Annotated in this window: 54 protein-coding genes (1 of these 54 cut by a window edge); 28 read left to right on the top strand and 26 right to left on the bottom strand. The window is 65.8% G+C overall.

All coding sequences use genetic code 11. The features are described from left to right. Positions 1-151, bottom strand: partial view of an integrase gene (locus ACWDV4_RS14450; RefSeq protein ID WP_449978344.1) — the beginning only. 254 nt of this gene lie to the left of the window's left edge; the window shows 151 of its 405 coding nt (coding positions 1-151); its start codon is at positions 149-151; the stop codon falls past the left edge of the window. A 185-nt stretch (positions 152-336) separates the two neighbouring features. Here ACWDV4_RS14450 and ACWDV4_RS14445 point away from each other — a divergent pair, with 185 nt between their 5' ends. Both ACWDV4_RS14445 and ACWDV4_RS14440 read left to right on the top strand, forming a co-directional pair. Next, positions 337-990, top strand: coding sequence for a DUF998 domain-containing protein (locus ACWDV4_RS14445; protein WP_449978341.1), 654 nt, complete (start codon positions 337-339; stop codon positions 988-990). Positions 991-1257: 267 nt separating this feature from the next. Then, entirely contained in the window at positions 1258-2058 is an 801-nt protein-coding gene (locus ACWDV4_RS14440; protein ID WP_449978338.1) for an SGNH/GDSL hydrolase family protein, read from the top strand. A 153-nt stretch (positions 2059-2211) separates the two neighbouring features. Here the strand turns inward: ACWDV4_RS14440 and ACWDV4_RS14435 are convergent, their stop codons facing one another. Then, positions 2212-3654 carry a M28 family metallopeptidase gene (locus ACWDV4_RS14435; protein WP_449978336.1) on the bottom strand — a complete coding sequence of 481 codons (1443 nt, stop codon included), beginning with the start codon at positions 3652-3654 and terminating at the stop codon, positions 2212-2214. Between the two features lie 405 nt (positions 3655-4059). On the opposite strand from ACWDV4_RS14435, the gene ACWDV4_RS14430 reads away from it, so the two are divergent. From ACWDV4_RS14430 to ACWDV4_RS14400, 7 genes are all read left to right on the top strand, one after another. After that, complete coding sequence (locus tag ACWDV4_RS14430) at positions 4060-4362, top strand: hypothetical protein (protein WP_449978334.1); 303 nt, start codon at positions 4060-4062, stop codon at positions 4360-4362. Continuing rightward, the gene (locus ACWDV4_RS14425; RefSeq protein ID WP_449978333.1) at positions 4359-4820 is read left to right on the top strand and encodes a hypothetical protein; all 462 of its coding nucleotides are present in this window, start codon (positions 4359-4361) and stop codon (positions 4818-4820) included. The genes ACWDV4_RS14430 and ACWDV4_RS14425 overlap by 4 nt, the downstream gene beginning before the upstream one ends. Before the next feature lie 114 nt (positions 4821-4934). Beyond that, positions 4935-6548 (top strand): glycosyl hydrolase family 18 protein, encoded by a 1614-nt coding sequence (locus ACWDV4_RS14420; RefSeq protein ID WP_449978331.1) that lies wholly within the window; start codon positions 4935-4937, stop codon positions 6546-6548. 178 nt (positions 6549-6726) lie between these two features. After that, entirely contained in the window at positions 6727-7137 is a 411-nt protein-coding gene (locus ACWDV4_RS14415; protein WP_449978329.1) for a YbjN domain-containing protein, read from the top strand. 73 nt (positions 7138-7210) lie between these two features. Further along, a complete protein-coding gene (locus ACWDV4_RS14410) occupies positions 7211-7726 on the top strand; it encodes a 2'-5' RNA ligase family protein (RefSeq protein WP_449978327.1) in 516 nt (171 codons plus the stop codon). Between the two features lie 77 nt (positions 7727-7803). Then, entirely contained in the window at positions 7804-9210 is a 1407-nt protein-coding gene (locus tag ACWDV4_RS14405) for a class II 3-deoxy-7-phosphoheptulonate synthase (protein WP_449978325.1), read from the top strand. Further along, positions 9203-10264 carry a threonine aldolase family protein gene (locus ACWDV4_RS14400; protein WP_449978323.1) on the top strand — a complete coding sequence of 354 codons (1062 nt, stop codon included), beginning with the start codon at positions 9203-9205 and terminating at the stop codon, positions 10262-10264. The genes ACWDV4_RS14405 and ACWDV4_RS14400 overlap by 8 nt, the downstream gene beginning before the upstream one ends. Before the next feature lie 100 nt (positions 10265-10364). Here the strand turns inward: ACWDV4_RS14400 and ACWDV4_RS14395 are convergent, their stop codons facing one another. Further along, entirely contained in the window at positions 10365-11225 is an 861-nt protein-coding gene (locus tag ACWDV4_RS14395; protein WP_449978322.1) for a deoxyribonuclease IV, read from the bottom strand. Between the two features lies 1 nt (position 11226). Beyond that, positions 11227-13221, bottom strand: a complete 1995-nt coding sequence (pknB, locus tag ACWDV4_RS14390; protein WP_449978320.1) for a Stk1 family PASTA domain-containing Ser/Thr kinase — start codon at positions 13219-13221, stop codon at positions 11227-11229. A 191-nt stretch (positions 13222-13412) separates the two neighbouring features. On the opposite strand from pknB, the gene ACWDV4_RS14385 reads away from it, so the two are divergent. The 3 genes from ACWDV4_RS14385 to ACWDV4_RS14375 are packed head-to-tail and all read left to right on the top strand — an operon-like array spanning position 13413 to position 14415. Further along, positions 13413-13763 (top strand): Rv2175c family DNA-binding protein, encoded by a 351-nt coding sequence (locus ACWDV4_RS14385; RefSeq protein WP_449978318.1) that lies wholly within the window; start codon positions 13413-13415, stop codon positions 13761-13763. A gap of 14 nt (positions 13764-13777) precedes the next feature. Next, entirely contained in the window at positions 13778-14107 is a 330-nt protein-coding gene (locus ACWDV4_RS14380; RefSeq protein WP_449978316.1) for a lycopene cyclase domain-containing protein, read from the top strand. Next, a complete protein-coding gene (locus tag ACWDV4_RS14375; protein WP_449978314.1) occupies positions 14104-14415 on the top strand; it encodes a lycopene cyclase domain-containing protein in 312 nt (103 codons plus the stop codon). The genes ACWDV4_RS14380 and ACWDV4_RS14375 overlap by 4 nt, the downstream gene beginning before the upstream one ends. 20 nt (positions 14416-14435) lie before the next feature. Here the strand turns inward: ACWDV4_RS14375 and mptB are convergent, their stop codons facing one another. The 3 genes from mptB to ACWDV4_RS14360 all read right to left on the bottom strand — a co-directional run bounded on the left by mptB (position 14436) and on the right by ACWDV4_RS14360 (position 18880). Then, positions 14436-16220: a polyprenol phosphomannose-dependent alpha 1,6 mannosyltransferase MptB gene (gene mptB / locus ACWDV4_RS14370; protein WP_449978312.1), complete on the bottom strand. Its 1785-nt coding sequence runs from the start codon at positions 16218-16220 to the stop codon at positions 14436-14438. A gap of 109 nt (positions 16221-16329) precedes the next feature. Further along, positions 16330-17412 carry a polyprenyl synthetase family protein gene (locus ACWDV4_RS14365; RefSeq protein WP_449978311.1) on the bottom strand — a complete coding sequence of 361 codons (1083 nt, stop codon included), beginning with the start codon at positions 17410-17412 and terminating at the stop codon, positions 16330-16332. A 73-nt stretch (positions 17413-17485) separates the two neighbouring features. After that, on the bottom strand, positions 17486-18880 hold the full coding sequence (locus ACWDV4_RS14360) for a helix-turn-helix domain-containing protein (RefSeq protein WP_449978309.1): 1395 nt from the start codon (positions 18878-18880) through the stop codon (positions 17486-17488). A gap of 426 nt (positions 18881-19306) precedes the next feature. Between ACWDV4_RS14360 and ACWDV4_RS14355 the strand changes: the two genes are divergently transcribed. The 5 genes from ACWDV4_RS14355 (at position 19307) to ACWDV4_RS14335 (ending at position 22909) form a co-directional block, all read left to right on the top strand. Then, a complete protein-coding gene (locus tag ACWDV4_RS14355; protein WP_449978307.1) occupies positions 19307-19591 on the top strand; it encodes a hypothetical protein in 285 nt (94 codons plus the stop codon). A gap of 9 nt (positions 19592-19600) precedes the next feature. Further along, positions 19601-20518, top strand: a complete 918-nt coding sequence (gene metF / locus ACWDV4_RS14350; protein ID WP_449978305.1) for a methylenetetrahydrofolate reductase [NAD(P)H] — start codon at positions 19601-19603, stop codon at positions 20516-20518. Positions 20519-20564: 46 nt separating this feature from the next. After that, the gene (locus tag ACWDV4_RS14345) at positions 20565-21251 is read left to right on the top strand and encodes a CDP-alcohol phosphatidyltransferase family protein (RefSeq protein WP_449978303.1); all 687 of its coding nucleotides are present in this window, start codon (positions 20565-20567) and stop codon (positions 21249-21251) included. A 217-nt stretch (positions 21252-21468) separates the two neighbouring features. Continuing rightward, a complete protein-coding gene (locus tag ACWDV4_RS14340; protein WP_449978301.1) occupies positions 21469-21858 on the top strand; it encodes a hypothetical protein in 390 nt (129 codons plus the stop codon). A 238-nt stretch (positions 21859-22096) separates the two neighbouring features. Beyond that, complete coding sequence (locus ACWDV4_RS14335; RefSeq protein WP_449978299.1) at positions 22097-22909, top strand: polysaccharide deacetylase family protein; 813 nt, start codon at positions 22097-22099, stop codon at positions 22907-22909. Between the two features lie 22 nt (positions 22910-22931). On the opposite strand, the gene ACWDV4_RS14330 is transcribed toward ACWDV4_RS14335, so the two are convergent. Together ACWDV4_RS14330 and ACWDV4_RS14325 are read right to left on the bottom strand one after the other, a co-directional pair. After that, positions 22932-23843, bottom strand: coding sequence for a hypothetical protein (locus tag ACWDV4_RS14330; protein ID WP_449978297.1), 912 nt, complete (start codon positions 23841-23843; stop codon positions 22932-22934). Between the two features lie 184 nt (positions 23844-24027). Further along, positions 24028-25509 (bottom strand): phytoene desaturase family protein, encoded by a 1482-nt coding sequence (locus ACWDV4_RS14325; RefSeq protein WP_449978295.1) that lies wholly within the window; start codon positions 25507-25509, stop codon positions 24028-24030. 222 nt (positions 25510-25731) lie between these two features. Between ACWDV4_RS14325 and ACWDV4_RS14320 the strand changes: the two genes are divergently transcribed. Further along, complete coding sequence (locus ACWDV4_RS14320) at positions 25732-26739, top strand: phosphotransferase family protein (protein ID WP_449978292.1); 1008 nt, start codon at positions 25732-25734, stop codon at positions 26737-26739. A gap of 7 nt (positions 26740-26746) precedes the next feature. Here the strand turns inward: ACWDV4_RS14320 and ACWDV4_RS14315 are convergent, their stop codons facing one another. Beyond that, complete coding sequence (locus ACWDV4_RS14315; RefSeq protein ID WP_449978290.1) at positions 26747-27613, bottom strand: hypothetical protein; 867 nt, start codon at positions 27611-27613, stop codon at positions 26747-26749. A gap of 35 nt (positions 27614-27648) precedes the next feature. Further along, positions 27649-28113, bottom strand: coding sequence for an HflX-like GTP-binding protein (locus ACWDV4_RS14310; protein WP_449978287.1), 465 nt, complete (start codon positions 28111-28113; stop codon positions 27649-27651). 129 nt (positions 28114-28242) lie between these two features. On the opposite strand from ACWDV4_RS14310, the gene ACWDV4_RS14305 reads away from it, so the two are divergent. The 3 genes from ACWDV4_RS14305 (at position 28243) to ACWDV4_RS14295 (ending at position 30785) form a co-directional block, all read left to right on the top strand. Then, positions 28243-29766 carry an N-acyl homoserine lactonase family protein gene (locus ACWDV4_RS14305; RefSeq protein WP_449978285.1) on the top strand — a complete coding sequence of 508 codons (1524 nt, stop codon included), beginning with the start codon at positions 28243-28245 and terminating at the stop codon, positions 29764-29766. Continuing rightward, a complete protein-coding gene (locus ACWDV4_RS14300) occupies positions 29763-30389 on the top strand; it encodes a TetR/AcrR family transcriptional regulator (RefSeq protein WP_449978282.1) in 627 nt (208 codons plus the stop codon). Before ACWDV4_RS14305 ends, ACWDV4_RS14300 begins: the two co-directional genes overlap by 4 nt. Before the next feature lie 270 nt (positions 30390-30659). Continuing rightward, on the top strand, positions 30660-30785 hold the full coding sequence (locus ACWDV4_RS14295) for a hypothetical protein (protein WP_449978279.1): 126 nt from the start codon (positions 30660-30662) through the stop codon (positions 30783-30785). Positions 30786-30799: 14 nt separating this feature from the next. On the opposite strand, the gene ACWDV4_RS14290 is transcribed toward ACWDV4_RS14295, so the two are convergent. Then, positions 30800-31798: an NADP-dependent oxidoreductase gene (locus ACWDV4_RS14290; RefSeq protein ID WP_449978277.1), complete on the bottom strand. Its 999-nt coding sequence runs from the start codon at positions 31796-31798 to the stop codon at positions 30800-30802. Positions 31799-31900: 102 nt separating this feature from the next. On the opposite strand from ACWDV4_RS14290, the gene ACWDV4_RS14285 reads away from it, so the two are divergent. Beyond that, positions 31901-32461: a TetR/AcrR family transcriptional regulator gene (locus tag ACWDV4_RS14285; RefSeq protein WP_449978274.1), complete on the top strand. Its 561-nt coding sequence runs from the start codon at positions 31901-31903 to the stop codon at positions 32459-32461. Positions 32462-32463: 2 nt separating this feature from the next. Here ACWDV4_RS14285 and ACWDV4_RS14280 read toward each other — a convergent pair whose 3' ends face one another. The 6 genes from ACWDV4_RS14280 to ACWDV4_RS14255 all read right to left on the bottom strand — a co-directional run bounded on the left by ACWDV4_RS14280 (position 32464) and on the right by ACWDV4_RS14255 (position 35991). Next, positions 32464-32889 (bottom strand): Imm1 family immunity protein, encoded by a 426-nt coding sequence (locus ACWDV4_RS14280; RefSeq protein ID WP_449978698.1) that lies wholly within the window; start codon positions 32887-32889, stop codon positions 32464-32466. An 8-nt stretch (positions 32890-32897) separates the two neighbouring features. Continuing rightward, positions 32898-33665 (bottom strand): DddA-like double-stranded DNA deaminase toxin, encoded by a 768-nt coding sequence (locus ACWDV4_RS14275; protein WP_449978271.1) that lies wholly within the window; start codon positions 33663-33665, stop codon positions 32898-32900. Between the two features lie 85 nt (positions 33666-33750). Further along, entirely contained in the window at positions 33751-34224 is a 474-nt protein-coding gene (locus ACWDV4_RS14270; protein WP_449978268.1) for an NUDIX domain-containing protein, read from the bottom strand. An 80-nt stretch (positions 34225-34304) separates the two neighbouring features. Next, positions 34305-35000, bottom strand: a complete 696-nt coding sequence (locus tag ACWDV4_RS14265) for an MFS transporter (protein WP_449978267.1) — start codon at positions 34998-35000, stop codon at positions 34305-34307. A gap of 170 nt (positions 35001-35170) precedes the next feature. Continuing rightward, complete coding sequence (locus tag ACWDV4_RS14260) at positions 35171-35329, bottom strand: hypothetical protein (RefSeq protein ID WP_449978265.1); 159 nt, start codon at positions 35327-35329, stop codon at positions 35171-35173. 290 nt (positions 35330-35619) lie between these two features. Next, positions 35620-35991, bottom strand: coding sequence for a GRAM domain-containing protein (locus ACWDV4_RS14255; RefSeq protein ID WP_449978263.1), 372 nt, complete (start codon positions 35989-35991; stop codon positions 35620-35622). 80 nt (positions 35992-36071) lie between these two features. On the opposite strand from ACWDV4_RS14255, the gene ACWDV4_RS14250 reads away from it, so the two are divergent. The 5 genes from ACWDV4_RS14250 (at position 36072) to ACWDV4_RS14230 (ending at position 49772) form a co-directional block, all read left to right on the top strand. After that, positions 36072-36425 carry a transposase family protein gene (locus ACWDV4_RS14250; protein WP_449978260.1) on the top strand — a complete coding sequence of 118 codons (354 nt, stop codon included), beginning with the start codon at positions 36072-36074 and terminating at the stop codon, positions 36423-36425. A 468-nt stretch (positions 36426-36893) separates the two neighbouring features. After that, on the top strand, positions 36894-40823 hold the full coding sequence (locus ACWDV4_RS14245; protein ID WP_449978257.1) for a LamG-like jellyroll fold domain-containing protein: 3930 nt from the start codon (positions 36894-36896) through the stop codon (positions 40821-40823). A gap of 144 nt (positions 40824-40967) precedes the next feature. After that, on the top strand, positions 40968-47975 hold the full coding sequence (locus ACWDV4_RS14240) for a polymorphic toxin-type HINT domain-containing protein (protein ID WP_449978255.1): 7008 nt from the start codon (positions 40968-40970) through the stop codon (positions 47973-47975). Further along, complete coding sequence (locus ACWDV4_RS14235; protein ID WP_449978253.1) at positions 47966-48382, top strand: DUF4240 domain-containing protein; 417 nt, start codon at positions 47966-47968, stop codon at positions 48380-48382. The genes ACWDV4_RS14240 and ACWDV4_RS14235 overlap by 10 nt, the downstream gene beginning before the upstream one ends. A gap of 295 nt (positions 48383-48677) precedes the next feature. Then, positions 48678-49772, top strand: a complete 1095-nt coding sequence (locus ACWDV4_RS14230; RefSeq protein WP_449978251.1) for an IS630 family transposase — start codon at positions 48678-48680, stop codon at positions 49770-49772. Positions 49773-49778: 6 nt separating this feature from the next. Here the strand turns inward: ACWDV4_RS14230 and ACWDV4_RS14225 are convergent, their stop codons facing one another. From ACWDV4_RS14225 to ACWDV4_RS14190, 8 genes are all read right to left on the bottom strand, one after another. Beyond that, on the bottom strand, positions 49779-50453 hold the full coding sequence (locus ACWDV4_RS14225; protein ID WP_449978249.1) for a transposase family protein: 675 nt from the start codon (positions 50451-50453) through the stop codon (positions 49779-49781). Continuing rightward, positions 50423-50638, bottom strand: a complete 216-nt coding sequence (locus tag ACWDV4_RS14220) for a hypothetical protein (RefSeq protein WP_449978247.1) — start codon at positions 50636-50638, stop codon at positions 50423-50425. Before ACWDV4_RS14220 ends, ACWDV4_RS14225 begins: the two co-directional genes overlap by 31 nt. Before the next feature lie 232 nt (positions 50639-50870). Continuing rightward, positions 50871-51566, bottom strand: coding sequence for an MFS transporter (locus tag ACWDV4_RS14215; protein ID WP_449978246.1), 696 nt, complete (start codon positions 51564-51566; stop codon positions 50871-50873). A gap of 187 nt (positions 51567-51753) precedes the next feature. Beyond that, complete coding sequence (locus ACWDV4_RS14210; RefSeq protein ID WP_449978243.1) at positions 51754-52227, bottom strand: NUDIX domain-containing protein; 474 nt, start codon at positions 52225-52227, stop codon at positions 51754-51756. 49 nt (positions 52228-52276) lie between these two features. Continuing rightward, positions 52277-52663, bottom strand: a complete 387-nt coding sequence (locus tag ACWDV4_RS14205) for a hypothetical protein (RefSeq protein WP_449978241.1) — start codon at positions 52661-52663, stop codon at positions 52277-52279. A 13-nt stretch (positions 52664-52676) separates the two neighbouring features. Beyond that, on the bottom strand, positions 52677-53585 hold the full coding sequence (locus ACWDV4_RS14200) for a DMT family transporter (RefSeq protein WP_449978240.1): 909 nt from the start codon (positions 53583-53585) through the stop codon (positions 52677-52679). Between the two features lie 101 nt (positions 53586-53686). Next, positions 53687-54610 carry a phosphotransferase family protein gene (locus ACWDV4_RS14195; RefSeq protein WP_449978237.1) on the bottom strand — a complete coding sequence of 308 codons (924 nt, stop codon included), beginning with the start codon at positions 54608-54610 and terminating at the stop codon, positions 53687-53689. Further along, the gene (locus ACWDV4_RS14190; RefSeq protein ID WP_449978234.1) at positions 54603-55937 is read right to left on the bottom strand and encodes a helix-turn-helix transcriptional regulator; all 1335 of its coding nucleotides are present in this window, start codon (positions 55935-55937) and stop codon (positions 54603-54605) included. The genes ACWDV4_RS14195 and ACWDV4_RS14190 overlap by 8 nt, the downstream gene beginning before the upstream one ends. 303 nt (positions 55938-56240) lie before the next feature. Here ACWDV4_RS14190 and ACWDV4_RS14185 point away from each other — a divergent pair. Then, positions 56241-56884, top strand: a 644-nt coding sequence (locus ACWDV4_RS14185; protein ID WP_449978233.1) for a class I SAM-dependent methyltransferase, incomplete at its 3' end; no start/stop codon positions are given.

Genomic DNA, 56884 nt, shown 5'->3' with positions numbered 1-56884 from the left:
CTGCCCGTACGACCTGGCTGTTCTTTCCCGCGCCCCAGATGCGCAACTGGATGCACCTGTGGCAGCGTTGATTGACGGTTACGCGGGTGATCCGAGCTGTCCAGGTGAACTGGCGATCGTGGGCGTAGAGCTTCCGGAGTCGTGACTTCATGTCGCCTCCTGGCACGTAAGGCAGCATCTGGCGGCGTCCGGCTCTTGGCCAAAGACGCCGAATTGCGACGTCATGTTGCCACCGTTGCGGATTACCGCCTAATGAGTTTTCGCGAACTATCCACACCACCTGGTGCGGATGATGCCGCGCACGTGTATCGATGCTCGACTGTCTACAATGCCGCAATGATCGACAATCGCGTACGTCTGTGGGCATGGGTGGGCTTCGCTGCTCAGGTGCTGTTTGTGGGTAGCTGGCTGCTCGCAGCCAGCTGGCAGGGCGACAGTTACAGCGTGCTGGAGCACACCATCAGCGACATGCTTGCCTACGGCGCGCCGGCTGCCGCAGTGCTCATCGTCGTGTTCACCCTGTGTGGCCTGGCCACGATCCTGTTCGCGTGGCTGTCGGTGCGCCCAGCCCTGCGCACGGGCGGCCGCACCGCCACCGTCGGTGCCGTCCTGCTGGCCCTGTCCATCTTTGGCCTCGGCGACCTGCTCGCCGCCGCCGAGCGGCAGGGCTGCCGCCTGGCCGATGCGGGCTGCACCGGCCCCGACCAGCGGGCCAACCTTGGCGGCAAGATCGACACGATGATCACGCCGACGGGCATCCTGCTCTTCGTGGTCGCGGTTCTCGTACTGGCCGCAGCCATGAAGCGCGCGCCGGGCTGGCAACGCTGGGCGTGGCCGTTCCGTGGGGTCGGTATCGGCTTCGCCGTTCTGCTGTTCGCCTTTGTCGGCGGCCCTGCCGACCTGACCGGGCTGTTCGAGCGCCTGCTCGCCGCCTTCGGCGCCGGCGCGATCGCCGCCCTGGCCCTGGGCATTGCCCGCCGGCCGAGCTGATCCGGCCATACCGGTTGGCGCCACGGTGCCCACGTGGCAGCTGTGGCAGGCAACGTCGGTGCCGCCTCATTGGATGGTCTGATCAGCTCCGCGAGCTAGGTGAATCGAATGATCTACCTGTATGACAAGTGCCGCTGCGCTGGCGAGAGGGTCGGCGGCTGCTGTCGTACCGGTCGGTAACCACGCGTACACGATCTTGGTCTTCCGCTCGAACGTATTTAGTGGTACCTATACCAAGCTGATCATCCCAACCCCCGGGAGGACGACGTGCGGAGACCGCGTCTAGTAACCATCTTGGCCAGTGCGACGGCGGCGGTATTCGCCTCGCTCGCACTGGCCGTACCCGCCCAAGCGGCATCGACTGTCCGGTACGTCGCGCTCGGCGACTCGTACGCCTCCGGCGTCGGTGCCGGCAGCTACACGAGCGAGAGCGGCGACTGTAAGCGCAGCACCAACGCGTACCCGGCCCTGTGGGCGGCCGCCAAGGTCCCGTTGTCGTACAAGTCGGTGGCCTGCTCGGGCGCGACGACCACGAGCGTGTTCAACACGCAGCTCTCGGCGCTGGCCGCCAACACCACCCTGGTGAGCATCACGGTCGGCGGCAACGACGTTGGCTTCGCCAACATCATGACCACCTGCGTGCTGTACGGCACCACCGAGTGCGTGGCCGCCGTACAGGCCGCGCAGACCAAGGCGACCAACGAGCTGCCCGCCATGCTCGACAAGGTCTACAACGGCATCAAGTCGCGTTCGCCGTCAGCCAAGGTCGTCGTCGTCGGCTACCCCGTCTTCTACGAGCTGGGCAACATTTGCGCCGGTCTCAGCGAGACCTCCCGCGCGAAGATCAATGAGGGCATCAACGTCCTCGACGGCGTCCTCATCAAGGCCGCTGCCCGCCACGGCTTCAAGTTCGCCGACGTACGCTCCTACTTCGTCGGTCACCAGCTGTGCAGCGGCGACAAGTGGCTGCACGCGCTGAACTTCGCCAACATCGGCATCTCGTACCACCCGTTCGCCAGTGGACAGTCGGGTGGCTACCTCCCGGCGTTCCGAGCCGCTGCCGGCTGACCAGCCTGAACAGTTGCCGGGCGGCGAGCACCCCCCTCGCGTCGCCGCCCGGTCCGGCCGGAAGCGGGCGTACGCGAAGTGCCTGCCAGGTGGGTGCCGTCCGACTTGATGTCGAGGGCGTTCCGCACCTGGCAGGCACTTTGATCAGATCAACTACCGCTTGCCTGCGGTGGCGTAGGCGGCGCAGCCGATCAGTTCCAGCGACACCTGGAGCCGTTCCAGGCTGATGTTCTTCGCGATGGTGTCCTCAGGGCTGTGGTACGGCGGCTCGAGCAGCGCCGGTGACTCCTCACCCCGCCAGGAGAAGTTGGCGCTGGCGATGCCGACCTCCTGGAACGACTGGTGGTCGCTGGAGCCCCGCTGGGTGACCGGCGAGATCCGGGGTTCGTAGCCGAGCCGGGTCGCGGCGGCGGCCACTTCGTCGGTTGCCCGGTTCGACTGGCCGGTGAAGGAGAGCAGCCAGTAGCGGGTCGCCGGGTCCCAGCTGGTCGCCACCATGTCGTTCTGGTAGACGGCGAGGAGACGGTCCCGCTCGGCCTGCGGGAGTTCCCGCACGTAGTGCCGGGAGCCGATCAGGCCCTGCTCCTCCGAGCCCCACAGGGCGAAGCGGAAGGTCGAGTCCGTCGGGACCTCGCGCAGCACCCGGGCAAGCTCGAGGCAGAGTACGGTGCCCGAGCCGTCATCGTTGGCACCCGGTGCGCCGATCACCGTGTCGTAGTGGGCGCTCACCATGGAGACCGGGTTCGTGCCCTTGAGCTTTTTGTTCTTCGAGGTCTCGGCGATGACGTTGTGGGAGGTCAGTCCCCGGTGGGCGGTGGTGGCGACGGTCAGGGTGAGCCGGCCGGTGGCGAGCAGGGCACGCAGCCGGTGCTTCTGCGCCTGGGCGATTCCGACGACGGGGATGCCCACCGGGTTTGCTGCCGAGCCGGGCAGGGTCGGGTTGAAGGTGCCGGCCATCCGGGGCGGCGTGGCGTCGGCGGCCAGGAAGATGACCGCGGCGGCACCCCGGGCGACGGCGATCTCGACCAGCCGCTCCCGCTGGGCGGCGACGTAGTCGATGAGGACGATCTTGCCGGTGACGTCGGTGGGGTAGTTCGCCACCTCACCGGCCGCGACGTCCACCACGTCACCCTGGACGCTGGTGTCCAGCGCGGCGTGCGCCGATGCGCCGACCTGCCAGCACAGGTCGCTGGGGAGTCCGGCTGGCGAGCTGAGCTGGGCGGTGAACTTGTCCGCCACCGCGAACGGCTGTAGTTCGACGTCGTAGCCGAGCCGGTCCAGTTCCCGGGCGATGTAGTTGGCGGCCGTGCGCTCGGACTGGGTGCCACCGATCCGCGGACCAATGTCCTCGCAGAGCACTCGGAGGTGCCGGAGGGCGCGCTCGGCCGAGACGCGGTTGACCACCATCCGGTCGGTGGTGGTGAGCTGGGGCTTGCGGGCGGCACCGGGGCGCTGGTCGGTGGCGGCCCACGCCGGGGCTGGCAGGGCCACGGCGGCAGCACCACCGAGGGCGACGGTCAGCATGCGCCGGCGGTTGAGCCAGGATTCTGCGGCGCGCTCGGCGTTATCGGTGGGGGATGCGGTCTGGTTGTCCACGCATGTCCTCCAGGTTTGGGGGAGTTGACCAGAAGCCCGGGGGGCGCTTCCTAGTCATGATCAAGAAAGGGGAATCTAGCCTGAAATCTGAGGCATCTTCAAGGCACAGCTTGGCAATATCGCAGGTAGGGCGGGTTTGGGTGCCCCGAGACCGCTGTTGCCGATGGTGGCGTCCGGTATCAGTCGTGGCCGAATCGTCAGGCTTGATGACCAATCATTGGTCAGTGCGTAGCGAAATGATCACGCAGAGGTAGACAGTTTGTGCGACGTGCTTCGACGTGGAACTTCTAGCGTCCGATGTCGAGGGTGCCGGACCGATCCCGGCATCCGGACACTCGGACTGATCCCGGCACCCGGGCGCTGGCCGAACCGGTGTCAGCCGACAGAGCTAATAGGAGACCTGTCATGAGCATGATCGCCGCGGTGGGGTCCGCCAGGGCCACCGCCGATCCGGTGGGAGCCGCGCTGGGGGAGTTGCCGGTGTTGATGCCGGTCCGTCCCGAACACGTTCCGCTGGCGGTACGGGCGGTGGTCGTGCACGCCAAGCAGGAATGGCCGGCTGGAGCGGTCTGTCGTAACGATCGGGCACCACACCCGTGTCGGTTGGCGCGTTGGGGGCAACGGGTACTGCTCGCTGCTGGCGTTTCCGAGGAGCGGATCCACCTGCTGGTGGCCGGAGGCGACCCGTACGCCTCGCCGTGGTCGTGAGCGGGCGTGGCGCGGTGGCGTACCCCGTGACGTACCCGATGGTGGCGGGCCCGGCGGTGGGGCCGGCGTACCCGGCGGTGGCGGCGGCGGGGTTGACCCAAGACGGTGGCTACCGCTGCTCGGGGTTCGGGTGGCTCGGCGGTCCGGCGGCGGTCCGGGACGCGGTTCGGCGGTGGCTTCGCCTGGTCTCGGCCGACGCGGAGTTGGCGCCGTACCTGGTGGGCGTGGACGTGCCCCGGTTGGCGGGGCATCTCGCGCTGCTGCTGACCTCGGCACTGGGCGGCCCGGCCGGGGACATCGTCCGGCCGGTGGTGGGGGCCTGGCGTGGGCTGGGCTTGACCGAGGCGCATCACCGGCGGGTGGTGGACTACCTGACCGGAGTGCTGTGGGCGATGGACCTGCCCGCCCCGGGTATCGCCCGGGTGGGCCGGGCGTTCGCCGGGGAGGTTGGCTGGTGACGGACGTCGGCCCACATCGAAGGAATCGATAAATTTGCATCTTGACGGGGTGGGTGGGCGTGAGTAGCGTCTCCTTAACTTTCTGGAAACTTTCCTAACTAAATGGAGAGTCACATGAAGCGATCCCTCCGTCGAGCCCTCTGGGCCGGTGCCGCGATGGTCCTGGCCGTCGCGGCGGTGCCGGTCACCGCGGCGCTCGGAGCAGGAAATCTGACCACCACCTTTGCCGCCGCCTCGGACTGGGGCTCCGGCCACGAGGCCCGGGTCACGGTCACCAACGGCACCGATGCCCCGGTCGCCAACTGGCGGGTCGAGTTCGATCTGCCCGCTGGCACCACGCTGAGCAGCTTCTGGGACGCCGACGTGACCCGTACCGGCGACCACTACGTCGCGGTCAAGAAGAGCTGGGCCGGTGCGCTCGCCCCCGGAGCGTCCGCGAACTGGGGCTACATCGGCAGCGGCGGCTACCGGTCACCGCTGAACTGCACGATCAACGGTGCGTCCTGCTCCGGTGGCAGCACGCCGACCACGCCGCCCACCAGCGTGCCACCGACCAGTGTGCCGCCGACGTCGGTGCCGCCCACCACCCCGCCGCCGACCAACCCGCCGGGCGGGAACGGCAAGGTCGTCGGCTACTTCGTCGAGTGGGGCGTCTACGCCCGGAACTACCACGTCAAGAACATCCACACCAGCGGCTCGGCCGCGAAGCTCACCCACATCATGTACGCCTTCGGTAACACCACCGGCGGGCGCTGCTCGATCGGGGACAGCTACGCCGACTACGACAAGGCGTACACGGCGGCGGACAGTGTCGACGGCGTCGCCGACACCTGGGATCAGCCGCTGCGCGGCAACTTCAACCAGCTGCGCAAGCTCAAGCAGATGTACCCGCACCTGAAGGTGATCTGGTCCTTCGGCGGCTGGACCTGGTCCGGCGGCTTCACCCAGGCCGCGCAGAACCCGGCCGCGTTCGCCGAGTCCTGCTACAACCTGGTCGAGGACCCGCGCTGGGCGGACGTGTTCGACGGGATCGACCTCGACTGGGAATACCCGAACGCCTGCGGTCTGACCTGTGACACCAGCGGTCCGAACGCGTTCAAGAACCTGGTCGCCGCAGTCCGCGCCAAGTTCGCCGCGCCCAACCTGGTCACCGCCGCGATCACGGCGGACGGCAGCAGCGGCGGCAAGATCGACGCGACCGACTACGCCGGGGCGATGCCGCACCTCGACTGGATCATGCCCATGACGTACGACTTCTTCGGCGCCTGGGCGGCGCAGGGGCCGACCGCCCCGCACTCCCCGCTGCACTCGTACACCGGCATTCCGCAGCAGGGCTTCTGGAGCGACGCGGCGATCCAGAAGCTGAAGGGCAAGGGCATCCCGGCCAACAAGATGCTCCTCGGCATCGGCTTCTACGGTCGCGGCTGGACCGGCGTCACCCAGGCCGCCCCGGGCGGTACGGCCACCGGCCCGGCCCCGGGCACCTACGAGCAGGGCATCGAGGACTACAAGGTGCTCAAGAACAGCTGCCCGGCGACCGGCACCGTGGCCGGTACGGCGTACGCCAAGTGCGGCAGCAACTGGTGGAGCTACGACACCCCCAGCACCATCAACGGCAAGATGACCTATGCCAAGAGCCAGGGGCTCGGTGGCTCGTTCTTCTGGGAACTCTCCGGCGACACCAGCAATGGTGAGCTGATCGGTGCGATCAAGAGCGGTCTCGGATAGGTACTGCCGACGCGACACCCCACGCGGGCGGGGGCCGGGTTCACCGGCCCCTGCCCGTTTTGAGGGTGCGTGACTGTCCCAAGTAGCCTGTGAGCGCTCGCGCCGGCTATCGAGAGTGTGCGACATGAGATATCGGCGTTTCTGGGTTTGCGGTGGTTCTACGCGGGGAGGACGACAGATGGCAGGCGGGATGCTCAATCCGGAGGACGTGACCACCGAGGGGCTACGCAAGATCTTCGACGACGCGTACCTGGAGACCTCCCTGGATGGCGACGGCGACCTGGTGGTGCGGGACAACTACTCGGTGCTGGTCCTGCCTCGGGAAAACGGTGAGCGGATCCGGCTCATGTCCATGTTCGGGGTGGACCCGGAGTCCGCACTGGAAGACCGCCTCCAGCTGGCCAACAAGATCAATGATGTGATGGTCCTGGTCCGGGCCTCGTTGTCCCAACACGGCGGCTTCTGCTTCGACTACGACATCACCGTGACCGGCGGCCTGCCCATCCGCACCTTCATGGCCACGTTCCGGCGGTTCCTCCGCTGCATGGAAGAGGCCCTCACCCTCGACGAGAACGACGTCCTCACCTGAGCGGACCGCCACCGGGTGTCGCCGGAGCGGACCGTCGCCGCGTGCCGTCCTACCCTTCCCCTAGGGTGGGCCGGTGGTCGCGGCGCTGGAACTCTTTCTCGACACCGACGCCACCCGGCGGATCCGGGTGCTGTGGAACGCGCTGGAATCCGAGGGCGTGCAGAGCATGCGCTCGTTGCTCGGTCAGCGACACCGCCCGCACGTCTCGTTGGCGGTCGCTCCCCGGCTCGACCCCGCGCAGGTCGCCGAGGCGCTGGTCGGGGCGCCGGTGGCCCCGCCGTTACGGCTTTCGTTCCAGTACGCCGGTCAGTTCGTCGGCCGGGTGCTCTGGCTGGGGCTGGTACCCACCCCCGAACTGCTGGCCCACCAGGCTTCGGTCCACGCCCGGCTGACCCGGGCCGGGGTCGCCCTCTCCGAGCACTACCAGCCGGGGCGCTGGGTGCCGCACTGCACGCTCTCGATGCGGGTGCCCAACGTGCTGATGGGGGCCGCCGTACGCCGCTGTCTGGAGGTACTGCCGATCGAGGCGACGGTGGTCGGCGGGGCGGTCACCGACCATGCCCGGGACATCGCCCACCCGCTGCCCTGACGTAACCCGGGTCCCACGAGCCGGAACGGTGCCCCTCGCCGCTCCCGGGCCGCGACCGTCGCCGTACGCTTTCTCTCATGCGCCAAGAGTGGCACCAGTTGAGCTACCCGGGGGTGGACAACCCCGGTCTGCAGACCAGTCGCCCCACCGTCGACTCGGCCGAGGACGAGGCCCTCGGTCTCGACCGATGGCGGGAACTGCCCCGAGCCCAGACCCCGCCCTGGCCCGACCCGGCGGTGGTCGGCGAGGTGTGCAAGATCCTCGACAACGTTCCGTCGATCGTCGCGCCGTACGAGGTCGACCAGCTGCGGCAGCGGCTGGCCCTGGTCTGTGAGGGTAAGGCCTTCCTGCTGCAGGGCGGCGACTGTGCCGAGACGTTCACCGACAACACCGAGAGCCACCTCCTGGCCAACGCGCGTACCCTCCTGCAGATGGCCATCGTGCTCACGTACGGGGCGTCGCTGCCGGTGGTCAAGGTGGCGCGGGTCGCGGGCCAGTACACCAAGCCGAGGTCGCTGCCGACGGACGCGCGCGGCCTACTGGCGTACCGGGGCGACATGATCAACTCGCTGGAGGCGGTGCCCGAAGCCCGGGTCGCCGACCCGCAGCGCATGATCCGGGCGTACGCCAACTCGGCGGCGGCGATGAACATGCTCCGCGCCTACCTGGCCGGCGGGCTGGCCGATCTGCACGCCGTACACGACTGGAACAAGGGCTTCGTCAAGGCATCCCCGGCGGGGGAGCGCTACGAGGCAATCGCCCGGGAGATCGACCGGGCGTTGGCGTTCATCCGGGCCTGCGGGATGACCGAGGACGAGGCGCTGCGTACGGTCACCCTCTACTGCTCGCACGAGGCGCTGGCCCTGGAGTACGACCGCGCGCTCACCCGGGTCTCCGCCAACCGTGCGTACGGACTCTCCGGGCACTTCCTCTGGATCGGTGAGCGCACCCGGCAGATCGACGGGGCGCACATCGACTTCATCTCCCGGATCGCCAACCCGATCGGCGTCAAGATCGGCCCGACCACCACCCCGGACGAGGCGCTCGAACTCTGCGAGAAGCTCAACCCGGACAACATCCCCGGCCGGCTCACGCTGATCAGCCGAATGGGCAACCACCGGGTACGGGACGTACTGCCGCCGATCGTGGCGAAGGTGTCCGCCGCCGGGGCGAAGGTGGTGTGGCAGTGCGACCCGATGCACGGCAACACCCACGAGTCGTCCAACGGCTACAAGACCCGGCACTTCGACCGGATCGTCGATGAGGTGCTCGGCTACTTCGAGGTGCACCGGGGCCTGGAGACCCACCCGGGCGGGCTGCACGTCGAACTGACCGGCGAAGACGTCACCGAGTGCCTGGGCGGCGCGCAGGGCATCGAGGACCTTGACCTGCCCGGCCGGTACGAGACCGCCTGCGACCCCCGGCTCAATACCCAGCAGTCGCTGGAACTGGCCTTCCTGGTGGCGGAGATGCTGCGTGGCTGAGCCGGAACTCGCGGGTGAGGCACCCGCCGTCGTCGACCTGCGGTCGGACACGGTGACCCGGCCCACCGCCGGGATGCGCACGGCCATGGCCGAAGCCGAGGTCGGCGACGACGTGTACGGCGAAGACCCGACCATCAACGCCCTGGAGGCCGAGGTCGCGGCGATGTTCGGACACGAGGCGGCCCTGTTCGCCCCGACCGGTTCGATGGCCAACCAGATCGCCCTTCAGGTACTGGTGCCCCCCGGCTTCGAACTGCTCTGCGACGCCGACGCACACGTGGTGACCTACGAGGTCGGTGCCGCCGCCGCGTACGGGGGAGTCTCGTCGCGTACCTGGTCGGCGGTGGGCGCGGCCATCGACCCGGCGGTGGTGGCCGGCATGATCCGGCCGGACGGCTACCACGCGGTGCCGACCCGGGCGATCGCCGTCGAGCAGACCCACAACCGGGGCGGTGGCGGGGTCATCCCGCTGGCGACCCTGCGCGAACTGCGCCGGATCGCCGACGACGCCGGGGTGGCGTTGCACTGCGACGGTGCCCGGATCTGGCATGCCCACATCGCCGACGGGGTGCCGCTGACCAGCTATGGCGAGCTGTTCGACACCCTGTCGGTCTGCCTGTCCAAGGGGCTCGGTGCCCCGGTCGGCTCCCTGATGGTGGGCGGCGCGGAAAAGATCGAACGGGCTCGGCAGATCCGCAAGCGGCTGGGCGGCGGCATGCGGCAGGCCGGCATCCTGGCCGCCGCCGGTCGGTACGCGCTCCAGCACAACATCGACCGGCTGGCCGAGGACCACGTACGGGCCGCCCGGCTGGCCGAGGCACTCGCCCCGTTCGCCGTGGTGGCCGGGGACGGCACGGTGCAGACCAACATCGTTCCGCTGGACCTGACCAAGTGCGCCCTGGACGCGCCCACCGTGGCGGCGCGGGCGCGCGCTGTGGGCGTACTCGTCTCGGTGCTGGGCCCACGGACCGCGCGGCTGGTCACCCACCTCGACCTCGACGATGCGGCGATCGACCAGGCCGTCGAGGTGCTGACCGGCATCTTCCGGCGCTGACCGCCCCTGGTCCGGCCTGACCCTGACCTGGCCTGCCCCCGGGCCGGGCCGGGCCGGGGGCAGGCTGCCCGGCTGAGGGCGGAAACGCTTCAGGAACGCCTCAGGGGCGGAGGCGCTTGAGGGTGGCGATGTCGGCTGCGTGACCGACGTGCCCCTCCGTCGGGGTCTCCACCACCACCGGTACGCCCGCAGTGGCCGGATGGGTCATCAGCTCGGCGAACGCCGGCTCGCCGATGCTGCCCTTGCCGATCGTCTCGTGCCGGTCCCGGGTCGACCCGCACAGGTCCATCGAATCGTTGGCGTGTACCAGCCACAGCCGGTCCGCCCCGACCGTGGTGACCAGATCGTCGATCGTCTGAGTCATCCCGCCCTCAACGGCAAGATCATGCCCGGCCGCCCAGGCATGGCAGGTGTCCAGACAGACGCCCAGCCAGGGGTGCCACTCCACCACGTCCAGGTATGGCCCCAGGTGCTCGACCCGGGAGGCCAACGACCGACCGCCGCCCGCGCTCGGCTCGACCAGCAGCTTCGGTCCGTCGGTGTTGGCCGCCTCGTCGAGCAGCGGCAGCAGCGCCTCACGTACCTGTCGCATGGCCGCTTCGGCATGGCCGTCGTCCACTGCGCTGCCGGCGTGATAGACCACCCCGGCCGCGCCGATCGCCGCCCCCCGGCGCAGCGCGTGCGCCAGGGTGGCGGTCGACTTCTCCACCGTCGCCGGGGTGGGCGAACCGAGGTTGACCAGCAGGGAAGCGTGGATGTACGTCGGGATCCCGCGCTCGGCGCAGCCGTCGCGGAACGCGGCGTCCTGGGCCGGGTTACCAGCCGGCAGCGCCCAGCCCCGGGAGTTGCCGACGTAGATCTGCGCCACCTCGGATCCGGCCGCGTCCAGGTACGGCAGGGCGGCCTTGGCCAGCCCGCCGGAGGTGGGGGTGTGCGACCCCACCGGCCGGTTCAGCGACATGTCAGAGGCATCCGATCGTGATCTGGGTACCTGGGGGCACCTGGGTGTTCTCGTTGGGGTTCTGGTAGCGGACGGTCCCGTTCGGGTTGAACTGCACCGCGACCGGGAAGCCCTGGCTCTCCAGGTGTTGCTTCGCGGCGGCGCACGGCATGTCGATCACCCTTGGTACGGCCACCGTCGGCGGGCCCTTGCTGACCTCCAGCTTAACCTCGGCGCCCTTCTCCACCCCGGAGCCGTCGGCCGGGCTCTGCCCGACGACCTGGTCCTTCGGCTTGTCGGAGTCCTTGTAGGTCTCCACCGGCACCAGCCCGAGCTGGGTCAACATCGACCTCGCCTCGGCGACGCTCTTACCCACGAGGTTCGGTACGGAGAGCGGGGCCCGACCCTTGCTGACCGTGACGGTGATCTTGCTGCCGGGGGTGACCTCGGCACCCACCTTCGGACTCACCGCCACGACCACGCCAGCGGGCAGGTTGTCGTCGTACCGCTGCGGACCCTGCACCACCTCCAGACCTGCGCCCTCCAGGTCGATCTGGGCGAGATCGAGAGTCTTGCCCACCACGTCCGGCACCGGGAAACGGTCCGGCCCCAGGGACAGGATCAGGGTGATTGTGCCGCCCTTGACGACTCGCTCGCTGGCCGGCGGGTCTTGGCTGACCACCGTGTCCTTGGCGGCCTTCGCGTCGTATCGGGGCGTGCCGTAGGCCAGGGTCAGGCCGGCCTTCGTGGCCGTCGACTCGGCCTGCGCCTTCGTCATGGCGACCAGTTCCGGAGCGACCGTGTAGCGGCCGAACCCGAACCACCAGCCGGTCAGGGCGACCACCAGGACCAGGGCCGCGACGACGGCGATCGCCGCGACGCCGCCCCGGGGATGGGCCATTACCCGGTCGCGGAACTCCAGCAGGCGTCCCCCGAACCCGGACGGCTGGGCCGCCCGCCGTCGGTGCGCTCGGGTCTGCCCGCTCTGCTCCGGCAACCGGGCCCAGGACGGCCGGTTATCGGTAGGGCGTACCGCCGAGACGACCATGGTCGGCTCGGCGATCGGCGTGGTGGGGTCGGTCACCCGACGCAGCACCGTGGTGCTGTCGTTGCTGGTGCCGCCGCCCAGGTTCTCGTGGGCGGCCTGCGCCTCGGTCAGCATGCTGCCGGCGTCGGTGGGCCGGGCGGCCGGATCACGTCGGGTGGCGTGGGTCACCAACTCGTCGAGCACCGGGGGCAGCCCCGGGACCAGGGTCGAAGGTGCCGGAACGTCCCGGTCGACGTGCTGCCACGCCACGTCGACCGGCCGGTCGCCGTCGTACGGGACCCGACCGGTGAGCATCTCGAACAGCACGATCCCGGCCGCGTAGACGTCGGTACGCGGATCGGCGTGACCGTCGGTGACCAGCTCCGGGGCGACGTAGGCCACAGTCGCCAGCAGTTGGCCACCCGCCTCCTCGTCCGAGCTGGCCTCCACCGCTCGAGCCAGCCCGAAGTCGGCGACCTTCACCACACTGTCAACAAGATCACCGGTGCCGCCGCTGGGCGCCTCGGCGACCAGTACGTTCTCCGGCTTGACGTCGCGGTGCACCAGGCCAGCCCGGTGGGCAGCAGCGATCGCGGCGAGCATCTGCTCAAGGATCGCCAGCGCCTCGTCCGGCTTGAGTCGGTGCCGCTCGATGAGGATGTCGCGCAGGGTACGACCCCGGACGTACTCCATGACCAGGTAGGGCAGGCCGGCGTGGGTGCCCTGGTCGTAGACGGCGACCACGTTGGGGTGGGTCAGCCGGGCGATGGTCTTGGCCTCGTCGGTGAACCGGTCCAGGAATCCACCCGGGCGCTGCTGGGCGTCGTTCGCCTGGCTCGGGTGAATGATCTTGAGAGCCACGGTGCGGTCCAGCCGCTCGTCCGTGGCGGTGTACACGGTTGCCATGCCGCCACGGGCCACGCGACCGCGAATACGGTAGCGCCCGTCGACCAGCGAACCCAGCAACGTATCGGCGACCTGAATGTCCATCGGGGGGCAGTCTATGTGCCCGGAGGGTGAAGGCAGAACAGGATGCCACAGGTGAAGCTCGAAGACAGCCCAGCCCGCCCGACTTTGGGGTAAGGAAGGGCCCCTTGTTATCGCTTTTTGTATAGGAAGGGCCCCTTCCTAACGACGGTGCCCGTTGACCAAGCCTGGGGCGGGCGTGGCAGGGTGATCGGGTGAACGAACCCGTACCCGTCGACCCGGCCGGCTGGCTGACCCTGCCGGACGTGGCCGAACGCCTTGACGTGTCCATCAGCAAGGTGCACCAGATGATCCGCGACCGGGAGCTGCTCGCGGTCCGCCAGGACGGCATCCGCCGGGTGCCCGCCGAGTTGGTCGCAAACAGTACGGTGCGCAAGCACCTCCCCGGTGTGCTCAGCCTGTTGCACGACGCGGGGTACGACGACGAGGAGGCACTGCGTTGGCTCTATCTGGCCGACGCCACGTTGCCAGGCACCCCGGCGGAGGCGCTCGGCGGTGACCGTGCCCGGGAGGTCAAGCGTCGGGCGCAGGCGCTGGGCTTCTGACTCAACCGTTCAGCATGGGACATTTCGCCTATCTCGCCGTACTGGCCGGTTGTATCTTCTGCGCCCTGTGGCTGGAACCGGTCCTCCGGGTCGGGGTACTGCGGCGCTGGAAGCGGCTGCTGCTCACGCTGGCACCAGTAATTGTGATCTTCGTCCTGTGGGACCTGGCCGCGATCGCCGCCGGACACTGGACCTTCGATCCGGAGCAGATCACCGGGGTGATGCTGCCGGGCGGGCTACCCCTGGACGAACTGCTCTTCTTTGTCGTGGTGCCGATCTGCGCCATCCTCGGCTTCGAGGCGGTACGGGTCGTGCGCGGCTGGCCGGCGGGGGACGAGGAGTGACGTACACCGTCGCGGCGCTGCTCGGTGTGGTGGGCGCTCTGTTGGTCGACCTCTTCGTGCTGCGTACCCGGCTGGTGCGGCGAGCGGTGTTCTGGGCGACCTACCCGATCATCATTTTCTTCCAGTTGATCTCCAACGGCATCCTGACCGGCCGCGACATCGTCCGGTACGACCCGGAGGCGATCATCGGGTTGCGGGTGGTCTACGCCCCGGTGGAGGACCTGCTGTTCGGATTCGCCCTGGTACTGCTGACCCTGTCGGTGTGGGTCTGGCTGGGCCGGCGAGGCGTGCAACGCGCTCGGCCTTAGGTGTTAGGAAGGGCCCCTTCCTATCGCTTTTTGCCTAGGAAGGGGCCCTTCCTAACACCTCTGCTAACACCTTGGCGGAGCGTGACCACGACCAGCGTGCCGACGAGGACCACGTCGAGCAGGGCGCCGGGCAGCTTGGTCAGCGCGGCAACACCCTGCCCGTTGGGCAGCACCAGGAAGCTGAGTACCACGACCATCCCGGCGAGTCGCCGCTGCCAGCGATGATCTGCCACCGCCCCGGCGAGCAGCGCGATCGCGGTGAGGCCGTACCAGGGGTAGAACACCGGGGAGAGCACGGCCAGCGCGGCGAATGCACTTCCACCAGCTGCCAGCACACCCCGTCGGCCGAGCGCTCCTGGCTCTGCGGCCGCGCGCCAGGCCCGTACGACCAGCGCCGTCGAGACCACCGCCAGGGTGGCGAAGCCCAGTGCCCGGGCCACGGTCACCGCAGTGTCGAACGCCTCCGGTTGCCCGACCAGTCGCAGCAGATAGCCGGCGGCCATGCCCAGTCCGGTCGGTAGCGACGTCCACTGCACCAGTTCCCCGGTGTTGCGCAGTGCCCCGAGCCAGCCCAGGTCGAGACCGGTCACCAAGCTCAACCCGGCGAACGTGAGCACGGCCCCGGTGGTCACCGCCGCTGATGCCCGTGCCGCCACCGCCAGACGAGCCCGCAGCAGAGCCTGCGAAGGAGCCCGCGAACGAGCCCGCGAACGAGCCCGCAGCAGAGCCTGGGAAGGAGCCCGCGAACGAGCCTGCGACATAGCCTGCGAACGAGCCCTCGACCGAGGGCTGCCGACCGTCGCCAACAGGACGACGAACGGAAGCGCGACCAGTGCGGTGACCTTGATAGCGACGGCCAGGCCCAGCGCGACCCCCGCACCCACCAGGACCATGTGCCGGCGAAGCCGCTGGTCGACGGCCAGGGTGACGGCGGCCAGGGCGAGGGCAGCCAGCAGCAGGCCCACCAGCAGCGCGTCGTTGTGTACGCCGGCCACCACGTGTACCGCGACCAGTGGGGAGACCAGGCCGAGCCAGGTCGCGGCCACCGGGTCGACACCGCAGAGTCGGGCCAGGCGCGGTACGTACCACGCGACGAGCAGGCTGCCGGCCAGCGCGACGGCCCGGAAGAGGCCGATCGCGACGAGCAGTTGCCCGTCAATCGAGGTGGCCACCATCCGGGCGACGGCGACCACGGCACCGGCCAGCGCGACCGCCAGCGGCCCGTACGGGGTCGGGGTGTCCCGCCACAGCGGCGGCACGGTCTCCACCCACGGGCAGCCGCCGGCCGCCACCCCCTCGGTGTACGGATCGGTGCCGTCGAGCCACACCGCCCCCTGACAGGCGTACGCGTACACGTCCCGGCTGCCCATCGGCGGGGCGACCAGCAACGGCACCGCCCACAACGCGCCGGTCACCAGCAGCCAACGCAGCGACACCGGCCCCGACACCGGCGGCGCTCCCGACACCGACACTCGACCCGACGCCGACGCCGACGCCGACGCCGACACTCGACCCGACGCCGACGCCGACGCCGACACCCGACCCGATACTGACGTCGACACCTGGTGGCGGCGCATGATCCTGCCGAGCCGCCACCAGGCCACGGTGAGGGTGATCAAGCCGATGAGCCAGGCGGCGAGCCCGAGCCAGTAGGGCCAGGAGTCGGCCAGCGAGCCAGTAGGCCCCAGGGCAGCGTCCGGGTCCGCGCCGGGCGTCGCCCCCGCCCGGTACGCACCGACGGCCATCAGCGTGGTCGCGGCGAGCCCGGCGATCCGGAGCCGTACGAGGTGAACGGGACCGGGCACGCCCCGAGGATCCCACAGTGCGAGTGTTGCTCGGACCTGAGCAGCGGGACCGGTTGCCAGCGAGGTCAGGGTCACTCCCGTCGGCGGATCGCGGTGAACACCAGCGAGGTCAGTCCCGTCGTCGGGTTGCCGCGACCGCCAACTCGACCAGCATCTGCCGGGACTCGCCCTCCAGGTCGACGCCGCCGAGCGCGGACAGCGCGGTCTCGGTCAGGCTGACGATTCGCTGCTCGGTCCGGTCCAACGCCCCGCTGGCCCTGATGATCTCCCTGAGCTGGTCGACACCGGCCGAGTCGAGTCCCGGATCGCCCAGCCGTTCGGTCAGCAGCGCCCGGCCCGCCGGATCAGCCGCCGCCAGGGCCGCGGCCACGAGATAGGTCCGCTTGCCCTCGCGCAGGTCGTCACCGGCCGGTTTGCCGGTCTGCTCCGGGTCACCAAAGACCCCGAGTACGTCGTCGCGGAGCTGGAACGCCTCGCCCAGCGGCAGCCCGTAGCGGGAGTAGGCGTCGTGGACCGTGGCGGGTGCCTCGGCGAGCGCGGCGCCGAGCAACAGTGGCCGTTCCACGGTGTACTTCGCCGACTTGTAGCGGGCCACCTTGCTGGCCCGCTCCACCGAGGTGTCCCCGGTGGCCTGGGTGAGTACGTCGAGATACTGCCCGACGGTGACCTCGGCACGCATCTCGTCGAATATCGGACGGGTGCGCGCCAACGTCTCCGGGGCGAGTCCGCTGCTGTGCAGAAGCTCGTCCGACCAGACCAGGCACAGGTCACCGAGGAGGATGGCGGCGGATTCCCCGAAACTGTCGGCGCTGCCGCTCCACCCGGCCGCACGGTGTGCGATGGCGAATCGCCGGTGTACGGCGGGCTCACCGCGCCGGGTGTCCGAGCGGTCCATCAGGTCGTCATGGATCAGCGCACTGGCCTGTACGAGTTCCAGGGCGGCGAGCCCGGCCACGACGTGGTCGGAGTCGACTCCACCAGCGGCGCGGTAGCCCCAGTAGGCGAACGCGGGACGCAGCCGTTTGCCGCCCCGGAGCACGAACGCCTCGACGGCGTCGGCGACCGGCACCAGCCCGTCGTCGACGGTGGTCAGCCAGCTGCGCCGGTTGGACAGAAACTCGGTCAGTGCCTTGTCGACCCGCTGCCGGAGACCGGCGCGGTCCAGCAGGGGGACGGGAGCCTTGTGGGTCACGCCATGACGCTAGCCGTTGGACATGCTCGCCCGGTGGTGACCCCAACCGCAGGGGGGCTGACAGGTTCGGCAGTCACCGATGTGTGGGCGGTGTCGGTAGGTATGGATGGGCTGCGGCGACGAGGGTGGTGTGCTGCCGTACTGCCGGTTCGTCCCGGTGTGGTGCTAGTTGCCGGCGTACTCGCTCCAGTTCGGTGGCCGCGCGTGCGGATCCGGCTCGGACGGCGTCGAGCAGCGCCGCGTCCGCGACCACACAGGCTTGTTCCACCTCACCGAGGTGCAGGTAGGTCCGGGCCAGCCAGGCACCGTAGATGGCCGAGCTCCGACCGGATGCCACTCCGTGTCGGGCCTGCACCAGCAGCGGTTCGGCGCGTAGTGGTCGGCGCAGCGCGGCCAGGCAGCGGCCGGTCATCGCGCTGAGTTCGGTGTCGTCGAGCCAGTAGAGCCATGGCGGGTCGTGGGCCGGATCACGCCGGTCGGTGGCCCGACGCGCGGCGGTGAGCGCGGTCTGGGCAGCCCGGTGCCGTCCGTCGAGAGCGGCGGCGAAGGCGATCCGGTGCAGCAGCAGCGCACGTACCCCCGGGGTCGCCCGCCGGCGGGCCCCGGCGTAACCGGTTTGGGCCAGGATCAGGGCGCCGGCCGCGTCGCCGAGGCTGGCGAGCAGGTGACTGGCCGAGCCGAGGACGTGTGCTGCCAGGTACCGGTCGCCGTCGGCGGCGGCCGTGACCAGGGCCAATCGGTACGCGTCCCACGCCGTCTGTTCCGCTCCGGCGTCGGCGGCCAGCCAGCCGGCGAGCTGTCCGGCGGTGGCGACGAGGGAGCGGCCCGAGCGGCGGGTGGCTGCCCCGGCGCTGGCCAGTACGGAACGCGCCCGGGCCAGTTGAGCCAGGCCCTGGTGTACCAGGTCCAGCCCGCCGACCAGGTCGTCCAGCCGCCGGAGTTCGGTGATGTCGGCCATGGTCACCGCCCGGTCGTCTGCCCTGTCGTCCGCCCGGGCGGTGCCCGAGCCGGGTGGGAGCGGATCACCGATGGCGCGGAGCGGATCGTTCATCAGCCGGCCAGGCGGGCGGACGGAGAGTTCGGTCAGGTCGACGGCGAGTGGGCCATTCGGGTCGGCGAGCCAGGTGTGGGCCAACTCGATGAGCTGCTGTCGGCCGGGCGTCGCGGCCGGGACCGGCCCGACTGGGCGACACCTGTCTCTCCGGGTGGCCGTGGCCGCGGCCGTCAAGTGGTCGAGGGGCACATCCAGTACGGTGGCGAGCCAGCCCAGCCAGAAGTCGCCGGGCACGCGCTGCTGGCGTTCCCAGCGGGAGATTTCGTGCCGACTGAGAGTGGCCAGGCCGGATGCCCGGCACAGCCGATCAGCTACGTCGAGCTGACTCCAGCCATGGGCCAGCCGAAGCTGGGTGAGCAGCGGGCCGAGGGTCGTCGACCGGGCGGCCCACGGGTACGGATCGGGCGATGTCACGGGGGGTCCTCCCGCTGAGCTGTCGTGCGAACCAGGTGCCCTGAGAAACCAGCCCTGGCGAACCGGGTGCTCTGGCGAACCGAGCTTCCTGGCCCGCCCGACGCCAGGTAAGCCGGCGTCGGGCAGCCGGTCGCGGTTCGCGACTGGATGTGACCCCCGCGTGCGACCCCCGGGACAGTGGCTGCCCCGTACACGCTGTGTTCCCTTCTATCGGACCGGTACGACATTCCGCCGGCCTCCGGTGCGACGGCCGGCTCCCAGATGGGGGCGTCGGACGCTGGCCCACGTTGCTGGCCCACGTTGCTGGCCCCGGGGCCAGCTCGGCTGGCCCACCTGTGCTGGCTCCTCCCTGCTTGCCCCTTCGGCGGTTTGCTGGCGGTCGTCGTGGAAACCCACGTCATCCGAACGATCGCGAGGAGCGAGCCGATGAGCGAGTTGCCGTTCGACCTGGAGAACCCGCCCGACGAGCCGCCGGCCGGAGTCCCGAGGCCCATGGCGTGGCGGCTGGCCATCCGCCTATACCGCGATCATGTTCCGGTGGTGGGGGATCCGGCCCAGCCACCGGCCTGCCAGACCTGCGGTGAGCCGTGGCCCTGCTACGGCCGTCGCCTCGCCGAGCGGGGGCTGATCTCGGCCTGGCAGGAACTGCCCCGGTCCACCGGGTGGGAAGGACACCGGGAATCCGGTGAGTCGGAGCCGCCGGACCGGTAAGGTCGTAGGGTGGCGCTCGGTCTTCCCTCCGTTCTCCCCCAGTCGCAGCCGTCGATCGGGGAGTTAATCCAGAGTTCCCGGCCGACCTTCTCGTTCGAGTTCTTACCGCCAAGGACCGCCGAGGGCGAGCGGCTGCTGTGGCAGGCGATCCGGGAGTTGGAGCCGTTAAGGCCGTCGTTCGTATCGATCACGTACGGCGCGGGCGGGACGACCCGGGACACCACGGTCTCGGTCACCGAGCGGGTTGCCACCGAGACCACCCTGCTGCCCATGGCGCACCTGACCGCCGTCAACCACTCCGTTGCCGAGCTACGGCACGTCATCGGCCGGCTGGCCGGCGCAGGAGTGCGCAACGTCCTCGCCGTGCGGGGTGACCCGCCGGGCGACCCGACCGGCGAGTGGATCCAGCATCCCGAGGGCGTGCTCTACGCCGAGGAACTGGTCCGGCTGGTCCGAGAGTCCGGCGACTTCTGTGTCGGAGTGGCCGCCTTCCCCTACAAGCACCCCCGGTCACCCGACATCACCACCGACACCGCCCACTTCGTCAGCAAGTGCCGAGCCGGGGCAGACTTCGCCATCACCCAGATGTTCTTCGACGCCGACGACTACCTGCGCCTGCGGGACCGGGTCGCCGCTGCCGGCTGCGATACGCCCATCGTGCCGGGGGTGATGCCGGTTACACAGATCGGCACCATCGAACGTTCCGTACAGCTTTCCGGGGCACCCTTCCCGCCGGCGTTGGCCGCCCGCTTCGAGCGAATCGCCGACGACCCCGAGGCGGTACGTCAACTCGGCATCGAACAGGCCAGCGAGATGTGCCGCCGACTACTCGACGAGGGAGTGCCGGGTATCCACTTCATCACCCTCAACCGGTCCACCGCGACCCGGAAGGTCTGGCAGAACCTCCAACTCGCCACTCGGGTGTAATCCGGGCAGGCGCGCTACCTGAGCCGCTCATGACAGGTTGAGTTGGGTGGTGGGCACACGGGTGAGACTGGGCTGGGATGACTACGCGACCATCTGGGCCCGGCTGCACGGGGGATTCGATCCTCGTCTGGCCGCGCCGACCGTACGCGGCTGGCTGCGGATGGCGTACCGGATTGGTTATCTGCTCAGCAAGGTGCGGGTGACCCCGAGCGCGGTGACCGTGGTCGGGGTGCTGCTGTCCGTGGCCGTCCCGGTGGCCGTGCTGCGTACCCCGACCGGGCCGCTCATCGGCGCGGGCCTGGTCGTGCTCTCGGCGGTGGCGGACAGCGTCGACGGCGCGCTCGCCATCATCACCAATCGCTACAGCCGACTCGGCTACGTCTACGACTCGCTGGCTGACCGGTTCGGTGAGGCCTGCTGGCTGGTCGCCTTCTGGTTGGTCGGTGCACCCGGAATCCTGGTCGTGGCGGCCGGCGCGCTGTCCTGGTTGCACGAGTACGTACGGGCTCGTGCCGTCTCGGCGGGGATGAAGGAGATCGGAACGGTGACCGCCGGGGAACGACCCACCCGGGTCTCGGTCGGACTGGTCGGGCTGCTGGCGGCCGGGGTGACCGGTCTGATCCAGCCGGACCTGGCCGCCGGCACGATCACGGTGGTGAGTGCCGTGTGGATTCTGCTCGCCCTGTTCGGACTGGCCCAACTGCTGGCCGTCGTCCGCCGTTCCCTGGCCTGAGGAAACACCATCGAAAGGTACGCGTCGATCATGAACTCCTCGGCGACGCGGCCATGTCGCTATACCGGTCACGTATCTCGACGAACCAACTGACCCGACCATGAGTCGTTGGTCAAGCTGCGCGTCGGAAACACGGGCCAAACGCAGGGTTGACGATGGTGGATACACAATGGAGGATGGCGCACGAAAACCGTGAGCAAGAAGAAGAAGGAAAAGTATGCCAAAGCAGCAACGCTTGCACCCGATGCGGCGAATATTGGTCGCCTTCGCAGCCACAGTCGTGGCGCTACTCGGTTCCGCTGTGGTCGCCTCGCCGGCCCAGGCCTACTGCGGGTGGGCTCCCCAGATAAACGGTGAAGGTTACGTCGTCTCCAACCGTATGACGCATCTGCGAACCGGTCCACGCGCCGCGTGTTCGCACAACCTCGAGATCGGCTCTGGCAAAAAGATCTGGCTCCATTGCGAGTATCAGAACGAATACGGGAACATCTGGTACTACGGTCGCCTAGAGGGAACCAATGTTTATGGCTGGATCTACGACGGAAACGTCGGCTACTACTATTATGACGATAATGGCAACGGACTCTACGAATTCGCCACGTGCTGATTTTTGTGGGTGTTGATCTGCTGCCGTATCGCACTCCGCTAAGCGGCAAGTGTTCCGCATGGACTGTCCTGCGGCGGCGATCCTCATCGACCTCCTGAAGCGACTCGGCCCCCGCCCACGATGAGTTGACGGGGGCCACCACCACTAGAGTCGGCGCGTGAGTCAATCTCGCGATAGCGATACCGGGTCAGATCAGAGTGGACGGCGGCGACTACGCAGTCGGTGGTACGTGCGGATCGTGCCGATCGTAGTCGCCGTACTGGCGGCGGTGTTGTTGGTTTCCGGTGTGCCATGGGCGACTGTCGACCGGTCCGTGGCCCGGGCGGTGCCCTCCGCCGCCGCCCGGTCAGGTGCCAGCGGTAGCCCGGAACCAACCGCCACCACCCCTATCCCGACCCGGCCAGCCAGCAAGTACGCGACCCGGCTGCCCCGGTTTGCGCCCCCGCCGACACCGCAACCGGTCACCGTGCCGGACAGCCCGAACGCCGCCTGGTACCACCGGATCCCGACCAATCAACCGGTGGCGTTCATCACCATCGACGACGGTTGGGTGAAGCACCCGGAGGCGCGCGAACTACTGGCAGCGGCCGGGGTGCCGGTGACGCTCTTCCTGACCATCGACTCGATCAAGGACAACCCCGACTACTTCCGACAGCTCCAGTCGGAGAACGTGACCATCGAGGCGCACACGATCAGCCACCCCTCCCTGCGCGGCCAGTCGTACGCACTGCAACGCCGGGAGCTGTGCGGATCGGCCGACCAACTCGGCACGTGGTACGGCCGACGACCGATCTTCTTCCGGCCGCCGTTCGGCAACAAGGACACCACCACCCTGAAGGCGGCCCGGGACTGTGGCATGAAGGCGGGCTTCTTCTGGACCGAGACGGTGCACGAGGGCAAGGTCCGCTACCAGAAGGGAAAGACGGTCCAGGCGGGCGACATCCTGCTGATGCACTTCCGCCCGGCATTCGTCGAGGACTTCATCGCCGCGCTCGTCGCCATCCACCGGGCCGGGTTGACCCCGGCCCTGCTCAGCGACTACGTACGTTGAGGACGGTCAGCGCAGGAGGACGCTAGTCTGGTTCCGAGACGTTGGTCGGCGGCAGTCGGGCCAGGTCCTCGGCGGACACCGGTCGTAGGGTCATCTGGTTCATCAACGGCCCGAGGCTCCGCTGCTCCCGATCTGAGCTGTCCCGACTATCGGCGGCCGAATAGCTTGTCACAGTGATCTGATAGGCCGGATCGTCCAGGCAGAGCTCCACGATGCTCAGCCGGTCATCAGATTTAGGCTCGATCAGGACCCGGTCGGTCGTACCGTCGCATCTCTCACGGCCCCACGCGGGCTCGATGACGACTCTCAGGGTGCGCCCGGCGGAGATATCCGCCCTGTGGTGATCGGCGAGGTCGATCGCCACGCTGTAGTTGCCGGCACCGGCGTGCACGGCGTGGAATCCGGGCACATCCACCATCACCAGCGGTACGCCAACCGCCCGAAAGTCGTCGGCCCGCCAGGCGACCTGACTGACCCGTTCGACCAACACGGCTCCAGTCGGTGCGACGACTATCGCCAACGCCGCCAGCGATGCCCGCCGGACGCTGACCGGACGGGCCGCCATGGCCAGGGCGAGGTGCACCACGAGCACGACGATTGCCCAGCAGATCGCGATCGTCCACTTGTCCCGGGCCTGCCCGCCCGCCGTCACTCCCATCGGTATCACCACCATGGAGGCGAGGGGGACGAGCAGGTGCACCGGGTGGGAGCGGCGGCGGCCAGCCAGCAGAAGGACCACGCCCGCCAGTACGGCAGTGGTCACCACTCCGGCCAGCCACAGGACGGGGATCGGGAGAGGGGAACTATGCCAGTCCTCATCGGTGAGGCGTAGGGCGACCACGACAACGGCCAGCGCACTTACCAGCCCGCAGGTGAGCCCCTCGACCAGCCGGCGCCGCCAGGTGCTGGGGGTCGTCGTACGCGGAGTAGTCATCCATCGATGTTCGCAGACGTCCCTCGTCCGCGCCCTCCTGCAGCATCCATCGTGGTGAATGTCGCTTCGGTTTATGCCGCTACCGTCGCCGGGCGGGCGAAGTCACCCGCACTGAGCCGGTTCCTGACCTATCTCGACGAGTCGGCACGCGGGCTGGGCCAGGACCGGCCGCCGGGGACAGCGGTCAGGCGGGGCCGATCTGTTCGGCGACGATCTGCGCCGACAGGGTGACCATGGGCAGGCCACCGCCGGGATGTGCGGAGCCGCCCACCAGGAATAGCCCGTGCGCCGGGCCCCGGTTGGTCGGGCGGAGCAGGCTGCCGGCCGTACCGTAGATCGCGCCGCCCGGGGCGGCGGTCTCCACAGCCAGGTCCGCCGGGGTGCGGACCTTGCGAAACACCAACCGATCGCGTACGTCCACGCCCCGCGAGGCGAGCACGTCGAGGATCCGATCCGCGTACGCCTCGGCGAGCCCCGGCCGACGCCAGTCCACTCCCGACATGCTCCGACCGTGGCGGGCGGCGTTGACCAGCACGAACCAGGCTTCGTACCCGTCCGGGCGGACCTGAGGATCGTCGGCCACGGTGACGAAGATCGTCGGGTCGAGCGCCGGCCGGGCTGGGACGCCCCGACCCGGGTGACCGAAGACCGCGTCGAACTCGGCGTCGTAGTCGTCGGGGAAGAACACGTTGTGGTGGGCGAGACCAGACGATCCGCGTACGCCGAGCAGCAGGACGAACCCGGCCAAACTCCGGTCTGCCAGCCCGGTCAGCCGGCTGGGGGAGGGGAGTAGGTCCCGGTAGACGGTGAGCGCGTCCGCGTTCGCCACCACCACGTCCGCGCGGGCGGGGGCGGCGGCCCCGGCCAGCCGTACGCCCTGCACCCGACCGCCGGCCGCGTCGATGCGGGTGACCGTGGTGCCGGTCTGCACCACCACGCCCAGGTCGAGGCAGCGGGACAGCAGGGCGTCGGCGAGCGTGCCCAGGCCGCCGCGCAGATACCAACCGCCGAAGGCCAGTTCGGCGTACGGCACGGCGACCAGCGCGGCCGGGGCACGCCGTGGATCGGCCCCGGCGTAGGTGGCGTACCGGTCCAGCAGCATCCGCAGCCGAGGATCACGTAGGTGGCGGCGGCCCAGGCCACGCAGGGTGCGGCCCGGGGCGATGGCGGCCAGGTCACCCAGCCGCCACGCCAGCCGGGCCAGCGAGAGCGGTGAGTCGACCGGGCTGCGCAGAATGTCCCGCCAGGAGGCGTCCCAGACCCGCTCGGCCCGCCGCCACAGCCGTGCCCAGTCGGTGGCGGCCGATGCGCCGAAGGTTTTCTCGATCCGGTCGGCGAAGGTCGTCGGCTCGGCGCAGGAGTCCAGTTGGGAACCGTCCGGAAAGACATGCCGCACGATCGGGTCGAGTGGCACCAGGTCGACGTACTCGTCCAGCTTCGCCCCGGTGGCCTCGAACAGGTCGGTGAAGACCTGCGGCAGGGTGAGCAGACTCGGGCCGGTGTCGAAGTGGAACGTCCCGTCCGGGGTGTCCCGCGAATAGCGGCCGAGTTTGCCGCCGACGGTGTCCGAGCGCTCGTAGACGGTGACCTCGTGCCCGGTGGCGGCGAGGCGGGCCGCCGTGGCCAAACCACCCACCCCGGCACCGACGACCGTTATCCGAGCCATGGCGAGTCTCCTCTTGCTGCTCTGCCCAATGCCTCTCGGGGCGTTTTCTTGAAAGACCGGTTTCCCGGTGGACCGGCACAGGATCGTGGAAACTTTTTTGGCCTATAGCCCGAAAAAGTTTCCACGTAAATTACCGAGCGGGCCACACCCGGCAGACCCTACCAGTGGACGGCTGCTCGGCAGTGCTCGTGACCTGCTGTTTCCTGCCGACGTAAGGCGATCATGAAGCGGGCGTTCTTGCAACTGGACGATGTGCACGACCTGGTGGCGGATCGGTTCGGCGTCAGCCGCCGGATCGTCGCGCTGGACCGGCTGACGGGCGGTACCAAGAAGGGTGTCTACCGGCTAAGTCTGGACGATCAGACGAGCGTGATCCTTTACGTATGGGCGGCCGGTGAGAACTATTGGCCGCCGTCGCCAACTGTCCCGGACGACCCGTTTACTGACGCGTCCGGCGCGGAACTGTTCGCCACCAACCATGCTGCCCTCGCCGCCGTCGACGTACGGATTCCACAGCTGCTGATGCTCGACCGTGATGGCCGCTACCTCGACGCCGATATCGCACTACTTGAAGATGTGGGCACGGTGAAGCTGGATACGTTGATGGAACGTGATCTGGCGGCTGCTGTCACGCCACTGTCCATGCTTGGTGACGCCCTGCGCCGCATGCACACCACGCTCGGCTCGAAACACGGCAAGCTCGCTGCCCCTGCCCCTGCCCCTGCCTTTGCATCTGCCAGCGGCGAGGCGTCCCAGATTCGACGTGCTGAGGACATCGTCGTCGACCGGGCGCTCAGCCATCTTCACGCCGTGGCCATCCGTGACCCTCGACTGGCCGAGGCACGCGACCGGATCGCCGAACATGTGCGGCATCTCCGTGACGCAATCACGGAACGCGAGACGTATGGGCTGGTGCATGGCGAGCTCGGGCCAGATCACGTACTCGTCACACCGGCCGGCGAGCCTGTCGTGATCGATAACGAAGGCCTGACGTACTTCGACGTCGAATGGGAGCACGCCTGGCTACAGATGCGCTTCGGCGACGCGTACCCGCTGTTGCGCCCCGTCGATCTCGACCCACACCGGATGACGCTCTACCGGTACGCGCAGGTGCTGTCCCTGATCGAGGGGCCGCTGCGCATCGCGGACACCGACTTCCCTGATCGGCAATGGATGTTGGACCTGGCCGAGCGGAATATCGACAAGGCACTCACCGGTGCGATGAGATAGATCCGCGTTACGGCGTGCCGGTTTCGGTATTGGGCTGGGGCGAGAGCGGATGCTGAGGCGGGGCCGGCTGACGCCGGCGGCGACGTCCGACCAGGCCGGCGAGCAGGTTCAACCCCAGGGCGTACGCCGCGGTGCTCACCAGTAGGGCATTGCTGGCACTGTGTCCCCAGTCGCCCATCAGCACAGGCGGAGAGGCCCACACATCCATCGACAGTCCGGCCAGCGCGATCGCTGTGCTCGCCGCGATCGGTGGGACCGTCCACAGTAGCCAGCTCGGCACGTTGAACCGGTCGACATGTACCAGCCCGGTGGTGGTGGCGGCGAACCAGCCCAGCTGGAGTAGGTACACGAGCATCCAGGGCATTACGAGTCGACGCGGGTTTTTGCTGAGCAGCGCGCCGAGACCGACCCCAGCAGCGGTGCAGAGCGGGTAGGCAGCCAGCTCACACAGGAGGAGCCGGACGAGGACGGGATCGTCGAGTGGCGTGCCGTTCAAGTAGGTGTTGGTCAAGTAGCTCTCGCGGGCCTGGGCGTGCGGGTACGCGACCGCGAAGGTCGCACCTGCCAGGAGTACCGCGAGCGGGATCGCCACCGCCAGCGCCCTCGCCTGTGTGTGCCGGCGGGCGAGGGCGATGCCGGCCAGCAGTGCCAGGAGCTGTCCACACAGGATTCCAGAGGTGTACCGGAAGATCCGCGTGGTGTAGATCCACTCGTACTGCTGTGCGTCGCCCTGCGCGTCGTAGTTGACCCAGAAGCTGTAGAACCCGTCGTTGAACGGCATGGCCATGAGCACCAGCAGCGCCATCACCGGCAACGACCAGACAGCCGGGTGGGTCACCGTACGCCACAACGCCGGCCGCCCGACGCTAACCATCCCCGGGAGCATCTGCCAAGCCTTGCCCACCCCGGTCACGGTGCGGCATCGTGACCGCGTCCAATCGGATAACTTCGATGATTCGGCTTCATTGTCATTGGTGTAGTTCTGAGGCGTCGGGATTGAGGCGGTACGGTCAGCGCCGAGGTTGATCGAGCCACATCGGCCCGGCTGAGAACCGGGCGGGCGAACCGGGCCGCCAACGATCTGCGCTGGTATGCGGTCAGCTCGTTGACGAATACGACCGCGTCGACGTCCAAGGACTCAGCTGCTGCGGCGACCTGCTCCAGTTTTCCGGGACCGATGAGAAATCGGCGGGACAGTGGCGAGGCCATCAGTCGTACCCCGCCGGCGGAGACGCCTCGGCGCTGGACGATGTGGGCCCGTACCTGGACGCCAAGTGTGGTGACCTCGGCGTCCAGAGCGTCGAGCTGGTCCTGGTAGTCGCGAACCTTGGCCGAGAACAACCCGACAAGGATGACGGTACGGATGATGCTCACTCCGCCAGCATCGCTGATCTGAACATCCAGTCGACACCGTCACTTCGATGACCGTGATCATTCCAATCGCGAGGGTAGTCTAATATGTAAACGCCTCCGGTTGCGTATTCGAAAGGCGGTGGGCCACCGATGGCGAAGACCCTGAGCAAGGTCCTGGGGAAGCTCCTGCTGCTCGTTCTGAGCCTGATGGTGGTGGCGGCCTGGCTGATCGTCCTCAGGTTGAAGGACGTGGCGGTGCCCGTACTCGTGGTCTATGGCCTGCTGTTACTTGGCCTGGTAATCGGGCTGCTCTGGCCCGGTGTGTACGGGCGGCGGTTCGGGCGTGCTCGCGTGGGGAAGTTCATCGGCGTGCCAGCCGGTCTGGGCACGCTCGGGCTGTACTTCGCCGTTGTCTTCTACATCGCGGATGTCCCCGTACTCCTCGGTGTAGCCGCCGCAGCCGCCCTGGCCGCAGCGCTGGTTACCGGCTTACGCGGGCGTCGGGGTACGGCGAAACCGGCCGCCAGTCGCTCCCGACGAGCGTTCGTGCTGGGTGGCGTCGGTGTCGCACTGGGCACCTTGAGCGGGCTGTCGGTCGGCCGGGTCGAGCGGTACCGCCAGGACCAGTTGGCGCAGGCCGAGAAGATACGGCAGGAGGCGATCCGCGCTCCCGGTCGGCGGCAACGGATCACCGACGGCGCAGTACGCGTGTTCCCGCTGCACACCGGCGACACCGTGGTCACCTTCGGACAGTTCTACGGCGGATTCGACGGCTGGGACGGGGTGAACGGTTACCTACGGACGTTGCTCGACAAGACGCTGATCACGGTGCCGGTCTACGCCTACCTCGTCGATCATCCCCGGCACGGGGTGATGATGATCGACGCCGGGATCAACTGGGAACAGGCACACGACCACGACGGGTACTACAACCACAACGCCATGGTGTCGCGCCTGCTGAGCGACCGCGACGAGTACCGCATGACCACCGAACAGGACCTGCGGGTCCGTCTGGCTCGACTCGGGTACGACGTCAAGGACGTCACGACCGTGTTCCTCACCCACGTCCACGACGACCACGTCGGCGGTCTGCGCTACCTGCCCCAGGCCACGGTCGTGATGGATCAGCGCGACTGGGAGCACGGCGTGGTGTACCCGTACTCCTTCGACCTGGTGAAGGACAACCTTGCCTTCCCGAGATTCGACTCGGGCGCGTTCCACGCCTTCCCCGAGAGCCAGGACTACTTCGGCGACGGCAGCCTGATTCTGCTGCCGACCCCCGGACACTCACCAGGACACATGTGCGTACTGCTGCGCATGGACGACGGCAACGCGCTGTTCCTGGGCGACACCCTCTACACGCTGCCCCACCTGGCAGTTGACCAGGTCCGGCAGATGACAATCGGCGGTACGGACACCATCCACCAGATCGACGCGGCCCGACGCATCCAGCAACTACTCACCGAAGCACCCAACACCGTGCCACTGTTCGCCCACGACAACACGCCCTACCAGTTCGATCTGGTCGAGTCCGCGCTCTCATCCGGGCGACCGGACTCAGCGGGTTTCAGGAGGCTCCGCCAGCACATGAACACCGTCCTTACCCCCGACTGGCGACTACGCCCCGGACACACACCACACCTTGCCCAAGCGGGACGGGTGGAGTTCCGATGACCAGCCGTTCCCGGGGCAGGCCCCGCGACCCCCACGCCGACGAGCTGATCATGAAGACCGCGCTGGAACTGTTCATGGAACGCGGCGTCGAGGGCGCAAACTTCGAGCAGATCGCCAAACGCGCCGGAGTGGCCAAGGTGACGATCTACCGACGCTGGTCCTCGAAGGAGGAACTGCTGACCCAAGCCATCGAGCAGGCCCGCACCCTCGTACCCGAAGCAGAGATCTGGGCATCGGCGGACACATCAGCGCGGCAGCCCGATCAGCGGCTGATGGACTCCTGGACGGGCACCTTCGCCGACCCGGGATTCCGGGCCGTACTCGCCCAACTCATCGGCTCCAGCGTCAGCCATCCCGCTCTGCTGGCCACCTACCGCGAGCAGTACATCCAGCCTCGGCGTGAGCTCATCCTCACCGCGCTTGAGCAGGCCAAAAAGGAAGGGAAACTGGCGGAGGACGCCGACATCGCCGCTGTCGTCGACATGGTCGTGGGCGCGGCCATGTACCGCATGCTGATCGATCCCACGGCGGCAGCCGACCCCGCCGCCACGCGCCGCTACCTGGACAACGTCATTCGCCATGCCAACCAGCTGCTCCAGCCCGGCGGCGAGGAACAGACATGAGGCGGACACGTCGACGTCCACGTCTACATGTGCCTTCAACCTGGTACGCCACAGCGTGCCACGACGGTTTCCGAATATCAGGATCATCCTCGGCCATGCCGGTGGCTTTGTTCCCTACGCAGCGCACCGGCTGGCCTTGAGCGTCTTGGCGCAGACCGGCCGCGACCTCCACGAGATACTGGACGACCTGGCTGGCTTTTTCTTCGACACCGCCATGTCGCCAGCCCGGCCGCCCTGCCCTTGCTGCTCGCCTTTGCCAAACCCGGGCACGTGCTCTACGGCAGCGACTGGCCCTTCGCCCCCGAACCCGCCGTCGCCTACTTCACGGCACCGATCCTGGACGCCGAGGACATCGGGCACCGCAATGCCCGGATGCTGTTTTCACGGCTCGCCTGATCGCGCCGGTCACCTCATGCGGCGGTGAGCACGATCTTGCCCTGGATGTGGCCGCGAGCGGCTCGTTCGTGCGCCGCTCGGGCCTCGGCGAGCGGGAACGTGCTGTCGATGGCGACGCGAACTGTGCTCGCGTCGAGCAGCTGTCCGAGTTCTGCGAGCTGTGGACCGTTCGAACGTACCTGGGTGGCCGAGATGGTGACGCCCCGCCTCGCGACGTCTTCGGGGTCGTACTCACCGAAGAAGACCGGGAACAACGCGCCACCGCGCTTGAGTGTGCGAAGGAAACGACCGCTTTCGCGCCTGCCGACCGTGTCGACCACGAGATCGACGTCGCGCACGATCTCCTCGGGGCGACTCCTGGTGTAGTCGAGGAACTCGTCGGCACCGAGCTTGTGCAGGAACGACTCATGCGTGCCCGACGCCACCGCGATGACGCGTGCACCCTTCCACTTCGCCAACTGCACCGCGAAGTGCCCCACGCCGCCTGCGGCACCATTGACCAGCACCGTCGTGCCGGCATCGAGGGCGACCGGGCGATGCCGGGCCGCTTGGAACGGCGTCGGATGATCGTGTCCGAGCTCGATCAGGAACTGCCACGCGGTGAGCCCCGCCATCGGCGCTCCTGCGGCGTGCACGTGATCGATGCTGGCCGGCTTGCGTGCCAGGTCCGATGCGGGTGCGGCCACGTACTCGGCGTAGGCGCTGCCGTCGAAGCTGGGGAAGCGAAGGAGCCCGAAGACCTCGTCGCCGACCGAGAATTCGTCCACATCTGCGGCGACGGCTTCGACGACGCCCGACACGTCGGTGCCGGGAATCACGGGCAGGTCGAACTTCGGCCTCATCTCCGGAGGCAGGTTGGCCATCCCGCTGCGCAGGTACCAGTCGGGAGGGTTGATGCCGACCGCGTGTACGCGGACGAGCACCTCACCCGGCTTCAGCTCGGGAACCGGGACCTCCTCGTAACGCAGCACCTCAGGCCCCCCGTGCTCATGCAGCCGGATTGCCTTCATCATGTTCGGTGGCATCGCTTCCTCGATTCAGCATGGCTAGAATGCCCTAAGCGGGGCGGTGCTCCGAATATATGGAGCAGTGCTCCGGTTGTCAAGGTGGGGTGTATGCGGGCTGACGCCAGGAAGAACTACGACCAGCTACTCGCGGTCGCGGGTGCCGTCGTGACCGAGGAAGGTGCCGACGCGTCGCTGCGCGACATCGCCCGCAGGGCTGGTGTCGGGCTGGGTACGCTCTACCGCCACTTCCCCACCCGGGAAGCCCTGCTCGAGGCCCTACTCCGGGCGAACTTCGACGAGCTCGCGGCAAAGGCAGCCGAACTCGAGACGTCGGGCTCGGCCGGGGATTCCCTCGTGTCGTGGCTACGCGATTTCGTCGCGTCCGCAGAAAACTATCGGGGCGTCATAGCCTCGATGGTGGCCGCCATCTCGGACCCGGAATCCGCGCTGCACGCCTCGTGTGTCGCGATGAGAGCCGCAGGTGCCCGGCTCCTCGCCCGCGCCCAGGCCGAAGGCGCGGCGCGGGCCGACATCGACGGCACCGACCTGTACGCGCTGGCCGGAGCGCTCGCGTGGGTTGGTGACCAACCCGCGCTCGCACCCCGTGCCGATCACCTCTTCGACGTCATCGCCAGCGCGATCCTGACGAATCCAGCGACCACCCGCTGACCTCAATGGTTGTCGTCATCCTTCCGGGGCCACTGTAAGAGGTTGGGGCGCTTACCGGTTGCGGCAAATTCGTGTACGGCGCGTCGGGCGACGGATGGGCTTACCCGAAGCTCGTGGGGATCGGGGTGTATGGGCTGCCCACCGTAGTCGAATCGGACATCCGCCGGGCCGGCGGTGAGGGCAGGTTCGTATCCGTAGCCGCCACCTGCACCGATCCACCGGACGAAGGCTCGGTCCGGGTGGCCGAGGCCGACTTCGAGGCAGTCAGGGAAATCCTCATCGAACGGGGAGTGGTCTGACCCGCTGGGCGGGATGACCGTGACAGCGAGTGGCAGCACGCTGATCGCTGCCTGGGCAAGGATCTCGTCAAGAGCCGCCTCGACCTCGTTGGGAGTCGACACCGTTCGGCGGTTGCCGGTCCAGATCATCTGTAAGGTCACGATGCGATTCCCTTCCCGGTGCCCTCATAGATGCGGTGTAGCCGAAGTCCGCTGGCGTCCACCACGTACACGGTAAGACGTGTACCTGACGGGATGACGTGCGGTAGGAGCTGGTTACAGCCGAACGGCCGGTCGTCGCACGGCGCTTTGTTGATCACCAGAGTGACATCTCGGGGACCGTTTTCTGCCCGTAGGCGCGCGGCGACATGACCCTCAACATGGTCGGTGACCGTGACGGGATGACCACCGCCGCGTACCGGGCGCAGACCGTGGGCGGCGGCCTTCAGCCGGCCGCTGGAAAAGGGCTCGTTGTTCAGGTGCCGGCGGTCGCTGTCGAAGGCGTACCCCCTGACGTTCTCCCCCTCGCGCCAAGGTGTCAGCCAACCGGCAAGACGGACTACCGCTGCCGGAACGGGCGGTTCGGAGGTGACCGCAACGGGCATCGGGCTGTCGCCATAGCTGCTCGGCACGGTCGGCCGGTGTTGTCTTACCAGTCGTACGGTTGCTCCGATCGCTGTCGCGAACTCGGCGAGCGCTGCCGGTACGGCGCTGAGCAGGGTCTCTGCCTCTCGTAGCCGGTCTATTGCCTGTGTCTGTTGGCGTAGCGTCTCGCCGACGAGATGATGCCCTGAGGTGGCGGTGATGGCGTGAAACCGGTCGCGGGCTTGCTGGAGGCTATCGGCAACGTGGACCAGACCCTTTCGCTGTTCTGTGACAGCGTCTACTACCGCCTGCAGCGCGGCACCGATTTCGGCGATGCTCACCTGTGTCCTCCTGGTGGCACGGTAATCGGGTTCAGCTTAGGAGGGGGGCGTCCGCCGTGCGGTTATCGGCCGTTATCTGGTCCGGCTATCCCAGGTGAGGTGTCTTGCGATCCTGGGCGTGGTGGTGCAGGCGTAGTCGTACGGTGTCGTGGATGGGGATGTGGTCGAACTCTGTGGGGTCGATGAAGCGGACCTCGGTCGACTCGTTGCTGACCGCGATGTTGCCGCTCACGATGCGGCCCAGGTAGGTGAGGTTGAATTCCTGGCGGACTTCGCCGTCGCTGTAGGCGATGACGTGGTTCGGGTCGGTGTAAATGCCGAGTAGCCCGGTGATCTCGATGTCGAGGCCGGTCTCCTCCTTGACTTCGCGTACGACGCACTGCTGGAGGGTTTCGCCGATCTCCATGATTCCGCCGGGCAGGGACCAGTTGCCCGAGTCCGTGCGGCGTTGCATGAGCACCCGACCTGCCTCGTCGGTAACCAGCGCGGAGCCACCCGGTACGAGGCTGTTCGCCGCTGGCGAGTCTGGATCGTGGTAGTAGTCACGCCGCCCGCTCACCGCCGTACCCCCTCGGTCTTGATGTCGGAGAATCTAGTTCTCTGCGGGGCGATGTGGCTGTTGGTACGTTCTTCGGCTTGTCAGCGACCGGCTGAATCTGCCAGCGGAGACTGGGGTTCGCTGGGGAGCGGCGTTGTCGTGGCCGGGGCGGACGGCGGGCTCGGTTGGGACCCGCGCTGAACCAACATGACGATGCCGGTCACGACTGTAACGGCCAGTGCGACGGTGGCAACCAGCAGCACGGGGATCAAGAGCCCATATCGCCAGGCCAGCATCTGCGTCAGCAGGCCGGTGACGACGGGTCCGAGCAGGAGCGCAGCGCCGAGCGCGATTCCGAGCACCAGTCGGGCCTGGGAACGCCCACGGTTCAGTTGACCGGACAGGCCGAGAGTGACGCCGAGAACAGCTCCGGCGCCCAGCCCGGCGATGACTCGGGCGACCGCCAGCACCGCCGCCCCTGGCGCGAAGGCGCTCACCAGGCTCCCAAGGAGCAGGAGCAGCAGTGCCGGCGCTGCGGTTGCGGTGGGCCACCTCCGGCCGAGCAGGTGGCCAGGCACGACCAGGGCTGCGGATGCCACCGCGTACGGTGCGATCATGGTCGCCGCCATGGTCGCGGTGGACAGCCCGAGATCGCGCTGGATCGCGCTGCCCAGCGGTCCGATTGGCGCGGTGAGCAGTGCGACGCTGAGTAGCGCGCCGAGGGCTGGTCCGGGGAGCGACCAGAGTGGGCGACCTACCTGCGGTTGGGTCGATGCGGGGTATTCGGGTGCGAGCACCAAGCGAGTGTATGCACCAGCGGCGATACGACGCGATGTGGCACGAAGCGATCTCGACCATTCGCGGTCTGCGGCGGCTGTGATAGCCGGTGCCCCATGCAGCCCACGACAGCCATCGCACCAGGCTGGTCGGTCGAAGTTGCTCACGCCTCCGAGTCGCGCCGGGTTCGCTATCCGAGGTACAGAGCCTCGCGCCCTTGCACGTGGTGGTGTAGGCGCAGTCGTACGGTGTCGTGGATGGGGATGTGGTCGAGCTCGGTGGGGTCGATGAAGCGGACTTCGATCGACTCTTTGCTGACCGTGATGGTGTCGCCGATGGTGCGGCCCACGTAGGTGAGGTTGAACTCCTGGCGGACTTCGTCGTCGCTGTAGGCGATGACGTGGTTCGGGTCGGTGTAGTTGACGAGGAGCGCGGTTAGCTCGATTTCGAGGCCGGCTTCTTTCCTTGACCTCGCGGATGACGCATCGCTGGGGAGTTTCGCCGATCTTCATGGTGCCGCCGCCAGGTAGGGGCCACCGCAGCAACGACGAGCCCAACATCGCCCGAGCCACCCGACGTCCTACGGGCCTTATCGAGGCCGTGACCAGGGGTAACTTGACTACGCAATAGACCCTGCATCTATGGCATCTTGGGTGGACTGGCCCAACCATTCTTTTCGGCGATCTTGTTTATGAATCGGTCGCGCCCCCACACCGCAAAGCGATACTCCTCTCCGGACGTTGTTGTCACGGCTAGCCCGTTTGGCGCTATCCCCATGTTGCGGTATTTGCGTGTCGCCACAATCTCCTGAAGGGGAATGTCTACCGGTGTGGTCTGAACGTTGAGAGCGTGTGCTCTAAAAGAAAGATATAAGTCTGTCAGGATCAGCCTTCCTCCGACTGCTTCGACTCCGCGCCACATGTTCGCTCGAACTCGCAAAATAATCTTGTCGTCGTTCTTCATCTCAATCAACTTTTCTATTTTTCGGTCTGACGATGGATGATCGTACATGCCTTGGCATTGCGAGGAAACCTGTTACGAGTCGAGCTTCGAGGAGACCCCGGTAGTGGACTGAAGTGATCTCAGCAAGGATGGCCCACACGCCCACTCTCCAAGACGCGCTACGACGCGTCGCCGACGAGGGCTGGTCCCGCGTAATCCTGGACGGGAAACTGTTCGACACCGACCGGCTGACCGAGGCCACCCTCAGCGTGAAAGGCGAAACGATCGACGCCTGGTACTCCGGAAAACACCGGGACTTCGGCGCGAACATCCAGGCCGTGATGCGTCCGGACGGGCTACCTGTCTGGACTTCCGACGCGATGCCCGGACACCTGCACGGCATGACCTGCGCCCAGCACCTGGACCACTGGGCCTACAACGTTGCACTTCGATCGATGCGCTGTCTCGGGGAACGCGGTTTCGCGATCCTGGTCGGCCGCTAGCGAACGCTACGACACATCGCCAGCAGCCCTCGGGGAATCGGCGACGTCGTCCGCGCCGCACTCCACCTCACCTACTTCGAATACTGGTGGCATCCGGCTGGGGTAGGGATACCTCATCTTGATCTCTGCGCTAACCACTCTTGTTGTTAAATGCCCGATTATGGCTATTTGTCGGGAAATTGACAATTGATGGCCAAAAATGCGAGCAGTACAGGTCGGACCATCGGGGTGTTAGCACGAGATTGGCGACCTGGCTGTAGCTCAAATCACAGTCCGATCGCACTCTGGTCGATGCCAGTTGCACTGCGTAGTGATTCCAGTTGACGGTCAGAAACCAATCGAAATATGGCGACCTATGCATGCTGCGCGGGTTGTGGGTGTGGCAAGCGGTTGCTCGGCAAGGGCTGCGCGGGGCATGGATGTACGTCTACGGTCTGTGCCGTTGCTGCTTGATCGAATGGGTGTGACATGAGCCGTCGGTGGTGTCGCGGGCTGGCCTTCTGGGTGGCTGCCGTGGTGGCTACGGGTGTGGGCGTTGCTCCAGCTAGAGGGAGCGCTGCTGCGGTGACCGCGGCATGCGCGGGAGTGGCGGGCTCGGAGACCGAGGCATCGGCCCTGGCTGTCTCCTGTGAGGAGCCAGTGGTGGTGGACGACTCACGTACGGAGTTCGCGCAGGTAGTGGCGCAGCCGGATGGACGGTTGCGGTTTGAGGCGGCAGTAGTGCCGCAACGTACCCGCAAGGCTGGCAACTGGGCAGACGTCGACCTAGGCCTTACTCAGGGGCCGGACGGCTTGTGGCGACCTTTGGTCTCAGTCGCCGATGTGGCCTTTTCGAGTGGCGGTACGGGGCCGCTGGTGACATTTCACCGGGGCGGCCGAACGATGACGATGTCTTGGCCGGGTGGTGCATTGCCAACGCCGAGTGTGTCGGGTGATTCGGCTACCTACGCGAACGTGTTGCCAGATGTGGACCTGGTGGTGCGGGCGACGTGGACCGGCTTTGCTCACGTCCTCACGATCAAGACCCCAGTAGCGGCGGCCAACCCGGCGGTGCGCGAAGTCCGGTTCGGGTTGGGAGGGGACGCACAGGTGCAAGCCGGCCCGGACGGCCGGTTGCGGGCGATGGCTGGTCAGACGATTCTTGCATCGGCAGATCCTGCGGTGATGTGGGATTCGCGTACCGATGTTGCGGCTCCCGGATCTGCCCAGCCGCAGGTGTCGAGCGGCCGACTCGGCTCGACGTCGACGACAGCTGGTGATGCGGCCCGGGTCGCGCCGGTGGCAGTGGAGGTGTCGGAGAGCGATCTGGTGCTACGCCCCGACGTGACTTTGCTGGATGCGCCAGATGCGGTGTTTCCGCTGTTTGTTGATCCAGCGTGGTCTGTGTACAAGACGAAGTGGGCGTATGCCACCGATAACGGATCGTCAAACGTCGACTACTCAGTCGCACGAGTAGGGCGGAACGTTGATACTGGAGCCTTGTATCGGTCGTTCTTCGAGTTTCCCACTACGGCAAACGGGGTGTCGTTGAAGGGCAAGCACGTCGAATCGGCATACGTGCAAATGAATTTGGATCATTCGTGGTCGTGTGACAACTCGGTTGCGTCGATGTATCTGACTCCGGCGATCAATGCCACAATGAAGGCCAGCTGGTCCAGTATGACCTTGAAGGCGTTCCTTGATGATGCGTGGGGGCATGCTAACGAAGCAGGCGGATGTAGCTCGATTCAACCGGATATGAAAATGAACTTCTCTGGCGCAGCGGTGACAAATCAGGTCCAGACCGCCGCGACTGGTAAATGGAATACCATTACTGTGGGGTTCACGGCGCGCGCTGCGGATGGCAAGGGTGAGTCGACGCAGGACCGATGGAAGACATTTCATCCGAATGGTGCAAAGCTGTATGTCGATTATGACACTAAGCCCGGTGCTCCTAATGGTCTGCAGGTTGCAGGGGTCGCCTGTGTCAATTCTGAGATCCTGACGGTTGGCACTGTTAATCCGGCGCTATCGGCTGTGTTCCCGGACGAGGACGCTGCTGATTCGCTGACGGGAACATTCGAGCTTATCGAGGTTCCGGCCGGTGGGATGAGTGCGGTGACTGACACGTACCCAACGCGCAAAACGCCGCCGCCTGCCAAGACGGGCATTACCCCGAATGCGCGGGCAACCAGTGCCGCAGTGTCGATTCTAGGTAACTCAACGTATGCGTTCCGAGTCAGAAGCACCGATAAAGCTCCATACTCACTAACCGGGCCGTGGTCGGAGTGGTGCCAGTTCGCGGCAGACACGTCGGTTCCGCACGTAGAGGCGAAAGTCGTGACGTTGCCGGGAGGGCCTGGGATGAAGGGCAGAGTCCGCTTCGAGTCGACAGCCACGAACGTGACTAAGTTCAAATATGGCTGGGACGCGCCCACGAAGGAAGTCGCTGCTCAGGGCACGACTACAAAGTGGGCTGAGGTTGATATGACCGCGCCACAATTCGGTCGCAATGTGCTTCTAGTGAAGGCCGTGAACGCAGCGCTAACCGAAGGTAATGGCTCGCTCGAGTTTACTGTTGCCCGCCCACAACCGTCTGTCGCTAGATGGGGCCTGGAGACATACCCTGGTGTAGACGTGCCAGCCGCACTGGCAGATAGGAATACAGCGCCGACGAATTCTTTGCTAACGGCGGAGAACGTGACGTGGTCCGACGACATGCGAATGGTCGGTGGACGAGTGGCCACGTTCAACGGTGTGTCTTCATACGCGGAAGCGCCTGGGCCGGTGGTGGATACGTCACAGTCGTACAGTGTATCGGCATGGGTGCGCCTATCGAGCTTGCCAACACAAAATATGGCGATCGCGACCCAGGCTGGCTCGTGTGTGTACGGCTTCTTTTTCGGGATTGTTCTCTCTGGTGGGACGCCGAAGTGGAATGTGACGATGAGGTCGAGTGACTGTGGTGCCAATGCGACGTGGCCACAACTGTTCTCCCCAACTGCGATAACGGCAGCAGACCTGGGGAAGTGGCAGCATGTAAGTTTTTCCTACGACTCTGTCGATCAGCTTTTGACCCTGCTTGTCAACGGCTCCAAGGTGGCCACCGCGCCCTGGACGACTGCTTGGAAAGCCACCAATGCATTCCAGATTGGTCGGCATAAGGACGCGGTTGCTCCGAATAATTTCTTCAACGGTTCGCTGGCGGATGTGCAGGTCTTCGACCGGGTGTTGGTGTCGCACGATTTTACCGGGCAGTTGGCGTCTGACCCGCTGTCAGGCGGATTTACCGAGCCGGGAATAATGACGCCGACTCACGTCGGAGACTGGACCTTCGAATCCGCTGTGCCGTGCTATACCTCCGATTCTATGAATACATGCGAGGCACCGGATTCGACGACGGCGTGGGGTCGCTGGTTAGCCTTGACCCGTGGCTCTGACGTGGGGGCGGGTCACTCGACCAGTGACCTGGGGTTGTGGTTGGACTCCGCATATTTCCCCGATGAGGGAAATGTTGAGTCCAGCCAGGAGTACGGGCGAAGTGCGATCAAGGCGGGCGTTACCCCACCTGACAGTGATGGTAGACAGTTCACCTTGTGGCAGGACGCGCCAGCGTTGCGCACCGACGATTCGTTCACGATGTCAGCGTGGGTAACGTTGAGTGACTTGACAGCATCACATGCGGTGGTATCGCAACGAGGCGTGAACGAAAGCGCTGGCTCGTTGAAGTACTCCTCCAGTGATGGCAAATGGCAGTTCGCAGTCAGCGACGAAGATCTAAACACCACAATCATGACCAGCGTCTCATCGGTCTCTGCGGCCGAGTCGGGAGTCTGGACCCACCTCGCGGGTGTGTACGATGCCGGTAGGTCGCAGGTTCGCCTATATGTCAATGGCGTTCTTGAGGGCGCGCAGGCGGTTACGTATACGCCTATGCCGTCGTCCGGTCCGATCCTGGTGGGGCAGATGCTGCGACACGGACAATTGGTGGACCAATGGGTCGGTGGAATCGATGACATCGCCGTCTTCCAAGGCGCAATGACTGATTCCTCGGTCTTCACGTGGTACAACTCGCAGGTTCCGGCAACACCAGGCACGAATGTGCTGGCCGGCGGGGAGACCTTTACTGAAGGCCAGTATCTACGGTCAAACGCCGGTAACTACCAGTTGCTCATGCAGTCCGATGGAAACTTGGTTCTCTCCCAGGCAGGTTTCCCGATCTGGGATACCGGGACCGGGGGCAACCCCGGTGCCTACTTGAGGTTCCAGGAAGACGGAAACCTGGTTCTCTACCGTAACGACGACACCCCGCTGTGGAGCACCGGAACCTCGAACGGAACAGCGAAGCAGCTTGTCCTGCGTGATGATGGCGACCTAGTCCTGATCGACACGGGCGGCCAAGTGGTGTGGCGAAGGTGAGCACTACTAGGTCGAGGATCTTTGCGCCGTGGTGTGAGCCGCGCTGAGTGAACAGATCCAGCATGTAGCCAGACCCGGGCACGCGGTCGGCGCTTCTTGAGTCTTTTAGTTTCGTTGCGGCTGTTGTCTTGGGAGGAACAGCTGATGTCTGTGCTTGGGTTTCGGCGGGTACGTCAGATCAAACATCGGGGGCGGCGGTCGGCGCTGGCCGGGCTGGTGTCTGTTTCAGTGTTGGTGTCGCTGCTGGCAGGTGTACCGGCCCAGGCAGAACCAGCAGCACAACCGATCAAACCGGTCCAACCTCCAGCGGAGAAGTTGAACAATCAAGGCCGTCCGGTGACTGGCAAGGCCTGGTCACAGAACCGGGTTCAGCACTCACCAACGCCAGCACCAGTGTGGCCCAAATCTGCGGTTGCGCGAGTTGACCTAGCTGCGAGTAGCGCCCGCACGCAATCCGGCCGTGGGGTCAAGGTCGGCGACCTGCCAGTGTGGGTGGACCGTGTTCCTGGCGCGGCTGGCGAGCGGCTAGCCAGCCTGAATGTTCAGGTCGTTGACCGGGGGAGTCTTCCGCAGGCCTGGCGCGATGGCCTGGTGCTGAAGGTGACCGCGCCGCAGGGTGCGCCGACTGGCGATGCAAAGGTCTCTGTCGACTACAACTCATTTCGATATGCAGCCGGAGGATCATGGGCATCGCGGCTGCGGCTCTGGCAGGTGCCGGAGTGCGCCGTGTCCACACCAGACGATCCAGGCTGTCACTCCGTTCCGTTGCATACCTCCAACGATGTGGCGTTAGGAGTTGCCTCGGCACAAGTGAAGGTGGGCTCATCCCAGCCGGCGGCGGTTGCCTCTGCAAAAGAGGCAGGTTCGCTTGTGGTGTTGGCTGCGGGTGCGGCGGGGAAGGACGGCAACTTCGGCGCTACCGACCTGTCTGGGTCGTCGACGTGGTCAGCCGGTGGCGGATCGGGTGACTTTTCGTGGAACTATCCGTTGCGCCTTCCCCCGGGCAACGGACCTACGCCGACAGTCTCGCTGGCGTATTCGTCTTCGGCGGTAGATGGTCGCTCCGAGGTTACGAACAACCAGCCATCTTGGATTGGCGAAGGATTCGACTATTCGCCTGGTTACATCGAGCGCCGGTACGTGCCGTGCGCGGATGACATGAAGAACGGAGCCAACAACGCTGAGGAAAGCGGCGACCAGTGTTGGCGATCGGACAATGCGACTATGAGCCTCAACGGTCGCGGTGGTGAACTGGTCTTTCAGGCAGGTAAAGGCTGGCACACTCGGGCCGAAGACGGTTCAAAGATCGAGAAGCTGACCGGTGCGTCCAACGGTGACACCGGCGACGCGGGTTACGGCGACGTCGGTGAGTACTGGAAGGTGACTACCACCGATGGAACCCAGTATTTCTTTGGGCTTCACTCCCTGCCTGGCCACAGCGCGAAGACAAACTCGACGTTGACGATGCCAGTATTTGGCAACCATACTGGCGAGCCTTGCCGTAAGAGCACGTTTGCGGGGTCGGATTGTGTCCAGGCCTGGCGGTGGAATCTCGACTATGTCGTAGACGTCCACGGCAACACGATGTCCCTGTGGTACGGCAAGGAAACCAACAAGTACGCCCGCAACGACACGGACTCCGACGCCGTGACCTACGACCGGGCAGGCTATCTGACCCGTATCGACTACGGCACCTATGACCGAACTGTCGCGTCACACGGGGTGGCTGAGCGCAGCATCACTCCGTACGCGCAGGTCGTGTTTGAGCCTGACGTGCGTTGCTTCTCCAACTGCGGCACCGAGTCGGCACCGGTGAAGAGCAGTTGGAAGGACACTCCGTGGGATCAGGAGTGCAAGGCCTCGGCGACGTCGTGCCCACAGCAGTATTCGCCGACGTTCTGGACCACGAAGCGGCTGAAGAAGATCACCACGCGGGTGTGGGACACGACCAAGACGACCCCGGCGTGGCAGGACGTGGAGTCGTGGACGCTGTCCCACACCTTCGCGGCAACCGCGGATGCTACGCACGAGGGCCTGTGGTTGGACAAGATCGACCATGCAGGTCTGGTTGGTTCTGTCGTCAACTTGCCGCCGGTGACGTTTGGGGCGGTGTCGCTGCCAAACAGGGTGCTGACTGAGAACGGCACAACCGACAACTGGCTGCGGATCTCCAGCATCGTTACCGAGACCGGTGCGCGCATCAAGGTGGATTACGCGCTGCCCGAATGTACTGCGGCGATCGTCGCCACATTGGCCCCGCACTCCAATACGAGGCGGTGCTATCCGGTGCGGGTCCCGGACCCGAACGACCCGACCGGTCAGGCATTGATCACCGAATGGTGGCACAAGCACCGCGTCGAGCACGTGGTAGAAGATGACATCCAGCTGGCCGACGGTCATCAAGCACCATCGAAGCATACGTGGTACGAGTACGTCGGCGACCCAGCTTGGCACTATGACGACGATGACGGCCTTACGCGGCCGCAGCGCAAGACCTGGGGGCAGTGGCGCGGATACGCACAGGTCAAGACTCGGGTGGGCGATAACGGATCTCCCCAGACGCTGGCCGTGACGACCTTCATGCGGGGCATGCACGGGGACAAGGCGAGTCCGTCGGGAGGCACCCGTAACGTTACGGTGCCCGCGTCGCTTGGGACGGAGACTGTATACGACGAGGACCAGTTCTCAGGGCAGGTCCGTGAGCAGGTCGTCTACAACGGCGTCGAGAGCAAGCCAGTATCGAAGACGGTGAACGTTCCATGGCGGTCGAACCCGACCGCTAGCCGGACGATCAATGGCGATCTCGTGGAAGCGCGGTTCGTAAATACCCAAGCGACGTACAGCGCTACCGCACTGGGCGTGGACGGCTCACGAGGATGGCGTACGTTACGGGGATCGACGAGCTTCGACCATGCCTACGGGACGCTCAATTGGTCGCAGGATGACGGCGACATTACGAAGACCGGTGATGAGAAGTGTGTCGCCCACAGCTACAACCGCAACCTGAGCAAGAACCTTACCCAGACGGTCAAGCAAACCACGACAACTGCGTTGGCCTGCGACGCGACCCCAGCCAGCGCCGACGACGTAATCTCCGACACCCGGATCTACTACGACGGCGCCAACAGTGTCGACACGGCTCCAACGTTCGGGGCTGAAACCAGGACCGAGCAACTCAAAGATTGGACGCCCGAGGCCGGGACGGTGTGGCAGACGGTTTCGCAGGCTACGTACGACAGCGTCGGTCGGACCCTGACCAGCACCGACATCAAGGGCAATGTCACCACAACCGCCTACACGCCGACGGTGGGTGGGCCAGTGACCAAGGTGACCACCACCGGGCCGGCCCCGTTTAACTGGGTGTCAACTGCGGAGTCGAACCCGTACTGGGGCTCTACCACGAAGACCACCGATCCCAACAACAGGATCACCGCGGAGGTCGAGTACGACGCGCTCGGACGCGTCGAAAAGGTATGGGAACTGGGCTGGACGAAGGCAGCAAATCCAAACAAGCCGTCAGCGCAGTATTCCTACATATTCGCGGCTGCCCGCGACAACTACCCCTACGTCACATCGCGGGCATTGAACCCAGACGGAAACTACCTGACCTCGTACCAGATCCTGGACGCGCTCATGCGTCCACGGCAAACCCAGTCGCTGTCGATGGGTGGTAGCGGTGACCGGGTGGTTACCGACACGATCTACGACGAGTTCGGAAGGGCAGCGACCACGTACAGCGCGCACGCCGAACCAGGCGCGCCATCCGGGACATTGCTTTGGAAGCCGGAATGGTCGGTGCGAGCCGTGTCAAAGACCGTGTTCGACCAGGCATCGCGGCCCACGAACTCAGTTCTCATGGCGGGCGACGGGGTTTCGAACCTGGTGGAAAAGTGGCGCACCGTTACCTCCTACGAGGGCGACCTAACGAAGGTCACACCTCCGAAGGGAGGCACCCCGACCACGACGGTGATCGACGCTGAGGGGCGGACCGAGGCGTTGCGCCAGCACACGACGGCGGCAGGTGTCGAAGGGGCTTACCAGGAAACCCGGTACCTCTTCAACCGTAAGGGGCAGGCCGTCAAGACCATTGATTCGGCCGGCAACGAATGGGTCAACGAGTTCGACCTCAAGGGCCGGCTGTGGCGGACCACCGACCCGGACAAGGGCGTTACTACCAGCACCTTCAACGACGCCAACGAGCTGCAGAAGACGGTCGACGCCAGGGGTGAGGCTCTCTGGTTCGTCTACGACCAGATCGGCCGTAAGACACAACTACGGGATGACTCAGCCACGGGTTCCCTGCGGGCAGAGTGGAAGTACGACACTCTCTACAGTGACCAAGGCGGGTTCAAGGGGCAGCTGACGCAGTCAATCCGCTATGAGCCGGCTGGTAGCAGCAACGCCTACAAGTGGCAGATTCGCGGGTTCAACGTCCGTTACCAGCCGACCGGCGTCAACTATGTCATCCCGGCTGTTGAGGTCGGCCTCGCTGACACCTATGTCTATACCTACAAGTACTACGACACCGGGGCGCCAAAGTCGATTTCATATCCGGCGGCCGGTGGGCTCGTCACCGAGGAACTCACCACCGTCTACGACCCGACTACCGGTATGCCCAGCCGTCTTGATACCAGCCTCACTGGCTCGACCGGCACCATGGCCACCACGTCGTATACCGCCTATGGCGAGCGATCAGGCTCGATCTACAAGATGCCCGGTGGCAAGTTCACCCAGGATCTCGTCTATCGGGAAGAAGCGACCCGTCGAGTCGACCGCACTACCGTTGGGCGGGAAAGCGTTGCCGGGACGGTATCCGACCGGAACTACGACTACGACGACGCCGGTAACTTCCTTTCCATCTCCGATACTCCGGAAGTTGGCGAGGCCGACACCCAGTGCTTCCGTAGCGATCCGCTCGGCCGGTTGACCGCCGCCTGGACCCCGAAGAGCGGTGTGGACTGCAGGACCGACCCGACCGTTGGGGACCTCGGTGGAGCGGCACCCTACTGGCAGGACTGGACCTTCGATACCACCGGCAACCGACTGACCGAAGCCAGCCACGCTGCTAGCGGGGATACCACGCGCACCTACGTCGTCCCGGCTGGCGGGCAAGGCGTTGTCCGTCCACACGCGGTCAACCAGATGAGCACCACCGAGCCCGGCCAGTCGGCCGTGACATCGCAGTACGCGTACGACGAAAGCGGTAACACCACCTGCCGTCCGAGCGGCACGGCCGCCAACGACTGCACCACCAAGGCAAGCAGCCAGACGCTGGGCTGGGACGCCGAAGGGAAGCTCACCACCGTCACCGCAGCCGCCCAAACCATCGAAACAAACCTCTACGATGTTGACGGTGTCAGGCTCATCCGTCGAGACCTGACTGGTACGACGCTGTATCTACCCGGGCAGGAGATCCGGCGCGAAGGCACCATCAACACCGGCACCCGTTACTACAGCTTTGCCGGTACTACCTGTGCAAGCCGTAAAGGTGGCTCGGCGATCAGCGACCTGACCTGGCTTTACAGCGATCACCAGGGCACCCAGCAGGTCGCCATCAACGCGGGTACCCAGAAGGTGGACAACCGCCGGCAGACGCCGTACGGCGAGCCCCGCGGCAACGACATCACCTGGGTCAACGGCAAGGGTTTCGTCGGTGGTGACAACGACCCCACCAACCTGGTGAACATCGGTGCTCGACAGTACGACCAGGCGCTGGGCCGGTTCATCTCGGTCGACCCGATCATGGACCTGGCCGATCCGCTGCAATGGAACGCCTACTCGTACGCCAACAATTCGCCCATCACCTCCAGCGACCCCACCGGTCTCGACCCGTTCGATGCCCAGTGGGATGGGCCGCCGCCCTCCAAGCACGGCCAGCAGAACATGGAGAATGCCTACGGCACACCCGCCTACAACGCATCCAATCGACCGCCGACGCCTGAAGATATAGCCGCCGCCGCGCAGGCCCGTAAACGTCAAGCGGCAGAACGCAAAAAGCGCGAATGCCAGGCCAGCTTCTTCTGCCGCAACGCCGGCGCAGTCGGCGCGGTCGCCGGCATCGCCGCTGGTGTGATCGTCGGTGCAGGCTGCACGGCTGCCAGCTTCGGAGCAGGTGCCGTTGGCTGCGCAGCCATCGGTGGCTTCGTCGGTGGCGCAGTAGGCTCCCTTACTACCAACGCACTTGACGCCGACGAAGAAAGCGTCTTGCAACTTGCCGGCGAAGCCCTCGGTGCGGGAGTGGTCGGCGCAGTAGCCGGTGCTGCCGGTGCGGTGATCGGTGCCGCCGCCTTCGGCGCGAGTGTCGCACTATCTGCGGGGATGGGATTCAAAGCCGCCGGGCAGATGGCATTGTCTAGCGCGCGCTCAAGCATCGGCGGTGGTATCGGAGGCGCGGGAAAGTGCCTCAACAGCTTTGTTCCAGGCACAGCAGTCGTCCTAGGCGACGGCACCGCCAAGCTCATCGAAGAGCTCCAAGTAGGGGACGCGGTACTTGCTACAGATCCTGAAACCGGCCAATCCGAACCCAAATCGGTAACGGCCACGATTGTCGGTCAAGGTGTAAAGAACCTTGTAGAGATCACCGTCGGCAACCCTGACGATGATGTCATAGGCAGTATGATCGCGACTGACAAGCATCCGTTCTGGGTGGTCGACCTCGCGCAATGGCGAGACGCCACTGACCTGCAACCCGGCCAATGGTTGCAAACCTCGGCCGGGACCTACGTGCAGATCGCCGCCGTTCAGCGCTGGACCCAGACCGCACGGGTCCACAATCTCACCGTCGCAGACATCCACACGTATTATGTATTTGCCGGTAACGCGCCGGTCCTAGTGCACAACTGCGGGAAAGATCAAGGGGTCTATGAGTTCCCCGACATGCATAACCCTGGCAAGACCTATGTCGGCAAGTCGATAAACTTGACGAATCGCCTGGGGTATCATCTGCGTAAGGGTCGGTTGGCGAGCATGGATGACGTCAAAATAACGCACGTGTGTGGGTGTGAGGATGATGTATTTGTGGCCGAGCATCTAAGGATTCAGCAGTTGCGCAAGCAAGGTGTCCCCTTGTCGAATGATATCAATTCTCCTGGGAAGGTGATCCTTGATAGGCGCAACCAGCCGATGCTTCCCGGTGCTGAGGGGTGGGGTTAATAGTGGCCGCTGATTTCTGGTCAATGATCGGATCGAATGTTATTGTGAGTCGATCGGACGTTGAGATAGCGATAGGGAAGGTTCAGCGGCGTATGTGTGCGCTAGACCTTGGAGAACTTGTCAGCTTTCAAGATGAACTCGACCGGAACCTCGATGTGCTCGATCTGAAGTATCTTGCGTCTATTCAGGTTGAATTTGCAGAGGGCTTAGCTCTGGAGCAGACTGTCGATCATTTCCTTTATGCGCGGTGCGCATGCTTGCTTGCTGGGCAAGAAAAGGTTTGGGAGGTGCTTACAAATCAGGAGTGCTTCACTGAGTTTGTTGCTCCTCGGCTCCAATCGGCTGAGGAGTTGCTCTACCTGGCTCGAACCGAGTATCAAAGACGGACTGGTCGGCCAATGGGATAGTTCTTGCAGGATTGTCTGTGAGTGGTGCGTTTGCTCTGCTGAGTAGTTGGCAACCGACCTTGCTTTCCCCGTTGCGTCCGGCTGCGGCCACGCGTAGATCTGCGCCACCGACGACATCTACTGACGTGATCTCAACAAGAATCCGGTAGTTACCGGTATTCGAAATGGATGAGGTGGAGAGCAGCGCGGACGATGTCGCCGATCTGCCGTGGGCTGGCTGTGCTGTGACGTAGTGTCACGTAATTGAGATCTTTTACGCGTTTTGGTGTTACTTGATCCTGGTTGACTCTGGTTCGTGGCGTTGACGCGGCAGCAGCGGGTGGAACTGTCCAGTCTGGTCGGTGACCGGCGGGTGGACGCGGTGGTGGCGGAGCGGGCGCGGATGGTGTTGTGGCGTGATGAGGGCCGCAGTGCGGAGGAGGTCGCTGTCCTGGCCGGGGTGTCGCGTCCGACGGTGAACACCTGGGTCCGCCGCTACCACGCCCAGGGTGTGTCGGGCCTGGCCGACCGGCCCCGGCCGGGTAAGCCGGCCGAGGTGCCCGGGGCGGTACGGGCGCGGATCCTGGCGTTGACCCGGATGACTCCACCAGCGGTGACCGGTCTGACGCACTGGTCGAGCCGGGAACTGGCGAACTACCTGGCCAGACACGAGAACATTCGGGTGTCGCACAACTTCATCGCCGACCTGTGGCGCCAACACGGGCTCCAACCGCACCGGTCCGGCACGTTCAAACTCTCCCGGGATCCGGCGTTCGCCGACAAGGTCGTCGACATCGTCGGGCTGTACCTGGACCCGCCTGACGGGGCGGTCGTCCTCTGCGTCGACGAGAAAACCCAGATCCAGGCCCTCGACCGTACCCAGCCGCTGCTGCCGATCGACTTCGACCGTACGGAGAAACGCACCCACGACTACGTCCGGCACGGCACCACGAACCTGTTCGCCGCCCTGGACGCCGCCACCGGGCAGGTCACCGCCCGCTGCTTCCCGAGACGACGCGGCAGCGAGTTCCTGACCTTCATGAAGCAGGTCGCCGCTGCCTACCCCGACCGTGAGCTGCACGTCGTCGTGGACAACCTGTCCACCCACACCACCGACGAGGTGAAAACCTGGCTGGCCGCCAACCCCCGGGTCGTTTTCCACTTCACCCCCACCGGCTCATCGTGGTTGAACATGGTCGAGATCTGGTTCGGGATCATCACCCGACAGGCCATCCGACGCGGCACCTTCACCTCCGTCACCCGCCTGACCAGGGCGATCAACGACTACGTCACCGCCTGGAACACCGACGCCAAGCCGTTCGTCTGGACCGCAACCCCCGGGGAGATCCTGACCAAGGTCCGCTGGGTCCACACCGAGGTCCGCAAACTCCTCACCAACAATGACAAGTAAACGAACTCAATTACGCGACAGTAGGGTCCGCCAGCGGCCGACGAGGATCGCGAAGCCGCGTTCTCCGAGGCGCCGCATTGATCGAAGGATGGCGTTGTAGGTTCGGTTGTCGACGGCGAGCCGTCGGCCATCGGCGGGCTGCTTGTACGGAGTGTGTATGCCCTGGCCAGCGCCTTCGTAGCCGGAGTCGGCCAGGGTCGGCAGGTGTAGTTCGGAGGCCGCCCAGTAGAGGACTCCGGTGACGTCCAACTGTTGGGCGCAGGTCAGGTCGTGCAGATGTCCGGGAAGCGCATCCGAGGTCCAGATCGGGAGCCCGTCGGGGCGCATCACAGCCTGAAGGTTCGCACCGAAGTCGCGGTGTTTCCCGGAGTACCACGCGTCGATCGTGTCGCCTTTCACGCTCACGGTGGTCTCGGCGAGGCGGTCGGTGTCGAACAGCTTCCGGTCGAGGATCACGTGCGACCAGCCGTTGGCGGCGACCCGGCGCAGCGCGTCGTGCAGAGTGGGTGTCTGTGCCGCCAGGACCCGTACGGCCTCGGCAATGTGCCGGTAGGCCGTAGCCCTCGAGACCCCGAACCCTGCCCCGAGGATGGTCTTGCCCTCACCCTTGCGGAACCACACCAACACCAGGATCGCCTGGTAGAAGCACGTCAGCGCACGGGTTCCCGGTCGGGTGCCCACTGCCCGACGCTCGGCACGAAGCAGCTGACTGTGAGGTTGCCGCCGACGGTGCGGCCCAGGCAGGTGATGTTGAATCCTTGGCGGACCTCGCCATCGCTGTAGGCGATGACGTGGTTGGGGTTGGTGTAGATGCCGAGGCTGCTCTCTTCCTTGACGCACTGCTGGAGGGTTTCGCCGATCTCCATGATTCCGCTGGGTAGGGATCAGTTGCCTGAGTCCCTGCGGCGTTGCATGAGTATCCGACCTGCTTCGTCGGTGACAAGTGCGGAGCCACCCGGCACGAGACTGCTCGCCGCTGGCGCGGCTGGGTCGTGGTAGTAGTCGCGCCTGCCGCTCACTGCCGTACCTCCTCGGTCCCGATGTCGGAGGATTTACTCTCCGTGGGGAGAGGTGGCTGCCGGTACATTTCTCGGTTGGTCAGCGATTGGCTGGATCCGCCAATGGAGACTGGGGTTCGCTGGGGAGCGGCGATGTCGTGGCTGGGGCGGCCGGCGGGCTCGGCCGGGATCCGTGCTGAACCAACATGACGATGCCGGTCACGACCGTGGCGACCAGTGCGATGGCGACAACCAGTAGTGCGGGGATCAATAGCGCATATCGCCAGGCCAGTATCTGCGTCAGCAGGCCGGTTACGACGGGTCCGAGCAGGAGCGCGGCGCCGAGCGCGATTCCGAGCACCAGTCGGGCCTGAGAACGCATGCGGCCCAGTTGACCGGACAGGCCGAGAGCGACGCCGAGAACGGCCCCGGTGCCCAGCCCGCCGACGACCCGAGCGACCGCCATCACCGCAGCCCCCGGCGCGAAGGCGTTCACCACGCTCCCGAGGAGCAGGAACAGCAGTGCCGGCACTGCGACTGCGGTGGGCCATCGCCGGCCGAGCAGGTAGCCAGGCACGATCAGGGCGGCGGTTGCCACCGCGTACGGTGCGATCATGGCCGCCGCGGTGGCTGCGGCGGTCAGTCCGAGGTCGTGCTGGATCGCGCTGCCCAGCGGTCCGATCGGCGCGGTGAGCAGTGCGGCGCCGAGCAGCGCGCCGAGAGCTGGCCCAGGAAGCGACCAGAGCGGGCGAACCACCGGCGGCCGGGTCGATGCGGGGTATCCGGGGGCGAACATCCAGCGAGTGTATGCATCGGCGGTGATACGAACGCGATGTGACACGAAGCGATCTCGGTCATTCGTGGCCGGCGGGCCGCACTGGGGTAGCGAAGCATAGCCACATTTGGTCTGCAATGGGCATCTAGCAGTCCAGGCCGTGCAGGTCGGTCGAAGTTGCGCACACCTCCGAGTCGTGCTGGGTTCGCTATCTGAGGTGTGGAGCCTCGCGCTCTTGTGCGTGGTGGTGTAGGCGCAGTCGTACGGTGTCGTGGATGGGGATGTGGTCGAACTCGGTGGGGTCGATGAAGCGGACTTCGGTTGACTCGTTGCTGACCGTGATGTTGCCGCTCACGATGCGGCCCAGGTAGGTGAGGTTGAATTCTTGGCGGACTTCGCCGTCGTTGTAGGCGATGACGTGATTCGGGTCGGTGTAGATGCCGAGGAGTCCGGTGATCTCGATGTCGAGGCCGGTCTCTTCCTTGACTTCGCGTACGACGCACTGCTGGAGGGTTTCGCCGATCTCCATGATCCCGCCTGGCAGAGACCAGTTGCCCGAGTCCGTACGGCGTTGCATGAGTATCCGACCTGCTTCGTCGGTGACCAGTGCGGAGCCGCCTGGTACGAGGCTGTTCGCCGCTGGCGCGTCTGGATCGTTGTAGTAGTCGCGTCTGCCGCTCACCGTCGTACCGCCTTTGGTCTCAATGCTGGTGCTGACGTTCCTTGGCCGGTCAGTTGCCAGTGATGTCCCGTTCGATGCTTTCGAAGATGTCGGCGTCGGTCTCCTGCTGCCACTGGGGCAGGTCGTCCCAGTCGGCCACGTAGGAGGGCTTGGGGTTGGGGAAGTGCTTGTAGATCTGGCCGATCCAGCAGAGGGCGACAAACCGGCCCTTCTGGCGGCGGGTTAGTTTCGTGGTTGCTCCGCCGGTGACCGTGATGAAGGCGTGCACCTGCTCGTATACGGCGGTGGCGCTTGCGCGTTCCCAGTCTGGTGTTTCCTCCCAGGGGGTGACGTAGCCGGGTTTTGGTTCGCCGGGGAAGTGCCGGCGGACACCGGCGATCCATGCGTCACGGAACGCGTGTCCTGGCTCGACCTGCAACGTGATTTCCTTCCTCATGTGTGGCTCTGCATCAGCTACGGATGGTGCTTGTTGGTTGCCTTCGGCTGAGGGTGACGCCGACGAGGACCAGGATGGTGCCGAGCAGAATCCAGATGGTGATTGCTTCGCGTAGGGCGAGCCAGCCGAGGAGCACGGCGACGATCGGCAGGAGGTACGTGACGGCGGAGGCGGCGGTCGGTCCTTCGTCCTGGATGATCCGATAGTTCAGGACGTATGCGATTCCGGTACCGAGTGCGCCGAGTACGAGCAGGCTCAGCGTGGCGTCGGTGCGCCAGACGGGCGGGTTCAGCCCGGCGAACGGGATCGCCACAGCAAGCAGGACGGTGGCTGCGCCGAGTTGGCTGGCCGACAGCATGAGAGGGCTGATTCCCCGGCCGGTGAGAAACCGGCCCATGTAGACGTAGCTGACCGCGTAGCTGGCAGCGGCGGCGAGGCAGAGGACACCGCCCCAGCTTGCGATTTCGCCTGCGGTTTTCCAGGGCGAGAAGATGGCGACCACGCCGAGGAAGCCGAGCGCGAACCCGATGGCTTTCCACCACGTGACCGCGCGATCGACCCCGAGGAGGAGAGCGAGGAGCAGAGTCCATAGCGGGGTCGTCGCGTTGAGTACGCCGGCCACGTTCGAGCCGATTGTTCTCTCGGCTACGCCGAACAGGACGTAGGGGATCGCGTTGGCGATCAGGGCGGCGACGAAGAGGTGCCCCCAGATGCGCCAGCCGCGCGGGAAGCGCAGACCACGGGACAGGGCGATGGGGGTCAGCACGACGAAACCGAGTAGGAGCCGGCCGAAGACGATCTGCACCGGGTTGAAGCCGCGTAGCGCAAGCTTGATCCAGAGGAAGCTCGATCCCCACAGCAGGGCCAGGGCCGCTACCCGGAGCAGCCCGGCCCGGCTGATGGTTGGCCGGTCAGTCAGCAACGGGCATCTCGTAGTCCAGGCCAGTCTGATCGGCATGCATGATGAAGCGGATATCTCGCACGGTCCGCCCTGGGCAGTGGGCCGAAAGATCGCCTAGCACGTCAGACTCCTGACCATTGGATCGTCCGGTCGCCAACCTGCAGTGAGTGGAGTCGGCGTCGGAGTTGGTTACGAGCAGCCGGATTGTCGACGGAGGCACGGATGTGCGCGGAAAGCGAATGGAGATCGCGTATGTCGCGGAGTAGTTGGTGGTCAGGCCATGTCGCGATGTTGTAGCCGTACGCCGAGCTGAACTCCCGACGTACGTTGTCGGGGTCGCCGAAACGGTTCCCTGGCGCTCCGACTAGCGTCACGTCCATTTCGCGAGGACCTTGGCAGGCGCTCTCCCAATCGATCAGGGAGTAGCCAAACGGACTGCGAGGGTCAACGAGCAGGTTGCCGGTGTGGGCGTCGTTGTGGATGAGTCCGATCCCCAGTGGGAAATTGAGGTTGTCGTATTTGACGGCCAGTTCCGTGGTTAGTTCCAGGAGGAACGCTCTGTCGCTGCTGCTCAGTGTCGGTGTTTCTCGGGCAGAGTCCAGCGTGATGGCCTGATGCAGACGGCTGAACGGTGTGTATCGGGGCAGCGGGATGGGAGGCGTGGGAAGTTCGTGAAATGCCCGAAGTAGCTTTCCCAGTGCTATATGGGCCGACAGTCGTGGAGATGTCGACTGGCGAGGAATCTCGTGCCATATGGTCGCCGTGTAGTTTCCGGCGGCGATGGGCTCGCTGAGGGCGGGTCGGACGGCGGGGAAGTTCTGTGTCGCTAGCCATGCGGTGAGCTGTAATGCGCGGTTGGCTCGGATGATGGCCTCATCGTTGGCTGGCGTGAGACGTGTGACCAGCCCGGCTTCAGGGAAGCGGAAGGTGCACGCATCGTGGAGGCGCAGCGGCTCGACCACGTGTATATCTTTGACATCGATGTGACGGCCAACTATCCGTAGGGCTTCCGTGGCTCCATTTGCAGGCCATTTGTCTTCAGTCATCTCGCAACACCTTGCCGAGTCGGTGTCGAAGTTCGGCGACCTGTCCAGTGCTTTTGAGGTGTCGGGTGGCTTCTTCAAGATCCCAGAGGCGGTCTCGTGATCGGGGGGAAGTGAGACCGGCGACACCGTCAAGCGCGCGATCTGCGATCGCAGTCGCCTCATCGAGTTTTTCGTTGCTTTGGAACATGGTGCCGGCGAGAGCCACGAGGTTTAGGACCTTGCTGCGAGCGAGGTTGTCGGAGCGAGAGGATACTGCGCTCCGTAACAACCGCTCGGCTTGCTCGCCGGCAGCGGGCATCGATCTTGCCAGGACGGAGTATGCGTGACCTCGGGTAGCGGCCATCTCTGTATGGTCCAGATGCGAAAGCCAGCTAGGCACCTCTTCGCCGAGACTGCTGTCGAAGTAGTCCTGGGCACGTTCTAGGGATCGATGGCAGGACTGTGCCTTCCCAATAGCAGCGTAGCTCCACCCCTCGTAAAGCGCCGTTTCCGCCAGAGCCAGATCTGAGAAGCTGTCTTCCGGAGTTGCTGAGACAGCATATGAAAGCTGAATGAACCGTAGTGCATCCGCCGGCCTTTTTAGGTGGAGTGCCTGGTGTGTGAGCTGTCGTAGGATAGAGCCGATGAGCCCAGAAGCCTGAGCTTCCTGTGCCGCATTCAGGGATAGGGTCCACAGCTTGCGTGCTTCGGTGTGTTGGTTCACGTCATAGCTCATGAATGCTGCTGCACTGGCCAGATCGGCCAAGGCGGTGAGTAGCTTTTCCTTCGTCTTGGTTGAATCGCACGAAGAATGTTTCGTTACGGAGGCAACCCATCGGAGTTGAGTGATGATTGCGGCTCGGGGTAGGTCACCGCCCCAACGGTTATCCCAGTCGCGGAAGGCTCGGGTTGTAAGCTCGATGCGGGCTACGTCTGACAATCCGATCTGCCGGGGAGGCTCGAGGCAAGTCATCGGAATGAGGTCGACATCAGGTTCATGCTCTATCCCGTTGGCGCCTACTCCGACGGCGATTCCGATGATCTTTGTCAGGAATTCAGGCGGATGCAGTGCCTCGATTTGTTCGTGGTTGATGCTGTCGACAGGTAGGTGGGCGAGGTTGTGATCAGCAGGGCAGGAATCGGGATCTGCTAGCAGCAGGTCCAGTTCTTCGAGGGAGATCTTCAGGACAGCAGCGATCTTTGGACGCTGCCAGGGGCGGGGGAGAGTGTCACCCGCCTCCCAACGGTAGGCGGTAGTTCGTTCGACGCCAGCGGCGGTTGCGAAACCCTCCTGTGTGTAACCGGCTGCCCTGCGACGTTCGATAAGTGCAAGTCGTTTCCGCGTCATCCGTAGATCCTTCCCGCGTCAACGTTGCCGATCGGTTCATTATCTCTGCTGATCGCGAGCCTTCTATGCAGCGTAGCGGTCTTCCTTCTTCAGCGAGTATGCAGACGGTCTGCAGTGGATCGTGTTGATCGTCTGGGGTTGGGTGATCTCGGTTGGTACGGACCTCGAAGACCCTCGTCTTTTAGGGGTCTGCCACGCCCATGAATGAAGGCGGAACCACAGAGATCCTGAGGTGAGGACCTTGGCTTACACGTTCGTCGCGGTTGGCGGCGTTCTACTCGGGTTTGTGGCTGGGTTGGTGTCGTGCCGGGTGTCGTGGCGGTGGTGTGGGGTGTGCGGGGTGTCGTTGACCTGCCCGAACTGTTCGACCCAGCCGGCGCGTCCGGCGGGGTCGCCGCAGTGCTGGCCGGCTGCGGTGATCGCTCTGTTCATGTCTACGGCTTGGAGAGGGGTTCGATGACGGCTGTTGCGTTGCGTCAGGTGTTCGACAGTGATGAGCAGGGTGGGCGGCGGGTGTTGGATTACCTGTCGGCGGTGCTGGATGGGTTTACGTGTGACCGGTTGGGCAGGGTGGGGGTTGCCTGGGGTGGTCGGTGTTGGGTGGTGGGTGCGGGGAACGGGTCGGTGGCCGGTTGGTTGGGGGATCGGATCGGTCCGACCGGTGAAGTAATCGCCACCGGGCTCTGCCCGGATCTGGTCCGGTCGCATCCTCGGGTGACGGTGATCGGCCGGAACGACGAGCGTGATCCGTTGTTGGGTGGAGTGTTCGATTTGGTGCATGCCCGGTTGGTGTTCGCCGGCTGGCCACAGAGGTGGGAACTCGTGCACCGGTACGCACGGGCGCTCGGCCCGGGAAAGCCGCTGGTGATCGAGGACTGGGGTCGCTGGTCGGGGCAGGTGTTGTCTTCCCCGGTTCCGGATGCGGCCGGTGTTTACTGCCGGTTTCG

This window comes from Micromonospora sp. NPDC003197, from assembly GCF_053590565.1.
Note: the sequence above shows the minus strand (reverse complement) of the source record. Positions and strands in the feature narration are given on the sequence as shown.

Bases quoted from the DNA above. Each gene is read 5' to 3' on its own strand.
- ACWDV4_RS14255 (WP_449978263.1), bottom strand. From the start codon at position 35,991: ATGTACGATCATCCATCGTCAGACCGAAAAATAGAAAAGTTGATTGAG.
- ACWDV4_RS14280 (WP_449978698.1), bottom strand. From the start codon at position 32,889: ATGATCTGGACCGGCAACCGCCGAACGGTGTCGACTCCCAACGAGGTC.
- ACWDV4_RS14195 (WP_449978237.1), bottom strand. From the start codon at position 54,610: ATGACTGAAGACAAATGGCCTGCAAATGGAGCCACGGAAGCCCTACGG.
- ACWDV4_RS14300 (WP_449978282.1), top strand. From the start codon at position 29,763: ATGACCAGCCGTTCCCGGGGCAGGCCCCGCGACCCCCACGCCGACGAG.
- ACWDV4_RS14320 (WP_449978292.1), top strand. From the start codon at position 25,732: ATGAAGCGGGCGTTCTTGCAACTGGACGATGTGCACGACCTGGTGGCG.
- ACWDV4_RS14380 (WP_449978316.1), top strand. From the start codon at position 13,778: ATGGGACATTTCGCCTATCTCGCCGTACTGGCCGGTTGTATCTTCTGC.
- ACWDV4_RS14190 (WP_449978234.1), bottom strand. From the start codon at position 55,937: ATGACGCGGAAACGACTTGCACTTATCGAACGTCGCAGGGCAGCCGGT.
- ACWDV4_RS14205 (WP_449978241.1), bottom strand. From the start codon at position 52,663: ATGAGGAAGGAAATCACGTTGCAGGTCGAGCCAGGACACGCGTTCCGT.
- ACWDV4_RS14240 (WP_449978255.1), top strand. From the start codon at position 40,968: ATGTCTGTGCTTGGGTTTCGGCGGGTACGTCAGATCAAACATCGGGGG.
- ACWDV4_RS14415 (WP_449978329.1), top strand. From the start codon at position 6,727: ATGGCAGGCGGGATGCTCAATCCGGAGGACGTGACCACCGAGGGGCTA.
- ACWDV4_RS14420 (WP_449978331.1), top strand. From the start codon at position 4,935: ATGAAGCGATCCCTCCGTCGAGCCCTCTGGGCCGGTGCCGCGATGGTC.
- ACWDV4_RS14430 (WP_449978334.1), top strand. From the start codon at position 4,060: ATGAGCATGATCGCCGCGGTGGGGTCCGCCAGGGCCACCGCCGATCCG.
- ACWDV4_RS14290 (WP_449978277.1), bottom strand. From the start codon at position 31,798: ATGATGAAGGCAATCCGGCTGCATGAGCACGGGGGGCCTGAGGTGCTG.
- ACWDV4_RS14325 (WP_449978295.1), bottom strand. From the start codon at position 25,509: ATGGCTCGGATAACGGTCGTCGGTGCCGGGGTGGGTGGTTTGGCCACG.
- ACWDV4_RS14395 (WP_449978322.1), bottom strand. From the start codon at position 11,225: ATGTCGCTGAACCGGCCGGTGGGGTCGCACACCCCCACCTCCGGCGGG.
- ACWDV4_RS14355 (WP_449978307.1), top strand. From the start codon at position 19,307: ATGAGCGAGTTGCCGTTCGACCTGGAGAACCCGCCCGACGAGCCGCCG.
- ACWDV4_RS14315 (WP_449978290.1), bottom strand. From the start codon at position 27,613: ATGGTTAGCGTCGGGCGGCCGGCGTTGTGGCGTACGGTGACCCACCCG.
- ACWDV4_RS14405 (WP_449978325.1), top strand. From the start codon at position 7,804: ATGCGCCAAGAGTGGCACCAGTTGAGCTACCCGGGGGTGGACAACCCC.
- ACWDV4_RS14250 (WP_449978260.1), top strand. From the start codon at position 36,072: ATGGCCCACACGCCCACTCTCCAAGACGCGCTACGACGCGTCGCCGAC.
- ACWDV4_RS14220 (WP_449978247.1), bottom strand. From the start codon at position 50,638: ATGGAGATCGGCGAAACCCTCCAGCAGTGCGTCAAGGAAGAGAGCAGC.
- ACWDV4_RS14330 (WP_449978297.1), bottom strand. From the start codon at position 23,843: ATGACTACTCCGCGTACGACGACCCCCAGCACCTGGCGGCGCCGGCTG.
- pknB (WP_449978320.1), bottom strand. From the start codon at position 13,221: ATGGACATTCAGGTCGCCGATACGTTGCTGGGTTCGCTGGTCGACGGG.
- ACWDV4_RS14305 (WP_449978285.1), top strand. From the start codon at position 28,243: ATGGCGAAGACCCTGAGCAAGGTCCTGGGGAAGCTCCTGCTGCTCGTT.
- ACWDV4_RS14340 (WP_449978301.1), top strand. From the start codon at position 21,469: ATGCCAAAGCAGCAACGCTTGCACCCGATGCGGCGAATATTGGTCGCC.
- ACWDV4_RS14245 (WP_449978257.1), top strand. From the start codon at position 36,894: ATGAGCCGTCGGTGGTGTCGCGGGCTGGCCTTCTGGGTGGCTGCCGTG.
- ACWDV4_RS14285 (WP_449978274.1), top strand. From the start codon at position 31,901: ATGCGGGCTGACGCCAGGAAGAACTACGACCAGCTACTCGCGGTCGCG.
- ACWDV4_RS14445 (WP_449978341.1), top strand. From the start codon at position 337: ATGATCGACAATCGCGTACGTCTGTGGGCATGGGTGGGCTTCGCTGCT.
- ACWDV4_RS14215 (WP_449978246.1), bottom strand. From the start codon at position 51,566: ATGTTCGCCCCCGGATACCCCGCATCGACCCGGCCGCCGGTGGTTCGC.